The organism is Streptomyces sp. NBC_00984 (assembly GCF_045162475.1).
Taxonomy (GTDB): Bacteria; Actinomycetota; Actinomycetes; order Streptomycetales; family Streptomycetaceae; genus Streptomyces.
On the sequence record NZ_CP108735.1, the window covers coordinates 54337 to 110560 of the forward strand.

Annotated in this window: 45 protein-coding genes and 17 pseudogenes (2 of these 62 running past the window's edge); 30 read left to right on the forward strand and 32 right to left on the reverse strand. The window is 68.0% G+C overall.

The genetic code is table 11. The features are described 5' to 3' along the window. The 5 genes from OG520_RS39970 to OG520_RS39990 form a co-directional block, all read right to left on the reverse strand. A protein-coding gene (locus tag OG520_RS39970; protein WP_331747693.1) for a TniQ family protein crosses the window boundary here: on the reverse strand, positions 1-2273 show its 5' portion. It extends 40 nt beyond the left edge of the window; 2273 of the gene's 2313 nt are visible here — the first part of the coding sequence; its start codon is at positions 2271-2273; its stop codon lies beyond the left edge, outside the window. Then, positions 2270-3400 carry an AAA family ATPase gene (locus tag OG520_RS39975; protein ID WP_331747695.1) on the reverse strand — a complete coding sequence of 377 codons (1131 nt, stop codon included), beginning with the start codon at positions 3398-3400 and terminating at the stop codon, positions 2270-2272. Before OG520_RS39975 ends, OG520_RS39970 begins: the two co-directional genes overlap by 4 nt. Then, positions 3397-5526: a Mu transposase C-terminal domain-containing protein gene (locus OG520_RS39980; protein ID WP_331747698.1), complete on the reverse strand. Its 2130-nt coding sequence runs from the start codon at positions 5524-5526 to the stop codon at positions 3397-3399. The genes OG520_RS39975 and OG520_RS39980 overlap by 4 nt, the downstream gene beginning before the upstream one ends. Then, positions 5523-6305 carry a TnsA-like heteromeric transposase endonuclease subunit gene (locus tag OG520_RS39985; RefSeq protein ID WP_331747700.1) on the reverse strand — a complete coding sequence of 261 codons (783 nt, stop codon included), beginning with the start codon at positions 6303-6305 and terminating at the stop codon, positions 5523-5525. Before OG520_RS39985 ends, OG520_RS39980 begins: the two co-directional genes overlap by 4 nt. 187 nt (positions 6306-6492) lie before the next feature. Beyond that, positions 6493-6798 carry a hypothetical protein gene (locus OG520_RS39990; protein WP_331749617.1) on the reverse strand — a complete coding sequence of 102 codons (306 nt, stop codon included), beginning with the start codon at positions 6796-6798 and terminating at the stop codon, positions 6493-6495. A gap of 32 nt (positions 6799-6830) precedes the next feature. On the opposite strand from OG520_RS39990, the gene OG520_RS39995 reads away from it, so the two are divergent. Beyond that, positions 6831-7124 carry a hypothetical protein gene (locus OG520_RS39995; RefSeq protein WP_331747703.1) on the forward strand — a complete coding sequence of 98 codons (294 nt, stop codon included), beginning with the start codon at positions 6831-6833 and terminating at the stop codon, positions 7122-7124. A 139-nt stretch (positions 7125-7263) separates the two neighbouring features. Here OG520_RS39995 and OG520_RS40000 read toward each other — a convergent pair whose 3' ends face one another. Next, the gene (locus OG520_RS40000) at positions 7264-8802 is read right to left on the reverse strand and encodes a protein kinase domain-containing protein (protein WP_406016697.1); all 1539 of its coding nucleotides are present in this window, start codon (positions 8800-8802) and stop codon (positions 7264-7266) included. A 248-nt stretch (positions 8803-9050) separates the two neighbouring features. On the opposite strand from OG520_RS40000, the gene OG520_RS40005 reads away from it, so the two are divergent. The 5 genes and pseudogenes from OG520_RS40005 (at position 9051) to OG520_RS40025 (ending at position 12679) form a co-directional block, all read left to right on the forward strand. Next, on the forward strand, positions 9051-9428 hold the full coding sequence (locus tag OG520_RS40005) for a nuclear transport factor 2 family protein (RefSeq protein WP_024757633.1): 378 nt from the start codon (positions 9051-9053) through the stop codon (positions 9426-9428). A gap of 415 nt (positions 9429-9843) precedes the next feature. Beyond that, positions 9844-10950 (forward strand): annotated as a pseudogene (istA, locus tag OG520_RS40010) (IS21 family transposase); the annotation flags it as partial. 185 nt (positions 10951-11135) lie between these two features. Continuing rightward, complete coding sequence (locus OG520_RS40015) at positions 11136-11792, forward strand: class I SAM-dependent methyltransferase (protein WP_331747761.1); 657 nt, start codon at positions 11136-11138, stop codon at positions 11790-11792. Positions 11793-11927: 135 nt separating this feature from the next. Next, positions 11928-12245 (forward strand): transposase, encoded by a 318-nt coding sequence (locus OG520_RS40020; protein WP_329202944.1) that lies wholly within the window; start codon positions 11928-11930, stop codon positions 12243-12245. Further along, the gene (locus OG520_RS40025; protein WP_331747763.1) at positions 12242-12679 is read left to right on the forward strand and encodes an IS3 family transposase; all 438 of its coding nucleotides are present in this window, start codon (positions 12242-12244) and stop codon (positions 12677-12679) included. Before OG520_RS40020 ends, OG520_RS40025 begins: the two co-directional genes overlap by 4 nt. A gap of 236 nt (positions 12680-12915) precedes the next feature. On the opposite strand, the gene OG520_RS40030 is transcribed toward OG520_RS40025, so the two are convergent. Both OG520_RS40030 and OG520_RS40035 read right to left on the reverse strand, forming a co-directional pair. Next, a complete protein-coding gene (locus tag OG520_RS40030) occupies positions 12916-14337 on the reverse strand; it encodes a transposase (RefSeq protein ID WP_331748014.1) in 1422 nt (473 codons plus the stop codon). Between the two features lie 132 nt (positions 14338-14469). Then, positions 14470-15660: pseudogene (locus OG520_RS40035) on the reverse strand (IS4 family transposase); the annotation flags it as partial. 49 nt (positions 15661-15709) lie between these two features. On the opposite strand from OG520_RS40035, the gene OG520_RS40040 reads away from it, so the two are divergent. Together OG520_RS40040 and OG520_RS40045 are read left to right on the forward strand one after the other, a co-directional pair. Continuing rightward, the gene (locus tag OG520_RS40040; protein ID WP_331749485.1) at positions 15710-16183 is read left to right on the forward strand and encodes a DDE-type integrase/transposase/recombinase; all 474 of its coding nucleotides are present in this window, start codon (positions 15710-15712) and stop codon (positions 16181-16183) included. A gap of 152 nt (positions 16184-16335) precedes the next feature. After that, positions 16336-17742, forward strand: a complete 1407-nt coding sequence (locus OG520_RS40045) for an IS4 family transposase (RefSeq protein WP_331747765.1) — start codon at positions 16336-16338, stop codon at positions 17740-17742. Here the strand turns inward: OG520_RS40045 and OG520_RS40050 are convergent. Further along, positions 17731-17913: a transposase domain-containing protein gene (locus OG520_RS40050; protein ID WP_406016698.1), complete on the reverse strand. Its 183-nt coding sequence runs from the start codon at positions 17911-17913 to the stop codon at positions 17731-17733. The two genes, OG520_RS40045 and OG520_RS40050, sit on opposite strands and share 12 nt — an antisense overlap. A 202-nt stretch (positions 17914-18115) precedes the next feature. On the opposite strand from OG520_RS40050, the gene OG520_RS40055 reads away from it, so the two are divergent. Then, complete coding sequence (locus OG520_RS40055; protein WP_406016699.1) at positions 18116-18436, forward strand: hypothetical protein; 321 nt, start codon at positions 18116-18118, stop codon at positions 18434-18436. Positions 18437-18823: 387 nt separating this feature from the next. Beyond that, positions 18824-19650 (forward strand): annotated as a pseudogene (locus OG520_RS40060) (IS5 family transposase). On the opposite strand, the gene OG520_RS40065 reads toward OG520_RS40060, so the two are convergent. Then, positions 19647-20126, reverse strand: a complete 480-nt coding sequence (locus OG520_RS40065; RefSeq protein ID WP_406016700.1) for a hypothetical protein — start codon at positions 20124-20126, stop codon at positions 19647-19649. The pseudogene OG520_RS40060 and the gene OG520_RS40065 overlap by 4 nt on opposite strands. 224 nt (positions 20127-20350) lie before the next feature. Beyond that, a complete protein-coding gene (locus tag OG520_RS40070) occupies positions 20351-20602 on the reverse strand; it encodes a hypothetical protein (RefSeq protein WP_331747773.1) in 252 nt (83 codons plus the stop codon). A 333-nt stretch (positions 20603-20935) separates the two neighbouring features. Here OG520_RS40070 and OG520_RS40075 point away from each other — a divergent pair. Continuing rightward, positions 20936-21564: pseudogene (locus tag OG520_RS40075) on the forward strand (histidine phosphatase family protein). 6 nt (positions 21565-21570) lie between these two features. Here the strand turns inward: OG520_RS40075 and OG520_RS40080 are convergent. Then, complete coding sequence (locus tag OG520_RS40080; RefSeq protein ID WP_331747775.1) at positions 21571-22110, reverse strand: MarR family transcriptional regulator; 540 nt, start codon at positions 22108-22110, stop codon at positions 21571-21573. 122 nt (positions 22111-22232) lie between these two features. Between OG520_RS40080 and OG520_RS40085 the strand changes: the two genes are divergently transcribed. The 3 genes from OG520_RS40085 to OG520_RS40095 all read left to right on the forward strand — a co-directional run bounded on the left by OG520_RS40085 (position 22233) and on the right by OG520_RS40095 (position 23595). Next, the gene (locus tag OG520_RS40085) at positions 22233-22733 is read left to right on the forward strand and encodes a cupin domain-containing protein (protein ID WP_331747777.1); all 501 of its coding nucleotides are present in this window, start codon (positions 22233-22235) and stop codon (positions 22731-22733) included. Next, entirely contained in the window at positions 22699-22884 is a 186-nt protein-coding gene (locus tag OG520_RS40090) for a hypothetical protein (RefSeq protein ID WP_331747779.1), read from the forward strand. The genes OG520_RS40085 and OG520_RS40090 overlap by 35 nt, the downstream gene beginning before the upstream one ends. Before the next feature lie 291 nt (positions 22885-23175). Continuing rightward, positions 23176-23595: a RidA family protein gene (locus OG520_RS40095; RefSeq protein WP_331747781.1), complete on the forward strand. Its 420-nt coding sequence runs from the start codon at positions 23176-23178 to the stop codon at positions 23593-23595. 120 nt (positions 23596-23715) lie between these two features. On the opposite strand, the gene OG520_RS40100 is transcribed toward OG520_RS40095, so the two are convergent. Then, entirely contained in the window at positions 23716-24978 is a 1263-nt protein-coding gene (locus tag OG520_RS40100; RefSeq protein ID WP_406016701.1) for an IS701 family transposase, read from the reverse strand. A gap of 278 nt (positions 24979-25256) precedes the next feature. Here OG520_RS40100 and OG520_RS40105 point away from each other — a divergent pair, with 278 nt between their 5' ends. The 3 genes from OG520_RS40105 to OG520_RS40115 all read left to right on the forward strand — a co-directional run bounded on the left by OG520_RS40105 (position 25257) and on the right by OG520_RS40115 (position 27274). Then, complete coding sequence (locus tag OG520_RS40105) at positions 25257-25592, forward strand: orotate phosphoribosyltransferase (RefSeq protein ID WP_406016702.1); 336 nt, start codon at positions 25257-25259, stop codon at positions 25590-25592. A 418-nt stretch (positions 25593-26010) separates the two neighbouring features. Beyond that, positions 26011-26244 carry an HAD family hydrolase gene (locus tag OG520_RS40110; RefSeq protein ID WP_406016703.1) on the forward strand — a complete coding sequence of 78 codons (234 nt, stop codon included), beginning with the start codon at positions 26011-26013 and terminating at the stop codon, positions 26242-26244. 202 nt (positions 26245-26446) lie between these two features. Beyond that, on the forward strand, positions 26447-27274 hold the full coding sequence (locus tag OG520_RS40115) for a phosphotransferase (protein ID WP_331747790.1): 828 nt from the start codon (positions 26447-26449) through the stop codon (positions 27272-27274). Positions 27275-27532: 258 nt separating this feature from the next. Here the strand turns inward: OG520_RS40115 and OG520_RS40120 are convergent, their stop codons facing one another. Together OG520_RS40120 and OG520_RS40125 are read right to left on the reverse strand one after the other, a co-directional pair. Next, complete coding sequence (locus tag OG520_RS40120) at positions 27533-28048, reverse strand: GNAT family N-acetyltransferase (protein WP_331747791.1); 516 nt, start codon at positions 28046-28048, stop codon at positions 27533-27535. A gap of 138 nt (positions 28049-28186) precedes the next feature. Then, positions 28187-28573 (reverse strand): annotated as a pseudogene (locus OG520_RS40125) (ExeA family protein); the annotation flags it as partial. 68 nt (positions 28574-28641) lie between these two features. Here OG520_RS40125 and OG520_RS40130 point away from each other — a divergent pair. Then, a pseudogene (locus OG520_RS40130) lies at positions 28642-29374 on the forward strand (IS6 family transposase). 296 nt (positions 29375-29670) lie between these two features. On the opposite strand, the pseudogene OG520_RS40135 reads toward OG520_RS40130, so the two are convergent. Beyond that, positions 29671-30024 (reverse strand): annotated as a pseudogene (locus OG520_RS40135) (winged helix-turn-helix transcriptional regulator); the annotation flags it as partial. Between the two features lie 92 nt (positions 30025-30116). Between OG520_RS40135 and OG520_RS40140 the strand changes: the two are divergent. Beyond that, positions 30117-30956 carry an NAD(P)H-binding protein gene (locus OG520_RS40140; protein ID WP_331747793.1) on the forward strand — a complete coding sequence of 280 codons (840 nt, stop codon included), beginning with the start codon at positions 30117-30119 and terminating at the stop codon, positions 30954-30956. Between the two features lie 312 nt (positions 30957-31268). Here OG520_RS40140 and OG520_RS40145 read toward each other — a convergent pair whose 3' ends face one another. Next, a complete protein-coding gene (locus OG520_RS40145; RefSeq protein WP_331747794.1) occupies positions 31269-33038 on the reverse strand; it encodes a transposase in 1770 nt (589 codons plus the stop codon). A gap of 178 nt (positions 33039-33216) precedes the next feature. Then, positions 33217-33777, reverse strand: a pseudogene (locus tag OG520_RS40150) (HAD family hydrolase); the annotation flags it as partial. Positions 33778-33849: 72 nt separating this feature from the next. Here OG520_RS40150 and OG520_RS40155 point away from each other — a divergent pair. The 3 genes and pseudogenes from OG520_RS40155 to OG520_RS40165 all read left to right on the forward strand — a co-directional run bounded on the left by OG520_RS40155 (position 33850) and on the right by OG520_RS40165 (position 35337). Next, positions 33850-34569: pseudogene (locus OG520_RS40155) on the forward strand (IS6 family transposase). Between the two features lie 69 nt (positions 34570-34638). Beyond that, positions 34639-34827: pseudogene (locus OG520_RS40160) on the forward strand (ISAzo13-like element transposase-related protein); the annotation flags it as partial. A gap of 159 nt (positions 34828-34986) precedes the next feature. Continuing rightward, positions 34987-35337 (forward strand): transposase family protein, encoded by a 351-nt coding sequence (locus tag OG520_RS40165; protein ID WP_331749491.1) that lies wholly within the window; start codon positions 34987-34989, stop codon positions 35335-35337. On the opposite strand, the gene OG520_RS40170 is transcribed toward OG520_RS40165, so the two are convergent. The 6 genes from OG520_RS40170 to OG520_RS40195 form a co-directional block, all read right to left on the reverse strand. Beyond that, entirely contained in the window at positions 35295-36122 is an 828-nt protein-coding gene (locus OG520_RS40170; protein ID WP_331747796.1) for a methyltransferase domain-containing protein, read from the reverse strand. The two genes, OG520_RS40165 and OG520_RS40170, sit on opposite strands and share 43 nt — an antisense overlap. Positions 36123-36156: 34 nt before the next feature. Beyond that, complete coding sequence (locus OG520_RS40175; RefSeq protein WP_331747797.1) at positions 36157-36705, reverse strand: transposase; 549 nt, start codon at positions 36703-36705, stop codon at positions 36157-36159. Continuing rightward, complete coding sequence (locus tag OG520_RS40180; protein ID WP_331747798.1) at positions 36702-37178, reverse strand: winged helix-turn-helix domain-containing protein; 477 nt, start codon at positions 37176-37178, stop codon at positions 36702-36704. The genes OG520_RS40175 and OG520_RS40180 overlap by 4 nt, the downstream gene beginning before the upstream one ends. Positions 37179-37252: 74 nt before the next feature. Continuing rightward, positions 37253-38773: an FAD-dependent oxidoreductase gene (locus tag OG520_RS40185; RefSeq protein ID WP_331747799.1), complete on the reverse strand. Its 1521-nt coding sequence runs from the start codon at positions 38771-38773 to the stop codon at positions 37253-37255. Positions 38774-38826: 53 nt separating this feature from the next. Further along, the gene (locus OG520_RS40190) at positions 38827-39519 is read right to left on the reverse strand and encodes a helix-turn-helix domain-containing protein (protein WP_331747800.1); all 693 of its coding nucleotides are present in this window, start codon (positions 39517-39519) and stop codon (positions 38827-38829) included. 102 nt (positions 39520-39621) lie between these two features. Then, positions 39622-39810 carry a hypothetical protein gene (locus tag OG520_RS40195; RefSeq protein WP_331747801.1) on the reverse strand — a complete coding sequence of 63 codons (189 nt, stop codon included), beginning with the start codon at positions 39808-39810 and terminating at the stop codon, positions 39622-39624. Between the two features lie 235 nt (positions 39811-40045). Here OG520_RS40195 and OG520_RS40200 point away from each other — a divergent pair, with 235 nt between their 5' ends. Next, positions 40046-40225, forward strand: coding sequence for a hypothetical protein (locus tag OG520_RS40200; protein WP_406016704.1), 180 nt, complete (start codon positions 40046-40048; stop codon positions 40223-40225). Between the two features lie 372 nt (positions 40226-40597). On the opposite strand, the pseudogene OG520_RS40205 reads toward OG520_RS40200, so the two are convergent. The 3 pseudogenes from OG520_RS40205 to OG520_RS40215 all read right to left on the reverse strand — a co-directional run. Next, positions 40598-40969 (reverse strand): annotated as a pseudogene (locus tag OG520_RS40205) (IS6 family transposase); the annotation flags it as partial. 65 nt (positions 40970-41034) lie between these two features. After that, a pseudogene (locus tag OG520_RS40210) lies at positions 41035-41929 on the reverse strand (ISAzo13 family transposase); the annotation flags it as partial. A gap of 109 nt (positions 41930-42038) precedes the next feature. Next, positions 42039-42812, reverse strand: a pseudogene (locus OG520_RS40215) (integrase core domain-containing protein); the annotation flags it as partial. 70 nt (positions 42813-42882) lie between these two features. On the opposite strand from OG520_RS40215, the pseudogene OG520_RS40220 reads away from it, so the two are divergent. Then, positions 42883-43314 (forward strand): annotated as a pseudogene (locus OG520_RS40220) (tyrosine-type recombinase/integrase); the annotation flags it as partial. A gap of 712 nt (positions 43315-44026) precedes the next feature. Here the strand turns inward: OG520_RS40220 and OG520_RS40225 are convergent. Next, the gene (locus OG520_RS40225; RefSeq protein WP_406016705.1) at positions 44027-45310 is read right to left on the reverse strand and encodes a phosphatase PAP2 family protein; all 1284 of its coding nucleotides are present in this window, start codon (positions 45308-45310) and stop codon (positions 44027-44029) included. Positions 45311-46369: 1059 nt separating this feature from the next. On the opposite strand from OG520_RS40225, the gene OG520_RS40230 reads away from it, so the two are divergent. Both OG520_RS40230 and OG520_RS40235 read left to right on the forward strand, forming a co-directional pair. Then, entirely contained in the window at positions 46370-46744 is a 375-nt protein-coding gene (locus tag OG520_RS40230; RefSeq protein WP_406016706.1) for a hypothetical protein, read from the forward strand. Positions 46745-46880: 136 nt separating this feature from the next. Further along, positions 46881-47753: pseudogene (locus OG520_RS40235) on the forward strand (DDE-type integrase/transposase/recombinase); the annotation flags it as partial. A gap of 59 nt (positions 47754-47812) precedes the next feature. Here the strand turns inward: OG520_RS40235 and OG520_RS40240 are convergent. After that, positions 47813-48532 (reverse strand): IS6 family transposase, encoded by a 720-nt coding sequence (locus tag OG520_RS40240; protein WP_331747809.1) that lies wholly within the window; start codon positions 48530-48532, stop codon positions 47813-47815. A 151-nt stretch (positions 48533-48683) separates the two neighbouring features. After that, positions 48684-49013, reverse strand: a complete 330-nt coding sequence (locus OG520_RS40245; RefSeq protein ID WP_331747811.1) for a transposase — start codon at positions 49011-49013, stop codon at positions 48684-48686. Between the two features lie 1274 nt (positions 49014-50287). Between OG520_RS40245 and OG520_RS40250 the strand changes: the two genes are divergently transcribed. From OG520_RS40250 to OG520_RS40260, 3 genes are all read left to right on the forward strand, one after another. Continuing rightward, on the forward strand, positions 50288-51532 hold the full coding sequence (locus OG520_RS40250; protein ID WP_406016707.1) for a sensor histidine kinase: 1245 nt from the start codon (positions 50288-50290) through the stop codon (positions 51530-51532). Beyond that, the gene (locus OG520_RS40255) at positions 51529-52203 is read left to right on the forward strand and encodes a response regulator transcription factor (RefSeq protein WP_331747815.1); all 675 of its coding nucleotides are present in this window, start codon (positions 51529-51531) and stop codon (positions 52201-52203) included. The genes OG520_RS40250 and OG520_RS40255 overlap by 4 nt, the downstream gene beginning before the upstream one ends. Before the next feature lie 242 nt (positions 52204-52445). After that, positions 52446-53645 carry an alpha/beta hydrolase gene (locus OG520_RS40260; RefSeq protein WP_331747817.1) on the forward strand — a complete coding sequence of 400 codons (1200 nt, stop codon included), beginning with the start codon at positions 52446-52448 and terminating at the stop codon, positions 53643-53645. Between the two features lie 175 nt (positions 53646-53820). Here OG520_RS40260 and OG520_RS40265 read toward each other — a convergent pair. Next, a pseudogene (locus OG520_RS40265) lies at positions 53821-53982 on the reverse strand (IS6 family transposase); the annotation flags it as partial. A 56-nt stretch (positions 53983-54038) separates the two neighbouring features. On the opposite strand from OG520_RS40265, the pseudogene OG520_RS40270 reads away from it, so the two are divergent. Continuing rightward, positions 54039-56067, forward strand: a pseudogene (locus OG520_RS40270) (ISAzo13 family transposase). 112 nt (positions 56068-56179) lie between these two features. On the opposite strand, the gene OG520_RS40275 reads toward OG520_RS40270, so the two are convergent. Further along, a protein-coding gene (locus OG520_RS40275) for an NAD-binding protein (RefSeq protein ID WP_331747819.1) crosses the window boundary here: on the reverse strand, positions 56180-56224 show its final stretch. 261 nt of this gene lie beyond the right edge of the window; 45 of the gene's 306 nt are visible here — the last part of the coding sequence; its start codon lies off the right edge, out of view — the gene reads right to left on this strand; its stop codon occupies positions 56180-56182.

Consider the following 56224-nt stretch of genomic DNA (forward strand, 5'->3'; position numbering starts at 1 on the left):
CGTCGGCCCAGGTAGCTGATCATTCCGAGTGAGAAGCCGGTCTCCTCCGCGAGTTCGCGGCAGGTGCGTCCAGCGGCGCGTTGGTCGCGGAGCCAGTCGAGATCGATCTGGCGCCAGCGGGTCGCTTTGCCGTCGCGCTTCATGCCGTATTCGCGGACGAGGACCTTGATGGCTTCCTCATTCACGCCGGCTTGATCCGCGATCCACTTCAGCGTGCGGTATTCGTCGAGGTACAAGCGTGCGAATTTGTCCCTGGGGAGCTCTGCGCGAGCCCGTCGGACAGTGGCTCCTCTCTCCCACTTCGCGCTCTTCGCCTTTGCGGGAGGGGCTGGCCGCTCTTGCAGGACGAAGCGGACGGCGTCATGGCTGACGCCGAGGCGGCGGGCGGCCTGTGCTGTTGTCAGGCGTTCGTCCCTGATGAGCCGGTGCAGCATGCCGGGGTCGATGTCCCGCAGGTCGCAGCCGGGCAACTTGAGATCGCGAACGATGTCTGCCGGGGGCTGCCAGGAGACAGGTTCGTCGCGGATTCCCTGCCGGGTGAGGAAGTCGGCTGCGTGTTCTTCGAGTTGGCTCATCAGCGCCGGGGTGAGATCTGTTTCGAAGGTCCGCAGCATGGTCCGCAGCTCCTGGGTGCTGGGTGTGTAGGCGGCCGGGGCGAGAGTCGCGGGGGATCCGCTGAGTCGCTCGAACAGCAGCGCTCGGGCGAACTGGTGGCGCCGTACTCCGCCGGCGTCGAATTCGATGTCCCGGCAGAGCTGCTTCCAGGTGTCCAACGGCAGCAGGTCACGGTAGTCGACCGCGCGGCGGCGGTCGTAGTCGATCGGTGATCCCTCCTGGTCAAGGTAGTCCGCCAGCGCGGACAGGCCGAGACTGATGGGGTCGAAGTGGCCCCGTTTCATGAGCCTGAACGTCATGTGAGAGCCCAGCCTGTCTTCTACCGGTGCGTGAAGGCGACGGGCCGCCGCGGCGAAGTCCCTTGTGCCCCCAATCAGCAGGAGGTAGCACGACAGCGCCGGACGGATCGTGCGCGACAGGGCTCCTTCAAGGGGACTGAGCCGGGCGGACCAGGCTGGCCAGAGTTGAGTCGGAACCTGGCGGGCCCGCTCTGCGACCTGCGCTGCCGCCGAGCGGCCGGGCCTGCGGGGCATCCGGTCCATCGTGCGGTAACGCAGCTGATCAGTGCCCTTGAGGCGGGGGGCCAGCGTTGCCAGGTGGATCGCGTCGAAGACCGGGCTGGTGTGACTCCACCGGTGCACGACCTTGAGCGGCATGGCGCCGTCGGTGTCGCCGATCAGGTGGCGAAGAGCGGATCCGGCCGTGTGGGCATCGTCTTGCCCGAGGATGTGCAGGGCCGCGCTGACGGCCAGAGCGGCGGTCGCGGCCCGCCGTGGAGCCAGACGGCCCGGCAGGGTCTCCACGGCGGGGTCGAAGGACCACCGTTTTCCGGGCACGGGGTGCTGATGCGCCGGCAGGGCCTCGGGCGGGACGAAGTCCACCAGCCGTTCAGGGACGCGGCGAAGGAGGACGCAGGCCAGGGCTCGAAGGTCGCCGAACAGCGCAAGACTGGGCTGGGGCTTGTCCTGGTAGACGCCGAAGTCGGCCTGCCCGGAAGTGATCGCGTTCTCGATGAGCCTTTGGGCTGCGATCACCGATCCCTGCGCGGTGAGCTCGATGGCGTCGGCCTCCTCGAGCGGCTGACCGCACCGCGCTGCCCGCGGGGAGTCGCCCTGCGCCGGGCTGTGGCAGTGCCCCGGAGTAAGAGGGTGCCGGGTGGTCGCCGGGAAGTGCCGTGGCGTACGGCTGCAACGCGGGCACGCGTCGACCAACAGCAGATGGTGATCCAGGCAGGCGAAGGACCAGCCGAGTCTCCATCTCAGCAGCCATCTGCCGCCGTTGTCGGCCAGGCAGGCCGGGCAGTAGCGGGAACCGCGGGCCCGTCCCCAGACATGCCGCGCCGCGACCCGGCGCCGCCTGGGATCGATCACGTGGACCCGCCGGTCGTAGCGGGCCAGGGTCATGGCGTGTACCTCCATCGGGGTGACGCCGGCGGACCAGGCGGCTGTCGCCGCCTGGTCCGCCTCGAGGAGGGTGACGAGGTGCCCGAGGATGCCCGAGCTCACCGGCCTGGACGGGCTGCGCGGCAGCAGGCCCATCGAGGTCAGAACGTCGCCGGTGGTGGTGCCCAGCCGGTGGGCGATCGCCTCCCACCAGGAGTCGAGTGCCTCGCCCGGGTGCGGGGCCAGGCGGATCGGCAGGGTCCGCGCGTGCGTCACCGGCGAACCGCCTGACGACGGGGCCGTCGGGAGCGCTGGCCCTTCAGGAGATTGCGTACGTCGTCCTGGGCCAGGTGGGCCGCCTGGTCGATCTTGACGCGGCTGAGCAGTTCCTCGTCGAGATGCTCGGCGCCGGTGCGGACGGCTCGCTGGCAGCCGCGGTTGATGAGGGTCATCAGCGAGCCGATGTGGCCGCTGGAGCGGATGAAGAGGTAGTCGAACAGGTCGTCGGCAAGCATCCCTTGGTATTTGCCGCTGAGCACCAGGCGCTTCTCCAGGGCCAGCAGCAGCTGCCGCCACTCGGCGCGGCCCTGGTCGCTCTTGAGCTCGAAGGTCCGCATGTCCAGGCGGGTCGTGCGCCGGCCCGTCTGGGCCAGGACCGCGTTGTCGTAGGTCTCGCCCTCGGAGAACAGGCCACGCGCGGCCAGGCCGACGCCGACGAACAGCAAGGTGACCGGGAACTCGTTCGCGATGTACTTGAAGTGGTTGCTCACCTCGACACCGCCGGTCGCCCTCCACCGGAGGAAGTGCAGATCGTCGACGATCAAGAGCTTCACATCACACGAGAGCACGCAGTCCAGGGCCCGCTGGGCGAACTGGGCCGTGGTGCCGGTGGTGCGGCCGGGGTGGCCGAAGAACTCCAGCATCGCCCGGTTGAAGTCCTTCATCCCGGTGTTGCCGGTCAGCCCGACCCGGCAGACGGGGAGCCGTTCGTGCCCGCCGGCGGTGAACGCGCCGCCCTCGGCGATCTCCCGGCGGTGGAAGTCCCGGGCGAAGGCCAACACCGCGGTGGTCTTGCCGAGCCCGGGGAAGGCGTCCACCGCGACGGCGCCCTTGGCCTTGTCGCCGTCCTGGAGGTTGCTGTCGACGATGTCCCACAAGTCCTCGTGCAGCTCGGCCAGCTGCGGGGTGCGCAACGGACCGAGGTTCGCGTGCCACAGTCGCCGGGCCTGGTCGTACTCGGCCCGCGCCCGCTCGCCCAGCGCCAAATACGCACTGCACGGCAGCAGTTCGGGCTGGACACGCGCCTCCGCGTCCGCGAACGCCGCCCAGCCCTCCTTGCGGGACAGCGTCAGCGCGTCCAGACGGTGGGAGTCCCCCGGCGTCCACGTACTGTCTCTGTTCACGCGTCCTCCAGGGCGTCGGTGTAGAAGTCGCTGTCGTCTTCCAGCTCCACCAGCTCGGCGTCAACAGCCACGTCGTCGTCGCCCGCCTCGGCCGCGGCCTCGGACGCTGTCTGCGGCTCTGCCGCGTCGGGCAGGTCCATCAGGCGCCTCACGCTCGGCAGCGTGGCGACGCTCTCCTCGGGCTCGGGCAGGTCCAACACCGCCTGTTCCCGGGCGAGCCGCAGCGCCATCCGGCGTTCGACCAGCGTGGTGCCCAGGCCGAGGTTCCACCGCTCGAACAGGTCACGGACGGCGGCCTTGTCGTCCGGGAACCGGTCCCTGGCCGCGGCCAGGCGGCGGGCGAACTGCAGTGCCTCCTCGCTCACCGGCATGTCCCGACCCGGTGCGTGCTCCCAGCCCAGCGCATGCCACCTGCGGCTCGCAGGATCGCGGAAGTAGACCGCGTTGATGTCGTCCGGGTTCACCGCGATCGGCCACTTGCCGTCCCGCTCATCGCTGAGCAGCCCGCGGTAGGGGTCCAGGGCGGCGCCGTTGTAGCGGCGCGCGTCCAGGTCGATACCGTAGTGCTGGATCTTCCGCCGTTCCACTCGCAGGAACTCAAACGCCAGGTCCGGATCGCGCGGGACCTCGATGTAGCCGGCCCTGTTCAGGCCGTGCTCGAACATCGCCGCGGGCGACATCCGCAGCCCCGGCACCCCGGGATCGATCAGACTGGTGTGTGGCCTCACGTGATACACGCAGGCCACCCACTCGCGGATGATCGCCTCAAGTTCGTGGAGGAAGAAGAACGCCTCCCCCTCCGGGCGCTCGCCGCGAGAGTGCAGATCGGGCCCCTTGTAGCCTGGCAGGCCCTGCAGCAGGTCCTCGCGCAGGGTCAGAAAGAATCTCTCCAGCGGGCCCTTGTCCCGGCCCGTCCGGAGCCTCGCTGGCTGCACCGATATCCCCAACCGGCGGCAGACGCTGGTCAGATGCTCCGAGACGAACACCTTGCCGTGGTCGACCAGCACCGTCTCCGGCACCAGCGCGGGCGACGCCGCCAAGCGCATCGGCCCCTCAAGCGCCGTGGCGTCGACCAGCACCGACCGCGGGATGCCGTGCTCGGGCCAGACCGCGTGTGCCGGCCAGTCCGCTCCCGCGGGCCGGGGGCGGAACGCCTGGTAGAGGGCGACGCTGGCATCGACGGCCTTCGTCGACACCGGGGTGATCCTGATCCCGCAGATGCAGCGGGTGTACCAGTCCATCGCGACCGTCAGCTCCGCCTGCAGCCACTGCAGCGTGACCGGGTCCAGCGCGAACACGTCCAGACGGTTGGTGTCCATCAGCAAGTACTCGCCCGGCCGAGTCGGCCGCAACTTGCCGTAGACCCCGCCGGGCCGGGCAGCGATGTCCCGGTTCCGCTTCGTACTCAGCCGGAACGTCGGATGACGCCGCTCCAGGTCCTCCAGGAGGCGGTAGGCCGTCGCCCGGCTGGGCAGGTCCTCCTCATCGAACCCCCTGGCCAGCAGCCGGGCCCGGGTCCGCTCGATGACCATCTTCCTCGACGGCTTGGACTGGCCCGTGTGCTCGACCATCACCTCCAGTGCAGCCTCCGACCACACCTCCGCGTTCCGGTGCCCCGAACGCGGCCCGCTGCGGGCCGGCACCAGGCCCGCCTCACCGTCCCGGCGAAAAGCCGACACCCACCGCTTCACCGTCCGCGCGGCTACCTCGAGCTCGGCCGCCTTCGCCACGTACCGGCTCTCCATCGGCTCGCCCGCCACGTAGGCGGCGCGAGGCTCCCCCGCCGCCGCAAGTTCCTCGCTGCCGCTGCGGAACCCGGTGAGCACCTCCCTCACGTGCGCGGCCCGCTCCAGTACCCGCTCGCGCTCCGCGGTATCCAGCTGGTCCAGCACCACCGCGGCCACGTCCTGCGGGTCGTCGGAGGCCGGTCCCGGCCCGTCCGGAATGACGCGGGCACGGTCCGAGAGCAGCAGTTCCTTGATGGCCAGCCGCAGCAGCCGTCCCCGCCCGTCCTTGAGGACCACCTCGCCGCCAGCCTGCATGCTGGCGAGCTCCACCACCTCGACGACCTCGCCGTCGTAGGAGAAGCGGGTCCCCACTCCCACTCGCACCGCCGCCCGGTTCACGACGCGCTCCTCAGCACGCTTCGGGCACTGAGCGGAACGCTCAGGTCGGTCAGCCACTGCTGCTTCCATAGCAGATGCAACACCGCGGCCCGCACCAGCGGCGCCGGACGTTCCGGCAGGCAGGCGAACGCCTCCCCCAGCGTCTCCCCGTCCACGACCCGGTCGCGTACGTCGTCGAGGATCGCCGGATCGAAGAGCCGAACCGGCGATGGCTCCTCGTCCACCGTCTCGTCGCATTCCTCCTCGAGCAGGTCCCATTCGAACAGCCAGTCGCGGCGGTAGCCCGCCAGGAAGCGGACGTTGGCCAGCTCGGCGTCCGGCGGCTCGCTCCACACCTCGTAGCGCCAGCCCTTCGACTCCACCGCTGATCGCGTCCAGGCGAAGGTGAACGCATGCTCCGGCCTGGCCACCCGATGTCGCGGCTTGACGTCCACCACCAGCGGGCCCTCGCCGGTGACCAGCAGGTAGTCCGGGATGTGCCGGCGCAGCGCACCGTTCACCTCGGCCCTCAGCAAGAAGGGCTGAGCCACGATCGCCGACACGTCCCGGTCGAAATCCGCGTAGAGCAACCGCGCCAGCTCCAGCCGCGACTCGTAGATCACATGATCCGACTGCGTACTCGACCAGTACGAACCCGAGTAGTGCTTCTGCCCCATGTACCAGCGGAACGTCCGCCACGGCTGGGCCGCGGACAGCATCTCCACCGGCACCGACTCCCAGGCGAGGCCCTCGCGGACCTCGTCCTCGGCAAGCCGGACACACACCTCTACATCCACCATCCGCCCCCAGTGCCCGTGTAACTGACATTGATCGCAGGACAGTTACACGGGCACTGGAGTACGAATGATCACACGCGCTTTCGATCACTCGAAAGGGTGATCATTCCAAGCTGGGCATCTCAGCGTCGCGTCATAAGTGCTACTCAGAGGTCATCGCTCGCGAGAACATGACGCAGATTCTGAGTACCTACATGATGTACCGGGCGAGGTTGAGCTCCGGGGCGTTGAACTGCTCGCGGACGCCCTCGCCCCACAGCACGCTCTGCGTGCCCTCCCACTTGACCAGGCCGGGGTTGACCCCGAGCTTGAAGCCGCCGGGCAGCGGTTTGCCCTCCCGGTAGGGCAGGAAGTCCAGCGGGCGCCGTCGGCCGCGCTGGAGCAGTGGTGGGCTACCTCCGGCATCACCCCGTGCGCAGCGAGCCCGGGGGGCCGGGGGTGCGGGCGGCCGACACGGCCGCGCTCCTGCGGCACGAACCCGGCGAAACCCCGACATCAGTCCTGCTGACCGAGCTCGGCGAAAGCATCATGCAGCAGCTGCTGCCCGCCCAGGCCGGAATCCACGACGGCATGCCCGACCACGAACTCGCAGCCGCGGCAGAGAAGATGCGCACCGACCCGACCGTCCAGGTCTCCAGAGTCCTCCTGGAGACACTCAAGGCCCTCGCCCCGACCGCGACAGCGAACCAGGCCGAGATCATCGCCCGGTCCCTCATCAGCTATCTCGTCTCCATCAGCGACGCCACCGAGGACGACGTGCTGCCGCTGCTCAACACGCTGCGCCAAGCCGCGCTCCAGCGCTGCGGAGACCAAGACACCTGACCAGTGCCCGACTCCACCGTCTGCCGGGCCCATCAGCACGCCGCCGGGGCGTCGAAAAGGGGGGACCTGCAGAAGGAACCGCCCAGCGGCAACGCCGCCGAGCCAGCCGGTGCCCCGGCTGCTTCCTCGGACAAGCCCTTCAGAAGAGCCCCTGGCCGGCGGCGGTGGGTAACCCATCGGCGCCGACGTAGGACGCGAGTTTGTGCCTGCTGTAACGAGTGGCGGAGTGGTTCGCGCCCAGGACCCGCGCCCGGTCCACGACCACTCCGGCCATCAACCGCGCAGCCTCCGCGTGGTCCCCAGTGTCGTAGACGAATTCCGCGTGCAGGTGCCGGCTCCAGAGGGTGGACTTGTGGTTGGGGCCGAGAACCCGCGCCCGATCCAGGGCATTCTGCGCCAACAACCGCGCCGCCTCCGCATAATCGCCGCCCTTGCCGAGAAAGAGCGCGTGCAGTTGTCCACTTCGAAGAGTCTCTTCGTGGTCGGGACCGAGGATCCGCGTCCGGTCCGCGACCACCCCGGCCATCAGCCGCGCCGCCTCCGCGGACTCCCCGGCGATGTCGAGGTAGAACGCACGCATGTGGCGGCTCTGAACGGTGTCAGGATGGTCCGGGCCGAGGACCCTAGCCTGGTCAACCGCCAGCTGTTCCATCAGCCGCGCCGCAGCCGACGGATCCAGATCGCGCTCGGTCTCCCGCACACGGGTGTATCGAAGAGTTAGCTCCTCATGGGTCGGGGAAACCTCCCCGACCCGCTGCGGACCCCAGCCGGGGAGGCGGTGACGGGGTAGGAGCAGGGTCACGGGAGTGGGCCAGGGGGTTCCGTTCGGCCACTGCTCGGGCGGGCCCCAAGACGCGGTGATGGCCTGAAGGACCTCGGGCGACGTGGGCCGATCGGACGGATCCTTGGTCAGGCAGGCGGCCACCAGGCCGCGGAGCGGCGCGGGGATGCCGTCCAGCCGAGCGTCGCTGCGGACGATGCGGTGCAGCATGGCCAGCGGCGGGCCCTCGCCGAACGGGCTCTGCCCGGTGGCGGCGAAGGCGAGCACGATGCCGAGCGTGAACACGTCGCTGCTGGGGCCCTGTTCGGCGGCCTCAACCTGTTCGGGCGACATGAATCCGGGGGTGCCGATGACCACGCTGTCCGGGGTCAGGGAGGCACAGTCGAGGGCGCGGGCGATACCGAAGTCGATCACTCGCGGGCCGTCGGCGGCCAGCAGCACGTTGGCCGGCTTCAAATCGCGGTGGACCACCCCGGCGGTGTGGATGTCGTGCAGGCCCTCGGAGAGTCCGGCGGCCAGCGGCCACAGCGACTCCAGAGGGAACGGTCCAGCTTTGGCCACCGCCTCGGCGAGGCTCGGCCCAGGCACGTACACGGTCGCCAGCCACGGCGTTTCGTCGTCCGGCCCGGCGCCCACGAGCGGGGCGGTGAAGGCGCCGCTCACCGCCCGGATCGCGGTTACCTCATGGGCGAACCGCCTCCGGAAGTTTGCCTGGTGCGCCAGGTGCTCGTGGACCGCCTTGACCGCCACCGGCCTGCCGGACGGCGATCGCCCCAGGAAGACCCGGCCCATCCCGCCCTGACCCAGCCGCGCTCGCAGCATGTAGGAGCCGATCCGCCGCGGGTCACCTGTGCCTAAATCCTCCATGACCGCCCCCGATTCAATACGCTCATACAACCGGTTTGCGTTGTCCCGCGATCGTAGCGGCGAGAGTTGGGACGTGGACAGCCGTGGCGGGATCACGGCAGGTAGTCAACGGGGTGTTGGCCTGTCGGGAAGCCGATGGGGAGAGTCGATAGCCGTGGTAGCGGAGGGTCCTCGCGCTTCGATACCACGGCTAGTGCTGTGACCGGGATGGTTCACCGTGGTCGGGAGACGGCTCACGGGACGAGCGCAGTCCGCGAGGCGACTGGTATTACTGGTGCATGCAAGAAGAGACCGCGCGGTCCGCGATCGACACGTTCATCTCCGCGTTCAACGCCTCGGACGACAGCTATGTGACTGCGCTGCTCTCCCAGGCCCTGACCTCGGACGTGGTCTTCTGGGGACCGTTGGGCCGCAGTGAGGGGATCGAGGCGGTCGAGCGGTTCGTGCTGGACATCCGGCGCCACCCCGCGGGGACCGGCACGATGGTGCGCTGTTCGGCGGTGGACATGCCGGACGAGTGGGCCCGGTACCAGTGGGTCTTCACGACGCCGGATGGAGGCCCCCGCCTGGCGGGAACGGACGTCGTCCATCTGCGGCGGAGCCTCATCGACCAGGTCATCGTCTTCGCGGGGGAGATCGAGCCGTCCGCCTCCTGAGTCATCCTCCTCTGGCGCCGTCCTTCTCCTGAACCGGCCCCGTTCGGGGCTCCGGGTCTGCCCAGCCGAGATCATCTTCACAACGCTTCGGTCGTCCGCGCTTGGCCACGAGCGGACCGATGATGCGCTGTGGCTGTGTAAGAAGCTGTTGTCTTTCCGGGTGTGATTGGCGTGTTTCCGCTGGTTGCGGATAGGTGCGTAAGACTCGTGGGAGTAGTGGCCTGTCAGGTCGTCGTTCCCCGGGAGGTCTCGAATGCCGTCAGTCGTTGGACTACTGGAACAGCACGAGCTTGTTGCTCGGCATCGGGTCGATGGCCTGCGTGAGGAGGCCTGTCGGCGTACATGTGAACGCGCATAGCCGCGTACGGATGAACGTACAGAGTTCTTGATGCGCTGAGAGTCGGCCCCCGGCATTCTGCTGCCTGTTGTCCAGGGTTGCAGAGAGGGGTGGGCCAAGGTCTTGGACCCGCAGCGCTGGCTGGAGCTCCGGCGCTTCCGCGGCCTGGTGGAGTCCGGGGCGATGAGCCTGTCGGAGGTCGCCAAGGAGACCGGGCTGAACTGGCGAACGGTCAGCAAGTACCTGTCTGCTGACTCGTCTGCGCCGCCGCGCCGGACGGCGAGTGGTCAGCCGCGCAGGCGGGTGGTCGACGAGGTTGCTCCGCTGATCGACGCGGTGCTGCGGGCCAAGGTCCTGATGAAGGCCGCGGTGATTCATGAGCGGTTGGCCACGGAGTACGGGTTCACCGGGAACTACCAGCGGGTCAAGCTCTACGTGCAGGAGGCCCGCCCGCGGATCGCGGAGGAACTGGGGATCGCCCCACGGGAGTTGGCGGGGATGCACCGCAGGTTCGAGGTGATCCCGGGTGCTCAGGCTCAGGTGGACTGGGGCGATGAGGGAAAGGTCCTCGCTCATCTGGGCATTCCGAAGGTCTACTCCTTCCACATGGTGCTGTCGTACTCGCGTGATCCGTTCTGCTGCTTCACCACCAGCCTGGACCTGCAGGCGTTCTTCGACTGCCACCGGCGGGCATTTGCGCACTTCAACGGGGTGCCGATGACGATCGTCTACGACCGGACCAAGACGGTCGTGCGCCGTCACGTCGCCCCGGGTGAGGCGGTTCCGCTGCATCCGGAGGCGGTCGGCTTTGCCGGCCACTACGACTTCGACATCGATGTGCTGGCCGCCTACCGGCCCCAGGGCAAGGGCCGCGTCGAACGCCAGGTGCTGATCGTCCGCGACCACGTTCTCTCCGGCCGGGCCTTCTCCTGCGTCGAGGAGATGGATGCCGCGTTCGCCGCCTGGGTGCCGCAGCGGCGGGCTCAGATCCACAAGACGCATCGCGAGGTGATCGGGCATCGTGCCGCCCGGGACCACGCAGCTCTCAAGCCGCTGCCGCCAACGCCGTTTTTGGTGGCCGAGCGTCATCTGCGGCCGGCCGGCAAGGACTGCCTGGTCGCTTTCGGCGGGAACCTCTACTCGGTCCCGGCCCGTAAGGTCCGACCGCGTCAGCTGGTGGAGATCGGCGGATTCTAAGGATCATCGCAACACGTGATCGCCGTTGTGTGATGGCGAGCAGTCTAGAGAGCCGCTCGGCCAGGTATCCCGGCCGAGCGGCTGACGGTCGTTCCAGGCCGGGTGCCCCGGCCGGATCAGACTTGTCTCGGTCGTGGTTTCGCAGGCGACCGAGGGACTGATGGACTCACGCCATGACGACATTGCTGCCCCGCATCATGCGAGCACTTGAGCAGTTCCATGCCACCCACCCCTGGGACCACAACGCCCACTACCACCGGTGGATTCTTCGCCAGCTCCCCAAACGTTTCAACAGGGCTCTGGATGTCGGATCAGGCAGCGGTGACCTCGCCAGACTCCTGGCCTCACGGGCCGGAGCAGTGCACGGTATCGACGTCGATCCCACGATCGTCGATCGCGCGCGGGAGCTCACAGACGCCGCCGCCCCGGTGACCTTCACTGTTGGGGACGCATTGAAGAAGGTGCCGTCTGGCCCCTACGACGTCATCACATGTGTCGCCACCATCCACCACATACCGTTCAGCGACGCCCTCACCTGCTTCCGTCAGCATCTGTCGCCGGGTGGAACCCTGGTCGTCGTCGGCGTTTATCGCCCGCAGTCCCTGAGCGATTACCTGATCGACGCCGTGGCCATTCCTGCGAACGTCGCCATGGCCTGGATCAAGAACAAGGGACGCAAGGCGCCGCGACCAGCCTCAATGACCGCCCCGACCCGACCGGCGGTTATGACCTTTGCGGACATCGTTCGCGACGCCCACCAGGCGCTACCCGGTGCACGGTTGCACCGACGACTGTTTTGGCGCTACATGCTGGTCTGGCACCGGCACTAGGAGGTCAGCCTCAGAGCTTGGCCTGGGGCCAAAGGCACCGTGCGGAAGGCCCCATGCGCTGTCAGCATTGAACCTTCCCCTTGATCGTGGACACCTGGAGACTGGGACGTGAGAGCCCAGAGGAAGCAGTGCCAGGTGGGAAGCAAGTACACGAAGCGGTACTCGGAGGAGTACAAGCGGGACGCGATCGAACTCGTGCGGTCGTCGGGACGGACGGTGACCGAGGTCGCCCGGGAGCTCGGGGTCAGTTCGGAGTCACTGCGGGGCTGGGTGAAGAAGGCCCGCGCTGCCCAGGACACCGGATCGGGACCTGGTTCCGTGCGAGCGGGGCGGGCCGCCGACGATCGGGACGAGGAGCTGAAGCGGCTGCGGAAGCTGACCGCCGAGCAGGCGAAGACGATCGAGATCCTGAAAAAAGCGACTGCCTTCTTCGTGAAGGAGAGCGACCGGTGAGCAAGATATGCCGGTTCATCCACGCGGAGAAGGCGAACTATGCGGTCACGCTGCTGTGCAAGGTGATGAGGACCGCCCGCTCCACGTACTACGCGTGGGTGGCCGGGCGGCAGGCCCGCGAGGCGCGGCGGCAGGCGGATGAGGCCCTGGCCCACGAGATCACGGTGATCCACCTGGCTTCCCGGCGGAACTACGGCGTCCCGCGCGTCACCGCCGAACTGCGCCGGCAGGGCCGACTGGTCAACCGCAAGCGGGTGGAGCGGGTCATGCGGGAGCACGGCATCGCCGGGCACAGCCGGCGCACCGGACGCCGCGGCCTGACCAAGGCCGACACCAGGGCCGCCCCGTCGCCGGATCTGATCGGCCGGGACTTCACCGCGACCCGCCCCGGTACGAAGATCGTCGGGGACATCACCTACATCCAATACCGGTGATTTAGGTGTTCTTCTGGCGTCTGCTGGCGGGTTTGGTGGGCGGGATGAGTGTGATTGCTGCTGCGGGTGGTCGGGGTGGGTTGCGGTGGTGGGTGTGTTTGAGGTGCCAGTTGGCCATCTTGCGTTTGATGACACGGGGGTTGGAGCGTTGCCTGCGGGGTGGCAGGAGTCGTTCCAGCAGCTCACGGTTGGTGTGGGTCAGGGCTCGACTGAGCTTGCGATTTTAGCTTCTGTCGTCACTCTGTGTGTTTACTGGTGGTCCGTTCGCTCTTGCGGTAGGGCGGTCGCTTGGATTTCGGGCGGTTCTTCGAGCCTTTCGGGCGGCCTGGGCCGGGGCGGGTGGGTTTCGGCGAGTCGGCGGGTGTGCCGATGCGTGCGCGGAGTCGGCGGAAGCCGAGGCGGACCTTGTAGGGGCTGAGGGACTTACCCGGGTCCGGTCTTGGGTGCCAGGGGCGGCGCAGGTCGTCCACGAGGTGGCGGGCGAGGCGTAGTTGGGCGTAGGCGCCCATGGCCAGGGACACCCACCGGTCGGTGGCTGCCGCCGAGCTCAGGTGCGCGCTGGCCAGCCCGAGATAGGACTTGGCGAAGCGGTGGAAGTGCTCCTGGTCGAAGCGCCGCAGGTAGGCCTTCCAGAGCAGGTCCGGGTCGGCCGGAACGGGGCCGGCGTGCCACAGCCACAGGTCCTTGGGTGGCTTGCGGCCGTCGGGCAGGTGGTCGACGACCACTTGCAGGACCGTGCCGCGCACGATCGGCAACTGCTTGTCCCGCGGCCAGTTGGCCCAGCGGCCGGTGCTGCCGAGTTTTTGGTGCAGTCCGCTCCAGGCGCGGACGGTCACGGTGCCGTACAGCTCGGACTCCACGGTGCGTTCGAAGTCGGGGGCGTGTCGTTTGGCGGGGTCGGAACAGGAGAACTCCGCGCCGTGGCGCGGCGGCGCGCCCATCTGGCCCGGTCGCCGGGGCGGGGGGTCGAGGTAGAAGACCCGGGTGGCGCGCAGCCGGACCAGCAGTTGCACGTCATGGCCGGCCAGGGCGTGGGTGAGGTCGGTTGCGTAGTTCCCAGCGTCGAGCAGGACCAGCGGCGGCGGGTCGCCGGGCTGCCACTTCCCGGTCGCGGTCAGGTCTTTGAGCAGCCCGGTGATCTGGTCGATCGTGACGTCGGTGTGCTCCTCGCCGGGCCGCAGTCGGCGTGCCTCGATGGGGTCGACCCAGGAGGAGGACCCCCACTGGATGCCGACGAGCAGGCTGTAGGGCCAGCCGGGCAGCCAGCGATCCCCTCCCTTGCCGCGGACCTGCACCATCGTCCGCTCGTCGGCGTACTCGGCGTCGGGGCGCGCGTGCGGAGTGGTGTCGATCGCGAACATCAGCGGCTCGCCTGCCCTGGCCGGGGCCGACAGGCCGATCAGCAGGTGCCGCAAGCGGCTACTGCTTATCTGGCCATGGGCCAGGGCGTCGTAGACAGAGCCGTGTCGTCGGCGGAACTCCGGCTCCAAGGACAGCTCTACCGGTGATCGCACCGGGCCCTGCGCGCACAGCATCGCGTCCGCCAACTCGAACAGGGCATCCCCGCGGCGGGTGAAGCAGGCATGGAGACCCGCACGGAACCTGGATAACTCGGACAACGCCTCGACGCGGGCAGGGCTGTCTTGCAGACTGTCCATCACGGCCTTCTGGTGCAGCTGGATCTCTGGCGAGAACCCAGCGTCACCCGAAGGCCGTTCCCATGTCCGGCGAACAGCAGAACCCCAACCTAAACGATCTTCGCGTCCTAAAATCGCAAGCTGAGTCGTGAGGGGGGAAAGTGCCGCCTGGTCGGTGACGTGGCGGCGGGCGATGCGAAGGGTGCGGGTGAAGGACAGTCTGTCGGGGTCGAGGCCGGCTTGGTGAGCGGTGTGGTGCATGACGTCCCGGAGTGCGTGGTGGACAAGAAGGAAGCCGTAGATTTCCTGCTCGACGCCATCGGGGTACTGGGAGCGCAGGACGAGGCGGTGTCCGCCCTGATGGGTCTTGATCTCGTCCAGGGTGTTCTCGATCTCCCAGCGTTGATGGTAGAGGCCCGCCAGGTCGGCCGCAGGGGCCTCCTGCGGGTTGCAGATGGTCGTGATCAGCCGGTAGACCGTGTCGTCGTCACGGCCGAGGGTGTACTCGATGACGCGGACCCGGACCGGGTCCCGGTGCTTGCGGTCGCCTGCCGCAACGATCTCGGACAGGTAGGAGCCGTCGTCGAAGGCTTCGAGGACCGGGAGCACGATGTTCTTCCGGACGCGCCACAACAGGTCCGCGCCCGTGTCCGAGGCGGCCCGCCACAGCTCGAAGCCGGTGATGCCGCGGTCGGCCATCAGCAGCATTCCCGGCTCGAGCCGGCCCAGCAGGGCGGGAATCAACTGCTGTTCATGAACCGACAGCGGGCCGGTCGCCGCGGCGAACACCGCGTGTGTCCCGCACTCCACCAGCGCAGCAACCCTCACCTGCGGGTAGGCACTGCGCTGCTGTCCCCGGCCCGAGCCGGGACGGCCGAAGGAAGCGCTGTTCGCCCCGGTGTCCGGCACATCGAAGACCGTGCCGTCCACCGCAACCAGACGCCACCGCCGATACCAGGCACCAGCAGTGTCCGGGGCGGCCACCGGCCGGCACACTCGCGCGAACAGCACCTTCAACGGCTCCGGCCCCAACCGCCGACGGGCCCGGCCGATCGCCGCTGTCGTCGGCACCCGCCACGGCTTCTCCCACCGCCGCACCCGCTCCAGCCCCTGCGTCAGCAGCCGGGCCACCTCCTCATAGCCCTGCCCGGAGAACAGACACATCGCGAGCACGAAATAGACCACCACCCGGGCCGGCAACAGCCGCGACCGCTGTTCCAGACGCCCACACCCAACAACCACCTCATCCACCAACTCGGGCGGGAACACCCGCGTCAGCACACCCAGAGCGATCCGGTCCGACAACCGCTCACCCGACGACTTCACCTGTCCAGGCCTTGGCACACCACACCCAACGACCCACCACCAACAAAGTCACCGGTATTGCACCTACATCCCCACCGCCGAGGGCTGGCTCTACCTCGCCGCGTGGCTGGACCTGGCGACCCGGGAGGTGATCGGCTACTCGATGGCCGACCACCATCGTGCCGAACTCGTTGTCGATGCCCTGGACATGGCTGCCACGCTGGGCCGCCTGGAGCCCGGCTGCGTGATCCACAGCGACCGCGGATCGGAATACACCTCCGGCCAACTCCGCATGAAAGTCGGCGAGTTGGAGTGTCGGCAAAGCATGGGGCGGACCGGCAGCTGCTTCGACAACGCCGCCGCGGAGAGTTTCTGGGCCGTGCTCAAAGAGGAGATCGGCACCCGCTTCTGGCCCGACCGGGCCACCGCCCGCACCGACATCTTCGACTTCGTCGAGACCTTCTACAACAGACGCCGTCTGCGCAAGCACATCCACTGGGGCTACCTCACGCCCCACGAGACGCGCCTGCGCCACCAACAGGATCAGGCCCTCGCGGCGTAACGACGACGTGTCCAAGATCACGGGGAAACTGCATAGCCAACACCGTTGCGTTTGGCCCCTGAGCTGTACGTCAAGCCCTGCTGAACAGCGCAACGGGACCACCTGATAGATCAACGATCGGCGAAGAAAGTCGGTCAAGGTCAGGGGTCCCGTTGCAGGAGAAGTCTGTCATCACGTCCACGATCGAGACAGCCCGGGGTGTTTTCGCGCCGGGTCATCTGGGGGAGTTGACCCAGATCGTGGACTTCGCGCTGGTGGACGCGGTGCTGGAGGAGACCGGTCGGCGCGAGAAGCGCCTGCGGCTGCTGCCTTCGCGGGTGGTGGTGTACTTCGTGCTCGCTCTCGCACTGTTCGAACACCGCTCGTACCGCACGGTGTGGTCCAAGCTGACCACCGCCCTGACCGCGCTGGCCCTGGTGCATCCTGCGGTCTCCTCGCTGACGCGGGCCAGGCGCAGGGTGGGGGCTGCACCTCTGCGGCGTCTGTTCGAGACGCTTGCCGGGCCCGTCGCCCGCCCCGGGCAGGCCGGGTCCTTCTACCGGGGCCTGCGCACGGTGGCTGTCGACGGGACCCTGCTGCACACCCCCGACGACGAGACGCTCACCTGGCGCTACCCCAAGCGGGCCGCGGAGAGTCTGGAGTTCGGCTATCCGCTCCTGCGGCTGCTGGCCCTGGTCGAGTGCGGCACCCGCGCGCTCATAGCCGCCGCCTTCGGACCGGAGTCCGAGGGTGAACTCCCCTATGCCAAGCGGCTTCTGACCGCCCTGGACAAGACGATGCTCCTGCTGGCCGACGCGGCCTTCGACGGCAACGAGTTCCTTGATGCCGTCCATCAGAGTGGGGCCCGGTTCCTGGTGCGCTCCGGGGCCCGCCGCGTCCCCACCCCCGCCGAGCACCTGGGCGACGGCTCCTACATCGCCCGCATCGGCTACGGCGTCCTGCGGGTACTGCTGCCGGTGCGCGTGATCGAGGCGACCCTCACCGTCACCTTGGCCGATGGCACCGTCCGCACCGAGCAGTGGCGGCTGATCACAAATCTGCTGGACCCCGTCCGTTTTCCGGCCGCCGAGCTCGTTGATCTCTATCACCGCAGGTGGCAGGCGGAAACTACGTATTTTTCGATCAAGGCCACGATGCTCGACGGCCGCGTCCTGCGCTCCCGCAGCATTGATGGCCTCGACCAGGAGGTCTACGCCCTGCTCACCGCCTACCAGGCTCTGATCCGTGCCGGCGACGACGCCCTGACCGGACGGCCGGAAGTACCCATGGAACGGATCAGTTTCACCGTCCTACTGGCCGCCGCAACCGACACCGTCACCGCCGGCCTTGGAATCTTCCCCGGCACCCTCATCGACCTGGTCGGCACGATCGGCCACGCCGCCCTGGGCGACCTCCTGCCCGCCCACCGACGGCAACGAGTGAAGGCCCGCACACGCAAGAACCCCACCAGCAAGTACGGCCCGAACGCCGGACAGCACCCCCAGAAGGCCCAGAACTACACCGTCCACACCACCGTTGCATTCTTCGCCCACGGCCTCAGCAGCCGCTCACGGCCCTAACGCAACGGTGTTGACTTCATAGCTCTGCCCCGAGAACAGGCACATCGCCAGCACGAAGTAGACCACCAACCGGGCCGGCAACAGCCGGTTCCGCTGCTGCACCCGGCCCGTCTCCGCCAGCACCTCGTCCACAAGCGACTGAGGAAACGCCTGCGTCAGCACCCCGACCACGACCCGGTCCGACAACCGCTCACCAAATGACTTCAACTGACCCGCTCTTGGCATACCAACAACAACGACCGAATTCCCCCTAAGCTACCGGTATTGAGGCTAGGTATTCTCAAACGACGTGGCTTTGAAGGAATTTGCGTTGATCGTACCGCCGGACCGGCTGCTGGAGTAACTCGGCAGAGGGTTGCTACGTTTCAGCGGTATGAGAAGCGCTTTGATTGTGGTGACAGTCGGCGTCGCCGCCGGCGTCTGCCTGATTTTTGTGGATCGCGCTTTGCTGTGGGCAGAGCGCCGTGGGTGGATCTACTACCGCAAGACGAAGGGGCGTACTTCCGCGCTGGTAGAGGGGTTCTCTCCAGCCGCGCAGGCGGTGAAGCGGGCAATGGAGCAGGAGAGGTTCCGTAAGAACGTCCGGGTCGGAGAGGGGACGCCACTTGGTGTTGACTTGGACAAGGGCGTCGTACGGGTCCGTCGCTCGGAACCCGGTCGGCAAGAATCTGCCAACTCGAATGAGATCGAGTGAGAATCCGCCTGCTTGAATGCGACAGGACACTGCACCCTCGAATCTTGGCATAGATGAGCGAGGGCGATGCCAACCAGCGTGGCCAGGTGCCAACTATCGTGGCTCGGCACAGCCACCGCCTGACCAGTCCAACTTCGATGGCAAACAATCCAACTTCGGTGCGAGAGGGCGTCTAGAGATGATTTGCGTCTTTGGGTGGCCTTTGCGCTTGCCCGTTTTCAAGCTATTCACCCTCATACGCGCGTCTTCATGGCCGCCGAGCTACCGACCTGGCCACCCGTTTACTCCGGTTCTCGTGCATGAAGTCCGTCTGGTTTGAAGATGAGGCAGAAACGCCCATCAGCAGAGGAACGGCATCCTCCGCCGCGTCCATGCCAACGCTACGGCGTGAGCCAGCGCAAGCCGTACCCCAGCGACCTGTCCGACGCCCGATGGGCCTTGATCGAGCCGACGTTGACGGCCTGGCGGAAAGCCCGGCTCGACCGCAGGCCCACCGGCCAGCCGGCCAAGGTCGGCCTCCGCGGCATATTCACATCAACCGCACCGGAATCCCCTGGAAATACCTCCCGCACGATTTCCCGAACCACGGCACCGTCTACGCCTACTACGCCGCCTGGCGCGACGAGGGAATCCTTGCCCAGCTCAACTACGACCTGACCGGCCTGGCCCGAGTGAAAGAGGGTCGCAAACCCGAACCCACCGCCTCCGTCATCGACACCCAGAGCGTGAAGACCTCCACCAACGTACCCCTGACCAGCCAGGGAACAGACGCCGCGAAGAAGATCGTAGGCAGGAAGCGAGGCATCCTCACCGACACGATCGGCCTGATCCTTGCGGTGGCCGTCACCGCCGCCAGCCTCTCCGAAAACGCCGTGGGAATACGCCTCCTCGACCAGGCCAAGAAGACCTACCCCACCATCGCCAAGAGCTGGGTCGACACCGGCTTCAAAAACGCAGTCATCGAGCACGGGGCGAACCTTGGAATCGATGTCGAAGTCGTCAACAGAAACCCAGCAGTTCGCGGATTTCACGTAGTCAAAAGGCGCTGGGTTGTCGAGCGAAGCCTGGGTTGGATCATGATGCACCGGCGCCTCGCCCGCGACTACGAGACCCTCACCGCCAGCTCCGAGGCCATGATCCACATCGCGTCGATCGACAACCTCACCAAGCGCATAACGGACGAGACCACCCCCACCTGGCGAGGAACCTACTAGGGCAGAAAGGGCAATCTGCCTAGATCAAACGCCCTCTGAAAGACCCGGCCCGCCCGGTGCATGGTCGCCAGTGAAGGCAGCGGTCCGGGCAGGGCGGAGTCGTCACCGGCTTGGGACAACTGCCGGTACAACTCGGAGACGTTCCCGTCCAGCTCTTCGAGCCGGGCCCACAGCGTGTCGTCCAGCAGGAACCCTCCACGCCGGTAGGCCGGCTCGGTCTGGCCGTTACGGGCCCTCGCGAGCCAACGCCAGGCCGTGCGTACAGACACTCCGGCCGTCTCGGCCGCGATCCTGACGTGGACCGATTCCAGCGTGCCGGCCTCGTCCAGCGCGAGAAGCCGGCGTACCACGACCTGGCGTACCAGTCCTTTGTCCTGCGAAGGAGACGCGAGCGACATGGCCTGGGCGGCAGCACGCCCCGTACCCGAACGCTCCCCCGGGCGGGGGGCCGCAGACAACGACGGTTGAGCAGTCATGCCCACCAGCACACCCGGGCGCCCCCATACCGTGCACAGGAATGAGCATCCACACGTCAGCCAGCCACCAGCTGTGCTACACGCAACACGCAGTGCATGACAGCCATTTAGTCATTCCATGACAGCCGAGATCCACGGGTACCAGGCCAGAAAAGGACAGCTCAGCACACTGTTCCCTGTATCAGGCCTGGTGACGCCCAACCCGCTGACACCACCCCACCCACTCACACCCGGTATGGGATGCGGGGTGGCAGCGGTGTTTCCGCCTCGTCCAGAACCTGCTCCAGGACGACGGGGCCCTGCCGGTGGTGGCCGGGAAAGTGATCGTGCAGGGCGAAGACCTCGGGCGGTGGGTGGCGGCGCAGCGGTTCGGGTGGGAACAGCTCCTGCCCGCACAGCAATGGCTCCTGGAGAATGTCCGGGATCGAACCCGCCGAGGAGGCGGAGCGGCCGGTGAAACGGACGCAGGACGACATGTGGGCTCTCAGCCTGGCAGCAGCACGGCAGTTCCACGCGCGTGAGGGGCATCTTCGGGTGCCCAGGAAGCACGTCGAGCAGGTGGGGACGGAAGCGGGCTTGGCGGGCAGTCAGGCAGGTGCTGACGGGGTCGTCGTGGGTCAAGCTCGGCACCTGGCTCGATAACATCCGCAAACGCGCCGGGAAGCTCGCCGACAGCGGCGGGCGGACCTCGATGCCCTTGGTATGCGCTGGTAAGGCGGCCCGAAGAACCCGCTCGATGGTTCTCCACTGTCTCTTCCGAAGTTGCGGCCTGCAATCAGGCAGGACGCTACCTACAGGGGCACGCACTCATGCGCACTCCTCACGTCGTCACCCGTCCAGAGGCGACACAACACGTCGAGAAAGCCGTCGGCGCAGCTGACGCCCGCTGGCGTCCGTGCGGCGGTCTCCATTGCCCAGGCTGTGCGGTCTCAGGTCCCCCGACGGCGCCGAGGTGGAGCTGTTCTCCTCGGATCTGCAGCGCACCCTGCGGACGGCCGAGGAAGTAGCCGAACTGTTCGGCGTGAAGCCGGTCCTGGATCGCAGGCTGCGGGAGAAATCCTACGGAGAGGCGGAAGGAAAGCCGCAGGAGTGGCTGGACCGGCGCTTCGTCCCGCCGCCGGCTGTCAGGGAGCGGATGGAACACGACGAGGGTGTCGAGGATGCAGAGACCAAGGCGGCGTGTGCGCAGCGCATCTACGAAGCCATGGACGAGATCCTGCAGAGCCTTTGCGGGCACCAGATCATCGGAACGCACGGCGGCTCCCTGACGTGCGTCGTGGCGTCCTGGATCAGGATGCCGATCGAATCGGCCAGCTATGCCAGTTTCCGGGCTCTCTCCGGCAGCATCACCACACTGCGCGAGGACGACGTCTTCCACAACCGCCAAGTCGTCAGCCTCGGTGACAGCTGCCATCTCGACTCCGCCAAGGCCGGATGACCTCAATTACTCGATCGCCCGGAGCAGGGCGCGAAGGGCGTGGTCGAGAGTTTCGCGTTCGTCGGGGGTGAGGCCGGAGAGGAGGCGGGATTCGTTGGCGGCGTGGTCGGTGACTGCGGCGTCGACGACCTTGTGTCCTCGGCCGGTGAGCGCGACATGCAGGCTGCGGCGGTCGGTGGGATCGAGACGGCGTTCCACCAGGCCGTCTGCCTCCAGGCGGTCCAGGCGGTTGGTCATGCCGGCACGGGAAAGCATCAGCGTCTTCGCGAGGGCGGACGGGATCAGGGTGTAGGGGGGCCCGGATCGGCGCAGTGCGGCCAGGACGTCGAACTCGCCGCGGCGCAGGCCATGTTGGGCGAAGACTTCTTCGAGTGCGGGGGTGAGGATGAGCGAGAGCTGACCCAGCCGTCCGAAGACTCCCATCGCCGACAGGTCCAGATCCGGCCGTTCCTTGTGCCACTGGTCGAGGATCTGGTCGACCGCGTCCCTGGGCTTCCGGCGTTCCTCGACAGTCGCGCCCTGTTTGGTCACGTCTTCCTTGGTCACGTCCCCATCTTATTCGACGGCTCATAGTTAGATGTCGTACTATTCGACATGGAATCACTTCTGCCGATCTCGATCCCGGCTCGCGGCCGGGGTCGGATGCGGCTCCGATGAATGGAGGGCATATGTCCTTGATCACTCCCGATGCCCAAGGCGGAATTCTGGTCCGGGATGCCGAGGCCGAGATGCTGGGCAGCGCTGACAGCGCCGTACGGCTCTTCGCCGACGCCAGCACCACCGGCGGGGCCCTGAGCGCCCAACGGGTGACCCTCACCGCGGGTACCGACGGAGCCTCACCTCACCACCACACCGGATCCGCCGAGCTCTTCTTCGTGCTCGGCGGTCGGCTCCAGGCGCTGACCGGGGACAGTGTGATCACCGCGGACGAGGGAGACTTCCTCCTCGTGCCACCAGGACTGCCGCACGCTTTCGCTGCCGAACCCGATGCGGGCGCCGACGTGCTGATCGTCATCACCCCCGGCGTCGAGCGCTTCGACTACTTCCGGCTGCTGGACCATGTCCGCAAGGGCACGGCCGATCCGCAGGAAGTCCTGGATTCGCAAGAGCGCTTCGACAACTTCTTCGTGGAAAGTGCCGCGTGGCGGCGGGCCCGTCAGCGATACTGATCGCCCCCGCCACCCCCACCCCGACGGCCACGAGGCCGACCTCGCCGACGCCCTCGACCAGCTCATGCGCCACGCCCGCACCGGACACGCCACCCCCACCGCACAGCACCTGATCACCCGCACACCGGCCAAGCCGTTGTCCGGCACGTAATGCACCCAGCTGCGGTCTGTCAGCTCCGCCAGCCGCACGGCGGCGCTTCCGCGGCCCGTCGGCGGCCGGGTCAGGTCACCGGTGGCAGGACCATACGAACTCCTCGACGCCCGGCTCGAGGATCGGGCCGGACACGCGGTCGCCGTCCTCGACGCGACGCTGCACATGTGACACAGCCGACTCTGCGGCCGGTCCCCCTTTCCGGCCGGCCGTGCGCGCACCGGCCTACGATCCGCCGAACGCCGTGGAATCGATCGTCCAGACCCAATCTTCAGTGAGGAATCGTCACACATGAGCGACAGCCGCACCATCACCAACTCTGCCGGGCTGCACGACCCCACCCCGTTCGGTTACAGCCATGCCGCTTCCGCACCCGGCAATCTGGTGTTCATCGGTGGGCAGTACGCCTCCGACGACACCGGCCAGGTCGTGCCCGGTGACTTTGCCGCCCAGGTTGAGCGATCCTTCGGCAACCTGCGCACCGCGCTCGTCGGCGTCGGTCTTGGCTTCGAACATGTCGTACGGCTCGGCACGTACATCGTCGACCATGACCTGGAGAAGCTGGAGATCCTCGGCAAGGCGCTGCACGACGCCTGGGCCGACCGGCTGCCCGCCCAGACACTCAGCGGGGTCGCCTCGCTCGCGCTGCCCGGGATGCTCTTCGAGATCGACGCGGTCGCGGTCCGTCCGGCCGAGGGATCCGAAAGCTAGTAGGGCTTTGTTAGGTGCGGTGGTGTGGTTCGGGTGTTGGTGCGGGTTGGCCGCATATGGAGCAGGCGCAGGTCCAGGTGGCCAGGAGGGCTTGGAGTTCGCGGAGGACCGCGTAGAGGGTCAGGCCGGCGCAGGGGCTTTTGGGTCGAGTCTGAGCAGGGTGCAGAAGGCTTGGGCGAGGGAGGCGAGGGTGGTGTGGCGGTGCCAGCCGGGAAAGTTGCGGCCCTCGAAGTGGTCCAGGCCGAGGCCGTCCTTGAGTTCGCGGTAGTCGTGCTCGATGCGCCAGCGGATCTTGCAGATGCGGGCCAGCTCGCACAGTGGGGTGTCGGTGGGCAGGGTGGACAGCCAGTAGTCGGTGGGTTCGGCGGCATTGGGCGGCCACTCGGCCAGTAGCCAGCACTCGGGCAGGGAGCCGTCGACGGCGCGGCGGATCGTGCGGTTGGCCGGGCGGACGCGCAGTGCGAGGAATCGTGAGCGCATCTCGGCGCGGGGATTGTTCCTGGTGGTCTTGCTGCCCTGGCGCCAGGTGATGGTCCGTAGCGCGGATCGTCCTGCGTCCAGGGCGAGTTGGCGCAAGGTGGTGTGCGGATCGGGGTAGGCGGGGCCGGGTGGGCGGCCCTGGCCGCTGTAGGGCGGGTGCTGGGGGACGGCGTCGCCCGGGTATGCGCTGGTACTGCCCTTGACGGCGACCGCGTAGGCCAGGCCGCGCTCGGTCAGGCCCTCGCGAAAGCCCGTCGCGTCCCCGTACCCGGCGTCGGCGACCACCGGCAGATCTGGCAGCCCCCACGTCCCACGCACCTCATCCAGCATGTCCAGGGCCAGACGCCACTTCTCCCGGTGCCGCTCGCCCTCAGGGATGCCGGCCTTCGCCCGGCGGCGGCGGATTGCCTCGGCCAGCAGCACATCGTCGGTGTTCTTGGCGTCGTCCCAGCTCTCGGGCAGGAACAGGCGCCAGTCGACGGCCGAGGACGCGCGGTCGGACACCAGGTTCACACTGACGCCGATCTGGCAGTTGCCGCGCTTGCCCAGCGCGCCGCAGTACATCCGCGCCACCCCCGGCGAGTCATAGCCGTCCTTGGGGAAGCCCACGTCATCGATGGCGTACACCTCTGGGGAGATGTGCGTGGCAGCCCAACGGGCCAAGCGTTCACGGACCTTGGAATAGTCCCAGGTGGAGGAGGAGACGAACTGCTGGAGCTGCTGGTGGTCCACGCCCAGCCGCTCGGCCATCGGCTGCATCGACTTGCGCTTGCCGTCCAGCATCAGCCCACGCAGGTACAGCTCGCCCTTGGCCCGCTGGTCCCGCCGCGCCAGCGAACCGAGCATCTCCGCCGCGAACGCCTCCAAGCACGGGCGAACCGACTTCATCTCCTCAGGTGTCACACCTGACAGAAAATCACAACCTGCCTAACGGTGATCAATCGGGGTACCTAACAAAGCCCTACTAGGCGCCCTCACCACGGGGAGCGTGCGATGACGACCTCGACATCCCCGTCCTCGCGGACCGCATCGCCGCAACATTCCGCCCCGGCCCCTACCAACTCCCCGACGGGCACACCCTGGACCGCTACTTCGACCCGTACCTGCTGGCCTGCGACCCCGTCCTGCTCGCAGCGACGGCGGCCGCGCTCGCGGACCTGCTGCCGCCGGACACTGAGCTGGTGGCAGGCCCCGCGCTCGCGGCGGTGCCGCTCGTGACAGCGGTGTCCCTGCACACCGGCCTGCCCGCCGCCTACATACGGGCCGCGCCGAAGAAGCACGGCACGTGGCAGCAGATCGAGGGCGCCGCCCTGGACAGCCGCCGCATCGTCCTGATCGACGACACGGCCCGCAGCGGGGCAAGCCTCCTGCGCGGCGCCCGGCTGCTGCGGATCGCGGGCGCCCAGGTCACCACCGCCGTGTGTGTCCTTGACCGCGACGCCGGGGTCGCCTCCCTGCTCGCCAACCACCGGATGACCCTGTCCGCGCTGCTCACCGACCCGGAAACCGCCCCGTGACCCGGCGGGCCGTGCTCTTCGACCTCGACGGCGTTCTCCTCGACAGCGCCCAGACCGTGCGGAACACCCTTGCCGCGGTCGCGACCTGCGCGACCGGGCGCCGCATCACCCCCGCGGACCTCCCGCCCGGCGCGCTACGCCGCCCCCGCGTCGAGGTCCTGGGCTTTCTCGGCGTCACCGACCCGGACGACGCCTGCGTCCGCTGGTGGGACGGCGCGCTCGCCGCCACCCCACCCGCCGCCATGTTTCCCGGCGTACTCACCGGACTGCTGTCCCTGCGGGCCGAAGACGTCGCGATTGCAGCCGTTACCCTCCAGTACCGCCACCGCCTGCCGTGGGTGGTTCCGCCCGCCCTCGCCGACCTGCTCGACGCCTTGATCACCCCGCAGGACGCACCCCCAAACCGGACTGCGACAGTGTGCACGCCGCCCTCCGCCGGGTCTGTGTGCGGCCCGAGCAGGCGGTGCTCGTCGGGGAAAGCCCCGGCGACATGCGGGCCGCCCGTGCCGCCGGGGTCCTCGCGCTGGCCGCCACCTGGGGCTGGCACCCGCCCACCGCACTCCGCGCAGCCGGAGCCCACCACCTCCTGCCCGACCCCACCCGCATCGGCCCTTCCCTCCTGCACCACCTGCCCCCAATCCCCACGACCTGACCCACCGCCCCGCATACAGTGGAAGGGCGCCCCATATCGGGCGCCCTTCCTGCACTTCTCCACCGAGGGATTCAAGGCATGCGCGTGATGCGGCGACAGGCGCCAAGCGCCGGTCGGGACCACTGAGGCACCGCCTCATCGGGTCCGGGCCGGCGCTCACCCCCGCGCCCTGCCCGCCACGCACCCTCTGTGAGCTGCCACCGTGTCTGTGATTCCCCCTGTCGGCCGTCTGCGATGGACCGACGTCCCCGCTTCTCTGCGGGCCCTCCTCGAAACCTCCCTCGGCAGCCCCGTCGCGGACGCCGTCACCCCGGCGGGAGGCTTCGGACACCAGCTCGCCGCGGCCCTGACGCTCGCCGACGGGCGCCGCTTCTTCGTCAAGGCCGCCCCCACCGACGACCCCCTCACCGCCGCCAACCTCCACGAAGGCGCCGTCCTTCACTCTCTGCCCCCCGGCGCCCCGGCCCCCGACCGGGTGGGCATCCACCACGCGGCTGGCTGGACCGCCGTCGTCATCGCCCACCTCGACGGCCCGCACCCCGACCTGTCTCCCGCCTCGTCCGACCCCGACCAGATCTGGGCCCTCCTGGACAAGCTCACCTCCAGCCCCGCACCGCCCCTGTACACCGCGGCGGCGGCCGCCACACCGTCCGGCGCGGCCGGCCTCCAAGGATGGGACCAGCTACTCGCGGATCCGCCCGGCGACCTGGAGCCCGAAGTACGAAACCGGCTGCATGAACTCGCCGAACTCGAAGCCGCCTGGCCCGGCCTCGCTCACGGCGACCGAATCGTCCACGGCGACCTGCGCGCCGACAACATGGTCCGCGACCACGACCGCGGCGTGACCTTCGTGAAACGATCCGGCAGAGACGTTCCTCAACCCGGGGGCGCGCGGCACGTGCTTCGCGCTTTCGTTCCGTCATCGCCCTGTTGCGGCCGCCAAAGCCCCGGCGGAAGCCGGCTGACAGCCGTACCGGAAAAGGGGCGGGCACGATTTCCGGGACAACCATGTCCGGATGTTCTGACCTGACGGACGGGTTGGCCCTGCGGAACCTGCGAAGTGACCGCAGGGCCAGCCCATGAGCACCGTCCTGTCAGGGCACCCTGTTGAGCGACACCGAAAATGCCGACGGGTGCGGCACTGAGGATGTCGACGAACGAGGACGAAATGCCCCGCTGGGAGTGGTCCCAACGAGGCGGTTGTCGGTGAGGTGTCGTTTTGGTCGGCAAGGTGTCGGGGCGGTTCATGTGGGCTTTGCGCGTCACCTGGCAGCCAGGTGACTGGACATCACCTTCGTGTGAGGGCAGTGCTGGCGTTGATGGCCCAGTGGTTGGCTTGTAGAACTCGGTCTGCGAATGTCACATTGCGTTCGTCGATGAACTGGAAGCCGAGAGATCGACAGATGCCGTTCGAAGGGCCATTGCTCGTTGCCGGAAATGCGTGCACGAGCCCCCAGCGGCCCTCGTCCCGTGCTTGTTCGAGCAAGGTGCGGACCGCGAGTTTGGCCAGTCCGCGTCCCTGGAATTCCGGCAGGACCATCCATCCGATCTCCGACATGGGCCCGTCCTCGGTGTCGTGAGACCATATGGTCACCGTTCCTGCCACGACTTCAGGTGCGGCAGGGTCAGGGATGATCATCTTGGTCCAGTCGCGATCTGCCGCTGCCTTGTCGACGTCGCGTCGGACTTTGTCCTCCATACCTTCGCGTGGCAGTGGTCCGCCGAGGTCGGCCATCATGGCGGGATCGCACCGCATTCTGACGTATGCATCGACGTCATCAAGCTGAACGTTGCGCAACTGCATTGGCTTCTCCTTGCTCCCTGGACTGCTCAAATGATCCGACATGACGACCATCGGCGGTCTCGTGTCTCCTTTGCGCGGTCTGAAGCGGCCCTTCGGCGACTCGGCAGCCAATCCGCCTGGTGAACCCGCGCCCTTGCTTCAGTCGAGGATTTCGGTGACGGCGGACTGGGCGGCTTTGTCGTCGACGATGGACTTGCCGGTGGCGAATGTGGCGACCAGGGCTTGCAGGCAGAGGTTGTTGACCGCGCGGGGAAAGCCGCGGGCGGTGGTGTGGACGAGCGTGATGGCGTCCTCGGTGAACAGCTGGTCGGCCCGGCCGGCGAGTCCGAGGTGGTGCTTGATGTAGCTGGCGGTCTCGGTCGCGGTCATGCCGGGCATCGTGTAGCGAAGGGCTGTCCGCTGTTCGAGGGCCGCGAGGACTGCGAGTTTCATCGTCCGTCGCAGGGTGGGCTGGCCGACGAGCAGGCAGGACAGCGGCGAGTCCTGGTCCATCGCGGTGTTGGTGAACATACGGATGGCTTCGAGCGGCACTGTCACGTCGACTGACCGGCCTGGGATGATCTTCTGGTTGGTCGTGCTGGGAGGGGTCGTCCGTGGACAGCGCGCCGCCGTCGTACAAGGGGCACCGGTACCCGGTGGAGATCATCGCGCACTGCGTGTGGCTGTACTTCCGTTTCCCGCTGTCGTTCCGCGAGGTCGAGGAGCTGATGCTCGAGCGCGGTGTGCTCGTCTCCCACGAGACGGTCCGCCGCTGGTGTACGAAGTTCGGGCAGGCCTACGCCAACGGCCTGCGCCGCCGGCGTGTGCAGCCGGCGTGTGCAGCCGGGCGACAAGTGACACCTGGACGGGGTCTTCCTCAGGATCAACGGTGAGCTGAAGTACCTGTGGCGGGCCGTCGACGCCGATGGCAACGTGCTCGACATTTTGGTCCAGAACCGGCGGGACACCGCTGCGGCCAGGCGGTTCTTCCGCAAACTGCTCAAGAAGACCTGCTCGGTGCCGAGAGTGATCGTCACCGACAAGCTCCGCTCCTACGGCGCGGCCCACCGCGAGGTCATGCCCTCCGTAGAACACCGCGCCCACAAGGGCCTGAACAACCGGGCCGAGAACAGTCATCAGCCGACGAGGCAGCGCGAACGCGCGATGAAGGGCTTCCGCAGTACCGGCGGGGCCCAGCGGTTCCTGTCCGCGTTCAGCGGCATCTCACCGCACTTCCGACCACGCCGCCACCTGATGACCGCCACCGAACACCGCACCGAGATGACCACCCGCTTCGCCATCTGGGACGAGATCACCGGCGCCACCGCCCAGCCCATCGCAGCGTAAGCCAGGCCCCCACCCGACCCCTACACACCCTGACGCGCCCTCAATCGATCAACACCGCACCAACGTGACAACGCCAGTGGGTGAGGTGGTGCAGTACGACGATCTTACTGGAGGGGGCTTGTGGTGGGGATGAGGAGCCGTTTCGTGTGGTGGCGGACGAGGTCGGCGAAGAACCTTTCTTGCTGTCACGGTCAGTGTTCGTCGTCGAGATGACGAAGCTGTTGAGGGCCTGGGGTGGTCAGCTGCTTCGCTTGACCTGTTGCGCTCAGCCGCTCCGTGGCGGACGCCCCGCCGGCTGCGAGCCGCTGTGTGATCCGGTCGAACAAGTCCGTCAGTGGCGCACCGACGTCCTGGCCGAACTCAGTCAGCCCGTAGGTGACTTGGGGTGGCGTCGTCGGCTCGACCTTCCGCCAGACCAGGTCGTCCTGGACCAGTGCGCGCAGTGTCTGAGCGAGCATCTTCTCGCTGATGCCCTGGATGCTGTCGCGCAGCTCGTAAAACCGAAGGTCGGTGCTCCGCAAGGAGATCAGCACCCAGATACCCCACCTGCTGGTCACGTGGTCGACCACGTCGCGCGCAGGGCAGTCGGTGTGAAACACCTCATACCGATTGCCTGCCTCGACCTGCGTCAGCTGCGCACCTTCCCTCATGTCCGGAGCTTACCTCTGGGTATGCCCTTACGAAAAGTAAGCCCGCCTCCTAGCGTCAATTGCCGGAGTGCACAACGGACTAGGAGCTGAACATGATCGTGGTGACCGGAGCTACCGGGAATGTGGGCCGGCCTTTGACGCAGGCCCTGGCCAACGCGGGCGAGCAGGTGACGGCGGTGTCACGGCACGCGGCGGCAATGCCGGACAGGGTCCGGCACGTGCCGGCTGACTTGGCCGAGCCGCAGGGCCTCACCCCCGCTTTGGACGGGGCGAAGGCGCTGTTCCTCCTGCTGTCCGGCGACCTGCACGCCCCCGAAGCCAGGCCGACCGACATTATCGACCTGGCCGCTGCCAGCGGGGTCCGCCGAGTCGTCCTGCTGTCTTCGCAGGGCGTGGCGACCAGGCCGCTCGGCACGTCGCGGATCGCGATGCGCGCGGTGGAGGACGCGTTGAGAGAGTCCGGCCTGGACTGGGCCGTCCTACGACCGGGCGGCTTCGCCTCCAACGCCTTGGCGTGGGCGGATTCCGTCCGCACGCAAGGGACGGTCGCCGCACCCTTCGGCGATGTCGGGGTTCCGATCGTCGACCCGGCGGACATCGCCGAGGTCGCGGCGGCCTGGCTGCTGGACGACCAGCACACCGGCGGAATCTTCGAGCTGACCGGGCCCGAGGTGATCACGCCCCGTCAGCAGGCGGAGGCCATCGCCGCCGCGCTCGGCTCGCCGGTGCGGTTCCACGCACTCACTCGTGAGGAGGCCAAGGCCGCGATGACCCGGTTCGTGCCGCCAGAGCTCGCCGACGACACCTTGGACATCATCTCCGCCCCGAACCCCGCCGAACTGCGGATCAGCTCGGACGTGGAACGAGTCCTCGGTCGCGCTCCGCGCCGTTTCAACGACTGGGTCGCCCGTAACATCGCCGCTTTTCACTGAGGCACAACTCAGCTGAAGCGCCCGGGCAGTCCCGTGCGACTACGGCCGCACGGGACTGCCCCATAGCGTCACCGCCCACCGCCCACCGTCACCAATCCGGTCCGGCCCCTGCCGCCGCTCCGACAGACTGGCAACAGGCCGTCTCACGGGCGCGCCCCCTGGAACCTCTTCGACAGGGGGCACACAGCCATACCGGACCCGGGGGCCAGGCACCCATTGCGGGGCCACGAAAACGGTAACGGGGAATGCGCTGCGGAAGTTCCGGTTCAGGGGTTTTGCGCGGTCCAGTGACTCTGCTGCGCAATTCCTGGGTCAGGCTGTGAGTCGGTAGGCGAGGCGTTCGAGCCGGCTGCTGCGGGTGTGATGCTGGTCGTGTCCGGTCCAGTGGGCGTCGAGTCTGATCACGTTGAGTGCGGTGGCGGAGAAGGCGTGTTGGAGGCGGACTTTCGGTAGCCCGCGGTAGCGGGCCCGGCGTATGCCGGTGATGTCGAGGGCTTGATTGATAGTGCCTTCCACACCCGCTCGCAGGGCGTACTTGGCCTTCCACGTCTCGGTCTTCTGCTCGGCGCGGGCCTGGGTGAGGGCTTCTTCTGGCTCTCTGGGGCGCAGGGTGAGCATGCGGCGGCCTTTCGCGGAGCTGGTGCATTGGTCGCGGAAGGGGCAGGGGCGGCAGGTGCGGACGCCGAAGGTGATGACGATCGCGTCCGTTCCGTGCTGTTTCACGGGGTTCCAGTGCGCGCTGGTCTTGCCGGCGGGGCAGCGGACCTGGCGGGCCCTCCAGTCGATGATGAAGGCGCTCTTGTCGAAGCCGGCGTGGGCCTTGGCCTGGGCGGAATGATCCAGCAGAACCGGGGTGACCATACGGGTGCCCTGTTTCAGCGCGGCGGCGATGAGGTCGGCGGATGGATAGCCGGAGTCGAGGTAGTGCTCGGCGGGCCTGATGCCGTGCTCGGCCAGGCGCTGTTGGACCGGGGCGGTCGCTTTCACATCGGGCACGGTGGCATCGGTGGTGCACACGTCCGTGATCAGATTCGGTGCCGCCCGGACACCGGCTTCGGCTTCGGCTTCGGCTTCGGCTTCGGCTTCGGCTTCGGCTTCGGCTTCGGCTTCGGCTTCGGCTTCGGCTTCGGTGGGAGTGTCGCAGGTCTCGGTGAGATGGACCTTGTAGCCCATCCAGAACAGGCCCTCGCCCTTGGCCGCCCAGCGTGCGTCCGCGTCGTAGGGGGAGGCGAGGCGGCGATGACCGGGCGGGACACCCTCGTCGTCGGCGGCCCGCTTCTTGATCACCTCCCGTCCCCTGGTGTCGGTGCTCAGGTAGTACGTCTGGACGAGGATCTGCCGCAGGATCTGTACGGACTCGATCTCACGGATCCATGGGGGTGTGCCGGGTGACCAGGCCGCCCGGCACAACGCCAGCGCGTCCTGGCCGAAGACCTGCGCGAGCCGGTCGCGTTTCGTCTGCGAGGCGGGCATGCGCCAGCCGTCCACCCGCGGCCCGTACCGGTGAGCGAACTCGGCGACATCGACCTGCCCGGCCAGCCACGACGGCGCCGCGACAGCCAGGGCCTCCAGCGCCGCCCGCACACTCTCCCCGGCCAGCTCGAGGCGGTTCAAGTCCCGCACCGCACTGATCACATGGGTGGAATCGGTCCGCTGCCTGCCCCCGGCCGCGACCAGCCCCTCCTCCACGCAGTACTCAAGGAGACGGTCGAAGACCACCCGTTCCATGCCGTTGTCGGACAGGCGGGAACGGAACCGGCTCAGCACACTGGCATCGAAGCCGGTGTCCGTCAGCTCCGCCCCGAGCGCGTACTTCCAGTCGATCGCCCGCACCGCCATCGCCGCGGCCTGCCGATCGGTCAGATCCTCGGCGAACTGCAACACCGTGACCAGGCACAACACCCCCGGAGACAAACCCGGAGCCCCACGCACCCCGAACGCCGACGCGAACGGCTCGTCCGCGAAAACCTCCGCGAGCCGGTCTCGCACCCGTATCGCCAGGCTCCCCTGCGGGAACGCCGCCCGCGCCACCATCACGGTCTGCTCCGGGACTTCCGGCAGCCCCTCCGGCCGCATCGACATCCACACCACCCCCACGGCCGCACGACAGGACAACGACCGTACAGACGATCATCCCGTGCCCACCTTCACCCCCGCACGGAATTGCGCAGCAGAGTCTCCAGTCTTCGTGCCGGATGTCGATCACGGGCATGGTGGCGGCGAGGGCTGCGGTGACGCCTTCGGCGGTGTTCTCGAATGCGAGGCATCGGCGGGGTGCCTGTCTCAGCTGGGCGGCGGCGAGGAAATATGCTTCGGGGTGGGGCTTGAGGTGGGTGACGTGTTCGCGGGCGACGAGGACGGGGAAGAGGCCGGCGAGCCCGGCCGCATCGAGTCCTGCCCGAACGACCTGGCCGTCGTTGGCCGAGGCCACGGCCGTGGGCACTGCCGCCGCCAGGTGGCGTGCGAGGGCGGTTACGCGTGGGACCGGTTTGACCAGGACGGTGCGGGCGAGCCAGTGGGCGCGGGCGCGGAGCACGAATTCGGCGTCCGTGCAGGGCAGGGACAGGCCGTGGTCGGTGTGCAGCTGGTGGCGTAGTGCGGTGAGGTCGGCCAGGGGGGCGTGGCGGAGCCACGGTTCGGGGACGGTGAGGCCGAGGTCGGCGAGAGTGGCTCGGGCGGCGTCGGTGTTGATGGTGCTGGTGTCGACCAGGGTGCCGTCGAAGTCGAAGACACAGGCGCCCGGTCGGACGGTGGCGAGGAGGCCACGGGCGTACGCCGCGGCATCGGACGGGGTGTCCGTGAGGGCCTGGGGCTGGGTCATGGGGTGGCACTGTCACGTTGACTGACCGGCCTGGGATGATCTTCTGGTTGGTCGTGCTGGGAGGGGTCGTCCGTGGACAGCGCGCCGCCGTCGTACAAGGGGCACCGGTACCCGGTGGAGATCATCGCGCACTGCGTGTGGCTGTACTTCCGTTTCCCGCTGTCGTTCCGCGAGGTCGAGGAGCTGATGCTCGAGCGCGGTGTGCTCGTCTCCCACGAGACGGTCCGCCGCTGGTGTACGAAGTTCGGGCAGGCCTACGCCAACGGCCTGCGCCGCCGGCGTGTGCAGCCGGGCGACAAGTGACACCTGGACGGGGTCTTCCTCAGGATCAACGGTGAGCTGAAGTACCTGTGGCGGGCCGTCGACGCCGATGGCAACGTGCTCGACATTTTGGTCCAGAACCGGCGGGACACCGCTGCGGCCAGGCGGTTCTTCCGCAAACTGCTCAAGAAGACCTGCTCGGTGCCGAGAGTGATCGTCACCGACAAGCTCCGCTCCTACGGCGCGGCCCACCGCGAGGTCATGCCCTCCGTAGAACACCGCGCCCACAAGGGCCTGAACAACCGGGCCGAGAACAGTCATCAGCCGACGAGGCAGCGCGAACGCGCGATGAAGGGCTTCCGCAGTACCGGCGGGGCCCAGCGGTTCCTGTCCGCGTTCAGCGGCATCTCACCGCACTTCCGACCACGCCGCCACCTGATGACCGCCACCGAACACCGCACCGAGATGACCACCCGCTTCGCCATCTGGGACGAGATCACCGGCGCCACCGCCCAGCCCATCGCAGCGTAAGCCAGGCCCCCACCCGACCCCTACACACCCTGACGCGCCCTCAATCGATCAACACCGCACCAACGTGACAACGCCCGCGGCAGGCCCCTGACCAGCCATGAAGTCATCGTGCAGTCCATCGCGGCAACCACCACCCGCACCGGGCTGAGGGTTCGCGCCGAACTCGACACCGGCGCCTACCCCACCGGCGTGAAAGTCGACGACGCCCAGCTCGACGCGCTGACGATGACCCGCCACCGCTTCCACGGCGACTGGAACTACACCCTCCACGCACGCCATGCCCAGCGCGCACCCACAGCCACCAGCACTCCACACGGCGCGGAACCACGGCGGTGGGACGCCCGGCAACGCACCCGCCTCACCGACCCGGAACTCACCGGTATCACCCCCTCACAACTGGACTCCCTGATCCGCGAGTTGGCAGCCCTCCAGAGCGCCCGGCGGGAGGGACAGCGCCACCACCGACGCGGTCGCGAACGACAGCGGGCCCCCGGCGCCGGCCCCCGGCAAGCCTTCACCGACCCCGACCGGATCCTGGCCACAATCCTCTACCAGCGCGGCTCCTTCACCCACGCCCTCCTCGGCAAACTCTTCGGGACCAGCTCACAGACCATCACCCGCACGATCCAGGAGACCCAACCCCTCCTGGACCAGCACGGATGCACCGTCCCCCGTTCCACCGCACGATTCACCACCCCCGCAGACGTGGCCGCCTACCTCGACACCTACAGCACCGAACCCCCGGACAAGACCAAACCCGCATGTTGATTTTCTGCGAGCCCATACCGTGGTGCGGTCGCTGCGGCCATGAACATCGGCAGCGCCAGGAAGAGCCGGTCGGCCTCGGCCCGCGCACGCTGTTCAGCGATCCAGCTGTCCGTCTGCTCGTGCGTGATGGCGCCGGTGGATCGGGCTCCTTCGGCCAGTCCAGCGAGCAAGGGCAGCATCGTCGGTCCGGTGAACACGCCGGTGTGCACCTCGACCGTGACATCGTCGAAGCCGGTATTCAGCAGCAGGCTGCGGTACTGGCGGGCGGCACGCGGGCCAGCGGTCAGGTCTGCACGGGCGTGGACGATAGTGCGGGTGAGGGCCGGATCGGCGGAGTCGATGATGATCGTGTCCCAGTCCTGGCCGAGCAGCACGATCCGCCCTCCGGGCCTGAGAACCCTGCGGGCCTCTGTCGACGCCCGCTCGGGTTCGGCCAGTTCGTGAAACACCTTGTCGGCGCGGTAGCCGTCCACCGAGGCGTCCGCCAGCGGTAGTTCGTACGCCTCCGCGATCCGGAAGTCCGCCTCGGGCCAGCGGCCGCGGGCGACGGCGATCATGCGCTCGCTCGGGTCTACGCCTACGGCCTTCACACCCCGTTCGGTCAGCTCCGCAACGGCCCGTCCGGCGCCGCAGCCCACGTCCACGGCGGATATTCCGGGTTCGGCGCCGAGCAAGGCGTAGGACAGGGTCCGCAGTTCGTTGGCGCCCGGCATCCGGTCGGCCGAATCGAGCAGCGCGATGAGGTCGTCCGGCAACTGGCTTTTTTGATCCGTTTCCTTGGTCATGAGTGCCAGGCTGCGACTTACTGACTTCGGCGTATTAGGGTCTGTCCGGTCTGTCGAGAGCGAGGCCCGTCCCGGCGAGGAATCCGCCGAGGATGCCGTGCCGGTACTGCAGCGCTTCGAGCCGCCTGCGGAGCAGAGTCTCCAGCTCGCTGAGGGTGCGGGCGGCCAGGTTGGCCAGGCTCCGCTTGATGTGCGCCCACAGGCCCTCGACCGGGTTGAGGTCGGGCGCATACCCGGGCAGCAGGACCACCGTCAGCCAGTCCCGCTCGGCAACGAGTGCCTTCATCGTCTTGGAGATGTGGGTGTTCAGCCGGTCCCACACCACGATCAGCGGGGCCTTGAGCAGTTGGTGGGCGCCATCCAACAGGCGCATGCAGTCCGCCTCGCCCAGCGAGCGACGCTCGCCCTTGCGGCCGGTATGACGACGCAGCCGGCAGCACAGACGGGCGGGCAGGCCCGGCCGGAAGCACAGCAGACCGGCCACAGCCACCGAGAGACGTCCCCGGCTACGGCCGGACACCTTGACCCTCGGGGTGATGCCGCGCCGGCCCCAGGTGCGGCCCTCGGGCGGCCGACCGGTCACGCCCGCTTCGTCCCCGAAGCAGATGAACGCGCCGGTCGCCGCCCGGAGGGTCTTACCTCCTGCCAGGTCGCCTCCCGCCATACGATGATCGCGTCCGCGCCGCGTTCGGCGGCGGGCCGGGCGGGCATCTGCACGCTGCAGCACATGCGGTGCACCAGCCGAGTGACCCCCAAGACGCTGCAGGAGAAGTGGAACTTCCGCCCGATCAGCGTGCGTGCCCGCGCGGCGGTCCACACCTGGTCGTCCGCCCAGCCGTGCGCGGCCGGCCCCTCATCAAGCCACATCGCGAGCCTGGCCTGCAGGTACGGGCCGAGCCGACAGCCGCAGCCGCAGGGACCTCCGGAACACAGCGCCTCGCGTCCGCCCGTCCTCCAGGTACGGCGCCACTGGTAGACCGACTTCTCACTCACCCGTAACTCCCGGGCGATGCACGGGACTTCCACACCCTCATCGAAAAGGTCAACGGCCCGCATCCGTACCGCCGCAGCGGCGGCGCCTGTAGCGGTTTCGCGCAGCGATCGGTCCAGCCGGAGCGGGCACGGGGCTTCTAGTTCTGCGGGCTGCCGAACCAGCGGGTCGTGGCCTGCTGGAACGCCTTAAGGTCAAGGGCTTGATCGTCTACCCAGGCCACAACGCCGTCCGGGCGGATGAGCAGGGCGTTGAATCCGAGGTCGTTGCGTGCCGTGCCGGTCGCGTACTGGATCCGGCCCTGCCAGCTCTTGGCCGCACGCTGCAGCGCGTAGTCGCCGGTGAAGTCGAGGACCACGCCCCGGCCTTGGCGCAACAGATCACCGAGGCGAGTGCCGTCCTCGAAGTGGAAGTCGGGGGCGGTGCTGCCGACGAGCGGCTGCGCGCTGCCCAGGTCGTAGCGGTTGAACCCGGTTGTCTTCCGGTAGGCGAGGGTCGTTCCGTCCGTGGTGCTCAGCAGCTCGTGGACCAGCTGCCGCAGTGCGGGGGCATTGGGGCCGGGCTGCATGGTGGCGACCTGGGCGCGTGACCAGTCCAGGATCGCGGCGCCGACGGGGTGGCGCTCACTGGTGTAAGTGTCGAGCAGCCCTTCGGGCGCGGCGCCGTGCACGGTCGCGGCGAGCTTCCAGCCGAGGTTGGCGGCGTCACCGATGCCGAGGTTGAGCCCCTGGCCGCCGAGGGGGGAGTGGATGTGCGCGGCGTCGCCGGCGAGCAGGACGCGGCCCTTGCGGTAGGTCGTCACCTGCATCGCACGGTCCGTGAAGCTCGATGCCAGATGAACATCGGTCAGCGTCAGGTCGGTATCGGTGATGCGGCGCAGGACCTCCTGGAGGTGCTCACGGGTCAGCAGCTGGGAACGGTCGAACGTGCCGCCGTCGAAGTCCATCATGCCCAGGTGCCCCTCGAAGGGCGTACGCAGATACATGCCGTTCGGCGTCAGGTTGAAGCCGAGTGGCAGCTGCTGCGGGTCGGTGAAGGTGACGCGCGCGACGTAGCCGGTGAAGAGCGGATCCGTGCCGACGAAGTCGAAGCCGGCGAGGTCGCGCACCGTGCTGCGGCCGCCGTCGCATCCCACCAGGTAGTGCGCCTGGTACTCCTGTCCGGCTGCCGTGACGGCGACGGACTGGTCGTCCTGCGTCACAGCCGTGACGGGAGCACCGCGGACGATGTCCACGCCGAGCGCAATGGCACGCTCGGCCAGGACCTTGCTGACCGCTTCGAGGCTGGTCATGAAACCTTCCATCGCCGGGCTGGGCAGCCGGAACGGTAAGGCGGACACGTCGATGTCGGCCGCGTCCAGGCCCATGCCCGCGAAATGGCTCACGTCCCGGGGAGCCGGTGCCTCGATCGCGTCGGGGGCCGCGCCAACCTTCTTCGCATCGGCGCCGGAAGCGTCAATCACCGCTTCGAGCAGGCCGCGGTTATAGAACACCTCGGCCGATCCTGCGCTCAGGCCGCGCAATCCGAGCGGGAGCGCCTTGTAGGGCGAGGTGACCTCCTCGTCCCGCTCCAGGACCAGGACGGAACAGCCGCCCAGGGCGAGCTCGGTGGCCAGGAACAAACCGACCGGGCCTCCGCCTGCAATCACTACGTCACGCATGGGAGATACCTTCCTGAAAACGCACGCTGGGGACCCGGGCCGGATGGGACGGGTCAGCCGAGCCGGGTCAGGCCCTCGAGGACGATGGCGATGCCGGTGAGGAACTGCTCGCGATCGTCGTGCTCCCCTATCTGACCGACGATGGCGTGCATGAACGGGTAGTCCTCGGGAGCGAGGTCCTGCCAGGCCGTCGCCGTCGCTCCGAGAAACTCGGCACGGTCGGGCTGGACGGTCGAGGTGTCACCGTCGATGCCGGCGTTCTGGCTGACGGCCCCGAGGATGTAGTGCACAAGCGTCGAGGTGGCGTCGAACCAGGAAGCCTGTGGCACACCCAGCGCGCCCACCTGACGGCCGATCCTCTCGAAGATCCCCACCGTCACCGGGCCGAATGGCTTCCGGACGATCTGCAGAGTCAGCCGTGTCGCGAGCCACTGGTGCTCGGCGATCGCGTCGAACAGTGCCAGCGCGACGCTGCGGATCTTGTCCTCGGGCGTGGCCGCGGCCGCGGCGGGCTTGGCTGCCAGCGCAGCGGTGACGACCGTTTCCGTTGCCATGTCCAGCAGCTCGTCACGGCTGCCCACCCGGTAGTAGATCGCACCGGACCCGGTGGACAGGCGCTCGGTCAGCGCTCGAGTGGTCAGCGCGCTCTCGCCACCCGCATCGAGCAGCTCGATCGCAGCCTCGATGATCTGCTCCTGGGAGAGCACTTGGTTACGCCGCTGAGGCCGGCGGGTTCTCGTTGCCATGCCTCCACCATGACACGCTTGGAGTGTCGCACCAAATTGGTGCAGCGCTCCAATTGTTTCAGCATGCTTCCCGAAAGTGCCCAGGCGCTTGTTCGACCGACGTCAGGTGAGGGGTGGACGGAACGGAACGACGTTGCCGGCGGCCGACTCTTCCCGCTGGATGAGAACCGCGTTGGCCAGGGTCAGGTTGGTCACCAACTGGCGGAGTTCTGCGATCTCTTCTCGTTGGTTGGAGATAGTCGACTTGAGTCGGGTGACGGTTTCCCGCAGTCGCTTCTCCGTCTCTGGCATCTGCTGGGTCTCGGTGGGGCGCAGACCTCCCGTGCGGGGCGCGGCGACTCCAGCAGGGCCTCAGTAGCTATTACACGCCTTGCGCGATTGCCTCGTCGATGAGCGCCTGGGCTTGACGCTTGGCCTGCTCCCTGTCCAGGTGCGCGAGTACGATCTGCCCGCAGCTGCTGGGAAGGCCGGCGACCCGCGTTGGGCAGGGTTCGTCAGCCGATACGGGCTCGACCCTGGCAGGCCGGTGCAGTGGGAGGTTGAGGCACTCGACCCGACCGAGCTTCAGCGCCTGGTCCTCGCTGCCGTCGCCCCGTACATCGACCAAGCCGTGCTCCGCGACCGTATCGCGGAGGAAGAACGGCAACGAAGGCAACTCAAGGCCTTCGCCGAGGGGGGCCCAAACCGTCCGCCGGGCCGTGAGTGACTAGGGAGTGTCCGATGGGTGTGGGACCGCCCACTTCCAGGCTTGAATACTGGCGATCTTCAACGCCCTTGAATAGGCTCTGTGTTGCTCATTCGAGAGCCACAAGCACTGGCGACGTGTCCGATGGGGGACAGTGCTTCAATCTCGACAGACAATGAGCACGATGAGTCTCTAATCGTCGCAGAGCCTCAGCAGGCCATCCGCAAGCGGTGGTCGAGCTGAGGCTGCCCGCCGACTGGTCGATCACCTTCATGAAGGGATCGACTGGTGAGGCTGACTTTTTCCGTTCAGGTACTTCTCACACTTCTGTCTTTCGTATCGTCGCTGCTGGTAGCGGTGGTGGCGGGGGTACTTTCGCATGAGGCTGGGGCGCAGTTTGCGGAAGAACCGCCTGGCCGCAGCGGTGTCCCGCCGGTTCTGGACCAAAATGTCGAGCACGTTGCCATCGGCGTCGACGGCCCGCCACAGGTACTTCAGCTCACCGTTGATCCTGAGGAAGACCCCGTCCAGGTGCCACTTGTCGCCCGGCTGCACACGCCGGCGGCGCAGGCCGTTGGCGTAGGCCTGCCCGAACTTCGTACACCAGCGGCGGACCGTCTCGTGGGAGACGAGCACACCGCGCTCGAGCATCAGCTCCTCGACCTCGCGGAACGACAGCGGGAAACGGAAGTACAGCCACACGCAGTGCGCGATGATCTCCACCGGGTACCGGTGCCCCTTGTACGACGGCGGCGCGCTGTCCACGGACGACCCCTCCCAGCACGACCAACCAGAAGATCATCCCAGGCCGGTCAGTCAACGTGACAGTGCCCTGCCGCGTTCATGGAGATGTGGGAGAACAGCCGGTGCTCAATCCGGTTCCATTTCGATGTGCCCGGCGGTAGGTGACTCACCGTGACCTCAAGGCCAGTCTCGGCGGCCAGTGCGGCGAGTTCGGTCTTCCATGCCCGGGTGCGGTGGCCGTTGGAGCCCCCGGCGTCGGCGGTGATCACCAGCCGATGGGCGCGGGGGTAGTCGCCCTGTCCGGCCCCGTGCCACCAGCGGCGGATCGAGGCGACCACGAAAGCGGCGGTGTCGTGGTCGGTGCCGACACTGACCCAGCCGACGTTCGCGGCAATGTCGTAGATGCCGTATGGGATCGCCTTGCCGGGCCCCTCCCGGTCCAGGAAGTCATGCGTCTTGACCTGCACCGGATCACCCGTGGGCTGCCATTCACGCCCCGTGTTCTTGTACTGGCCGACCAGTTCCTTCTTCTTGCTGTCCACGCTGACCACCGGGTCCCCGGCGCCGATGTGGTCCTTGGCCTGCTCGTTGATGTAGCGGAACTGGGCGTCCCGGTCCGGGTGCTGCTTGCCCTCGACGGTCTTGGAGTTGGCCTGCAGACTGAAACTCTCCTCCCGCAGCAGGTCACCGACCGTGTCGGCACTGACCTTGTGCCCCTGGCGGGTCAGCTCGCCGGCCAGGTTCCGGGTCGACTTAGTCGTCCAGCGCAGCGGCGACATCGGGTCTCCGCGCATGTCCGGCTCGACCAGGGCGAGCAGCGCGGGCCGCAGTCCCGCATCCAGGTCGGCGGACCCGTCCCAAAGGCGCCTCGCCCGCCTCCAGCTCATCCGCCCCCTTGCGGACCGTCGTCTCGCTGGCCCCGGCGGCCTGCGCGACGGCCCGGATTCCGCCGTGCCCCAGGATGCGGGCCTCTGCTCCCATCAGCAGACGCTGCTGCCGCTCGTCCAGGTGTGGGAACAACACCGCGAACCTGGCGGTCAGTTGATCTCGAACCTCTTGCGATATGCCCTTACCACGTCAACGAGCCACATCACCGTAAGCAACACGTTGATTCTCTGCGAGCCCTTACGAGGTCGTGCACGATTGCGGGCTGCTTGGTCGCGCTGGGCGGTAGCTGCTGCCGGGATCGGTGCGGCCGGTGTCCGTTGTAGTGGTCCTGGTAGTCGGTCAGGACCTTCCTGGCGTGGCTCTCGCCCAGGATCAGGACGTGGTCGAGGGCCTCGCGGCGGATGGTGCCGATCACGCGTTCGCAATGCGCGTTCATGCGCGGTGCCCGGGGCGCGCCGAGTAGCACCTCCGTGTCCTGGGCGGTGAAGACGGCATCGAAAGCGTCGGTGTACTTGCTGTCGCGGTCGCGTAGCAGGAACCGTGGCACGGCGCCCCGCTCGCCGAGGACGGCAGCGATGTTCCGGGCCTGTTGTACCGCCCACTGCGCGGTGGGGTGCGCACTCACCCGGGTGATGTGCAGTCTCCGGGTGCCGTGCTCGATGAACGCCATCGCGTACAGGCGTTTGCCCCGGGCCGTGTCGATAGGGAAGAAGTCCGCGGCAAGGATCCCCTGAGCCTGCGCCGTGAGGAAGTCGCGCCAGGTGGGGCCGGAGCGGCGCGGGGCCGGGTCGATGCCTGCTGCGTGCAGGATCTCCCAGACTGTGGAGGCCGCGATGGGGTGCCCGAGTCGGGCCGGTTCGCCCTGGATGCGGCGGTGACCCCAGCGGGGACTTTCATCGGCCAGGCGCAGCACGAGACTCTTGAGCGCGGCCGCCGTCGGTGGCCGTCCGGTGCGAGAGCCGCGGTAGTCCCACTTAAACGAACCGCCCGCTGTTCGCGTTACCCTTCGCCCCGACGTTCCGGTCCATAGGGACTACACCCCCATCAAGGGCACCAAGGGCAAGCGAGCCCGCAAGGTTCCCATCGTCGAGGAAATCCGCCCACTCGTCGCCCAGCGCATCCTGTCCGCCGGCCCCAATCCCGACGCCCGCCTGTTCACCGGCCCACGCGGCGGACGCATCTCCACCGCCGTCCTGCGCGACGCCACGCACTGGGACGACGTAGTCACCACCAAGCTCGGCTACGAGCAACTGCGCCGCCATGACCTCCGGCACACCGGACTGACCTGGTTTGCCGACGCCGGAGTCCAAGTGCACGTCCTACGCAGGATCGCCGGCCACGGGTCACTGACCACCACCCAGCGCTACCTTTACCCGGACGTACACAAGATCACGGCTGTCGGCGCAGCGCTCTCCGCGCACCTCAGCGTGCTGCGCGCACCGCGCTCCCTGCCGGGCCCGATCGTCATGACCTGCTGACGCCGGTCAAGGAGGCTGGTCCCCAACTGGTCCCCAAGAATGACCAAGGGTCGGTTTCGGATGCCTCCGAAACCGGCCCTGACCTGCGACTGTCTCCAATGACACCGGCACCGACTCCCGATTTGTACCTGCGCCCCCTTGACTCCCAGCCAGGGGAATTTTCCGGATAGATCACACATTTCACGGACGCAGATCGTGCATGGCGAGGCACACTGTGCGGCACCAGGCATACCCTGTGGTCCCCAACTGGTCCCCAGCCCCGGACCCGGTCGCCCCTGGAGGTCGGTACTGGTCGAGCGACCAGTACCCGGCGCGGACGCCGGCGGACTTCATCTTCGAGATGAAGTCCTTCACCGGCCGCATGACGAAGGGGCGCCTGAACAAGGTCGGGGAATCGCCAGCAAGGGCAGCTCAACTGAACCCCGCCCCCGCCTGATCCCGGCCCGGAAACAGGCCGCGACCGAGCCCGCCGCGCGCTGACCTCACACAGGCCGGCAACAGGAGCATCCGGACGGGTCCCCACCACCAGCCCCATGCCCCCATGCGTCCGGGCCTCCATCGACGGCGAGCGTGGCGATGCCGGAGGCAGCGCGAGCGACGCCGACAGCGGACAGTCGCCGACGAGAGCGCTCAGACTGGCCAACCACAGCGCTCAGCCACACTCCCGGCCCCACCCGGGAGGCGCTCAGCCCACGACCCGCTGCAACACGACTCAAACCAGTTCGGGCTGCGGTTCGCGTCGCGGTTCCGGCAGATACGCCGACGCGGCCTTCCGGTCCCACAGCTTGGTGGTCCGTACGTAGCCGTAGACCACTGAGGTCATCGCCAGAATGAGCAGCGGCCCGAACACCCACGGATGTCCGGCCATCTCCACCGACAGATAGCGATACGACGCCAAGAGCCCAGCGAAGACCGCGGCGCCGTAGACGACCAGCTGGATTCCCGACCGGTCCCAGCCGCGGTCGAGCGAGCGCAGCGCCGTCTCGATCGTGAGCGTGAACACCACACCGGCGACGATGTCCGCGCCGTAGTGGTAGCCGAAGCCCAGCGTTGCACCGAGCGTGGCGATCAGCCAGAACGCGCCTGCGAATCGCAGAGCCCGCGGGCCCTTGCGGGAATGAATGAAGATCGCGGTAGCCCACGCCGTGTGCAGACTGGGCATGCAATTGCGCGGGGTGATCTCGTCGAAGAGCATCGGGTGCGGGGTACTGACCGGCGGCGGCGTGTCCGGCCACAGGTTGGCCACCGCCCAGTGCCCCCCGTCCGCGCCGTAGGCGAAGATCGGTCCGACCACCGGGAAGATCATGTAGATGCCCGGCCCGAGCAGGCCGATGACCAGAAAGGTACGCACCAGATGATGGCCCGGGAAGCGGCGCTCGACCGCCACGTTGCGCAGCTGGTACAGCGCGACGACGACCGCGGCCACCGCGAGCTGAATGTAGACCCAGTCGAGAACGTGGGCGCCGACCGTGCCAGTAGCCGCGACGATCCGGCCTACCAGCCACGACGGGTTACCCAACGCATGATCGGCGGTTGCCACGTACTGGTCGAGCACCGCCGGGCGGGTCTTCGACGTGATCAGCAGCCAGGTGTAGCCGGTCTTGCGGCCGGCCACCAGCAGCAGGGCCAGCCCGACGCCTTTCAGCAGCAGGACACGGTCCCGGTCGGTGCGGCGCGTGACAGCGATGACGGCACAGGCCAAAGTCACCCACAACGCGCCGTTGCCGAACATCATCTCGGCGTCGACCGCCCACCGCACGAGCCAGAAGACGACGTCGATGCCGATCGCGGCGCCGACCGCGATGAACCGCTGCCGCCAGGTGAGCACCACCATCATCAACGCCATGCTGACGTACAACACCGTCCCCGATTTGGGGGCGAATATCACCTCTCGCGCCTGGTCGGTGATCGGCCCCGGCTCACCGTACCGACGCGCGGCGACCTCCAGTGCAATGAGGAACCCGAGGGCCGCCACACTCACCGCGGCCCACAGCATGACGCGTGGTTGACGCCATGCAGCGAACCTGGTTCTGCCGTCTATTCGCGAAAACATTTGCGTTACCGTAGATATCAATTTTCAGCTGCTTTGTCATATTTCAATGTGATCGTTGCGAGCTCGAACATGCTAACGGAACGGGGGGGTTTCGCTGATCACAGGTACGCCGAATACAGCGATCAGCTCCCCTTTTCCCGCGTCCACGGCGGACATGAAACGCCGCACGCCCCGCACGGCCCCGGATTGGGGCGGCGCGGGCGGCTCGGTGGACGGGAGGGCGAGTGTCGGGGCGAGCTCGACGGCAACAGTGGCGGTCGAGGGCAGCGCGAGCGACGCCAACAGCGGATGGTCGCCAACGAGAGTGCTCAGACTGGCCACAAAACAGCGCTCAGCCACACCAGGGGCCACTGCCTCTGTCGGATGCTGCCCACCCACCGCGAACCAGCCCCAACCCGGGCATGCGATCACACTGCGACCACCACGCCCCCGGACGCACGAAAGGCCGCTTTCCGATTCCTGAGAGGACGTCCCGTTTGAATTAGGAATAGTTCATGGATTGTGCCAAGTTATGGGCGTTTATGCAGCAGCTCACCGGGCGGTGAACCGCTGCTGCTCGTACGGTCGGGCGTGGGTGCCTGTTAGACGTCATTGAAAATGCCTATGAGTGCGGCAGTTTGGGCAGCTTGGTGCCGACTAGATCGGTAAGCGCGCCTGCCGACGGATAGGTGCCTATTTGGGGCGGCACCTCGCCGATGAAGGGCATGCGAAAGGCCCTCCCAGTATCTCTTGGCCGAGCGCCGGGAGGGCCGTGTAGCGCGCGGAGGTGATGTGCTCACGGTAGAGGCCGACCCGGCGCGGGTCGAAATGCGGTTGGCTGCGGGCGAGTTGCTCTGCCCGTCCTGTGAGGGGCTGCTGAGCCGGTGGGGCTGGGCACGTTCGCGTGTACTGCGAGACGCGGCGGGCGGGCTGGTGGTGGTGCGTCCGCGACGGACCAGGTGCGTCAGATGCGGCATCTCACATGTACTCCTTCCGGTGTTCGCGCTGGTCAGGCGGGCGGACATGGCAGAGGTGATCGGGGCGGCCCTGGCGGCGAAAGCGTCCGGGGCCGGGGTTCGGGTGATCGCTGAACAGCTCGGCCGGCCGGTGGAGACGGTGCGGGGGCGGCTGCGCCGGTTCGCTGCCCGGGCCGAGGCGGTGCGGCGGTATTTCACGGTGTTGCTGGTGGACGCCGGAGTTGACCCGGCACCGCCCGGGACGGGGCGGACGATCTTCGCGGACGCGGTCGCCGCGGTGGTCGGGGCCTGGTGGTCGATGACGTCGAGGTGGCCGGGCGTCGGCAAGGTGTCGCCCTGGGTGGCAGCCTGCGAGGTGACCGGCGGGATACTGCTGGCCCCCACCTGGCCTGCGGAAACGATCAACACGAGCCGCCCCTGACGCCACGCCGGTCACTCCTGTCAGCCTCTGCGCGTGCGTCTGTCGACGCCGTGATCGAGAGGCAGGTGGGCGGGTGGCAGGACAGGAAGACCAGACGCGTCTGGAGCGGGCCCAGGCGATCGGACTGTTTCGGTACATGCTGATCAGGGAGGCAGCAGATCCGACCTTGTCGCGCCGCCAGCGAGGCGCCTTGGTGCGGGAGTTGGCGGCGGTGGCACATACCGATCCGGACGGCCGGACGGTGCGGATCACGCGGTGGACGCTGGACCGGTGGATCATGGAGTGGCGCCGGGGCGGCTTCGATGCTCTGGTTCCCTCGCCCCGGCAGTCCCGCCCTCGCACCCCGCCGGAGGTGCTGGAACTGGCCGCTTCGCTGAAGAAGGAGAACCCTTCGCGGTCAGCGGCACAGATCCGCCGGATCATCACTGCCCAGCTCGGCTGGGCGCCGGACGAACGCACCATTCAGCGGATGATCGTCCGTGAGGGACTGACCGCGTTGCAGGCACCCTCATCGCCGGCGGTCTTCGGGCGGTTCGAGGCCGATGGCCCGAACGAGCTCTGGGTGGGCGATGCCCTGCACGGCCCGTTGATCGAGGGCAGGAAAACGTACCTGTTCGCGTTCCTGGACGATCACTCGCGAGCCGTGGTCGGCCACCGGTGGGGCTTCTCGGAGGACACCGTCCGCCTGGCCGCGGCACTCCGGCCGGCGCTCGCCTCCCGCGGTGTCCCGCGCTTCGTCTATGTCGACAACGGCAGCGCGTTCGTGGACTCCTGGCTCCTTCGGGCCTGCGCGAAACTCGGCATCAAGCTGGTCCACTCCACACCCGGCAGACCGCAGGGCAGGGGCAAGATCGAACGGTTCTTCCGCACGGTGAACAGCGAGTTCGTCGTCGAGATCGCCTCTGGCGACGGACAGCCCGGACGGCAGATCAACAGCCTGCTGGAGATGAACCGGCTGTTCACCGCCTGGGTCGAGAACGTCTACCACCGGCGGGCGTTGTCACGTTGGTGCGGTGTTGATCGATTGAGGGCGCGTCAGGGTGTGTAGGGGTCGGGTGGGGGCCTGGCTTACGCTGCGATGGGCTGGGCGGTGGCGCCGGTGATCTCGTCCCAGATGGCGAAGCGGGTGGTCATCTCGGTGCGGTATTCGGTGGCGGTCATCAGGTGGCGGCGTGGTCGGAAGTGCGGTGAGATGCCGCTGAACGCGGACAGGAACCGCTGGGCCCCGCCGGTACTGCGGAAGCCCTTCATCGCGCGTTCGCGCTGCCTCGTCGGCTGATGACTGTTCTCGGCCCGGTTGTTCAGGCCCTTGTGGGCGCGGTGTTCTACGGAGGGCATGACCTCGCGGTGGGCCGCGCCGTAGGAGCGGAGCTTGTCGGTGACGATCACTCTCGGCACCGAGCAGGTCTTCTTGAGCAGTTTGCGGAAGAACCGCCTGGCCGCAGCGGTGTCCCGCCGGTTCTGGACCAAAATGTCGAGCACGTTGCCATCGGCGTCGACGGCCCGCCACAGGTACTTCAGCTCACCGTTGATCCTGAGGAAGACCCCGTCCAGGTGCCACTTGTCGCCCGGCTGCACACGCCGGCGGCGCAGGCCGTTGGCGTAGGCCTGCCCGAACTTCGTACACCAGCGGCGGACCGTCTCGTGGGAGACGAGCACACCGCGCTCGAGCATCAGCTCCTCGACCTCGCGGAACGACAGCGGGAAACGGAAGTACAGCCACACGCAGTGCGCGATGATCTCCACCGGGTACCGGTGCCCCTTGTACGACGGCGGCGCGCTGTCCACGGACGACCCCTCCCAGCACGACCAACCAGAAGATCATCCCAGGCCGGTCAGTCAACGTGACAGTGCCCGCGGCAGGCCAGACGGTGCGGGACGTGGTGTTCGGTCCTCTGGCTACCGATGAACGCGGCCACCTCGGCCGGTGCCTGTTCGGTCACTTCACCCAGAGGACCATGCATCGCTTGAGGACATCACGCTCCATCTCCAGCTCGCGTATCCGCTTGTTCTTCTCGCTCATCTCCCGCCGCAGCCACTCAAGTTCGCCCCGCTCGCTCTCCCGCATCCGCCCGCCGGCGGCCTCCTGCGCGGGCCGATCGGAGGAGGCCGACCCGTTTCGGCGCCAGCGCGAGACCCAGCTGTGCAGCGCGCCCGCGTGGACTCCGAGCTCGTCGGCGACCTGCGGGATCGACTTCCCCGTCTCGATCACGATGCGTACAGCACCCTCACGGAACTCGGCGTCGTACGCCCGTTTCTTGGACCCCATGACCCTCAACCTCCCCTGCAATCACGGACTCCACGCTACGAGGGGAAGGTCACCGGAGCCCTCGACGTCAGCGCTCGGACGATCTACCGGCACCCCCTCGTCCATGGCGACGGCCAGGATGCGTCGCAGCCTGGCTCTCGTACTGCTTCTCGACCCGGTCGCGGGCCCAGGCGACTGGCGGACTTCCTCGTTGGTCGACGACACCAGCCACGAGGGTCTGCTCATCCTGCTCCGCGAGGAAAGCGTCACCGCCCGGGTGGGAAGTCGTACAGCGAGACGTAGCTGGCGTCGTGTCAGTGTCAGTGTGTCGGGGCCGGGAGGATCGCTGCGCAGCGCCGGACGGGCCCCGGCCCACTCAGGATGTGCAGGTGGTCGAACGGGAGCCGGGCGGTCCGGACGCGCCCAGGCGTCGCGCTCCCCGCTGAACGGTTCGTTTCGCCACGCCGTCATACCTGAGAGCCAGACGGAAAGACGGCTCCGCAGCGTGAGGCTGACCAGCAGGTTCGCTCCGTAACTTCGTATCCAAATGAACGTCTGGAGCGGAAGTGCTGTGAGTGTCCGAACCCGAGGTGCCCGGCTGTTAGGCCGAAGGCCGGGCTGCCGAGGTGCTAGGGGATTTGGCCACCGCCGACCATGGCGGTCCTGGTGCCTGGTTCGGACACCACCTCGGATACGTTCGGCGGTCCGTCTTCCTGGATCGACGGTGCGGCCCCGCTCCCTCCAGGGCGGATCCGCCGCCAGGCTCCCGGTGTCCGGGTCGCAGTGGTGGCCCGGCTCGAATGCTCCCTTCCCAAGGCGATCAGTACGGCTGTGCTGACGACTGCCCCTGCCGAGGGACGGAGCTCGCGAGCTGCGCGGGTTTCGTGGAGCGGTTCATCAGCGACGCCCGGGCCTCGCTGATGTGCCACTCCTACGGATCCGTGGTGTGCGGCCAGCGGCGAGCGGACTTGATGTCGTCGGCGTCGTCGTCGTATACGCCAGTCCGGACACCGTCGCGGATTCGCCGGTCCGGTGGCGCACCACGGCGCGGGTCCGGGCCGACCGGGGCGAGTACGGCTGGATCACGCATGTGCCGACGCCAACGCTGACGCCGACGTCAGCGTCCTTGGAACGAAGATCGGGTTCGGTGCTGGTCCCCGTCCCGTCCCCTGCGGCTGCGGCGCCTCCCGGCCCGCTCGAAGGGTGTGAGACCAGAGCCGGCCGCGGCCGTGCAGCTGGACTCTCCACGAACGGCAGGAAGCTGAGCAATGGACAGATTGGACAATACTGATCGCATGGACAGGAGCGAGAAGGGGACAGTGCGCGGAGCGCTGCATACCGTACGGAAGGACCTGTTCACGCTAGCTCCGCAGCCGATGCCGCCCATGGGCGGGCCGAGGCTGCTGAGGTGGCTGCCGTATTTTGCGGTTGCTGCGGTGGCGGTGTTCGCAGCGGTTTCTGCCACCGAGGACATCTCGATGAGGCCCGTCGGGGTGGTTCACTCGGCACTGCTGGTGCTGGGGCTGCGCCGGCCGGTGCCGGCCTGGTGGCTGTCGCTGGTGATGTTGCCGGTGTTCTCGCTCTATCCGCCCTTCGGGCCGTACGGGGGATGGGCATGGGCTGTGCATGCCGGGCTGTTGTTCCTGGTGGCGTTGCGCAACCGGCCGCGGGTGATGGTCGAGACCGTGCTGCTGAGCGCTGCGCTGCTGCTTGGGCTGCAGGCGACAGGTGGCGGGATCGGGCCCTGGCGTTTCACGGTGATCGTGCTGGTGTTGTTCGCTCTCGTCGTGGTCGCCGCGATCGGGGTGCACCGGACGAGGGAGGTCCGCACCCGGCTTGCGGAGCAGGAGTCGGCCCTTGCGCAGGAGCGTGCGCACCGCACTGTTCTGGAGGAACGCGCCCGCATCGCACGAGAGTTGCATGATGTGGTCGCTCACCACATGTCCGTCATTTCCATTCAGGCCGATGCCGCCCCGTACCGGGTTGCGGACCCGCCCGAGGAACTGGTCACGGCTCTGGCCGACATCCGCGCGGGCGCCCTGGAGGGGCTGACCGAGCTGCGCCGCCTCCTCGGGGTGCTGCGCTCCGAGGACCATCCCGCCGGCAACACTCCCAAGGCTCCGCAGCCCACCCTGGAGCGGCTCGACGACCTGCTCGCCGGCGTGCGTACGGCCGGGCTCGACGTGACGGCGGTCACTTCCGGGCCCCGCCGCCCGCTGCCCGAGGGCGTGGAACTGTCGGCCTACCGGATCGTGCAGGAGGCGCTTAGCAACACACTGCGCCACGCCCCCGGCGCCACGGCCCGCATCGAACTCACCTATACCCAATCCGCTCTTCACCTGCGGATCCTCAACGGCCCCGGACGGCAGGCCTCCCGCCCCTCGCCAGGGGCCGGACACGGCATCCTGGGCATGCGTGAACGCGCCGCGATGCTCGGCGGCGAACTCTCCGCAGGCGCAACACCCGACGGTGGCTACGAGGTCACCGCGCTGCTGCCCGTCACCCCGACCGCTCGGACAGACAAGGAACAGACCGTATGACGATCCGAGTGATGATCGCCGACGACCAGGCGATGGTGCGCGAAGCCTTCTCGGTACTTCTCAACGCCCAGCCCGACATCGAAGTGATCACGACTGCCGTGGACGGCCTGGAAGCAGTCACCAAGGCCGAAGAACTGCGCCCCGACGTGATCGTCATGGACATCCGGATGCCCGGACTGAACGGCATCGAAGCCACCCGCCGGATCACTCGGCAGACCGACCTGCCCACCAAGATCCTGGTCCTGACCACCTTCGATCTCGACGAGTACGTGTATGAAGCCCTGCGGGCCGGTGCCGGCGGATTCCTCCTCAAGGACGCCTCCGGAGCCCAGTTGGCAGAAGCCGTACGCACCGTGGCCGCCGGAGACGCTCTGCTGTCCCCCGAGATCACCAAACGGCTCATCACGGAGTTCTCCCGGCTGAGCAGCTCGGCGAAGCCGCCCACCCAAGTGCGGATCGACGAGCTCACCAACCGCGAGACCGAGGTACTCACATTGGTCGCCCAAGGACTGTCCAACGCGGAGATCGCCGGTGAGCTCGTCGTCGCCGAGCAGACCATCAAGACTCACATGGGCAGCATCCTGCACAAGCTCCAGCTGCGAGACCGTACCCAGGCAGCCGTCTTCGCCTACGAGACGGGCCTGGTCACTCCCGGCCGCACCAACCTGTGATCACACCGCGATGGAGCGCGGTGGAGCGCGGTGGGCCCTGACATCTCCTGCAAGCTCCCTACCTGAGAGCCATGCCGAGGAACGGCTCCGCGGCGTGAGGCCGAAGCGGGTCCCTGGTTTCTACCTTTCTTGTGTGAGTCGGTCCTCGCCGCCCTGTGCGGCCCATGAGGGCATCGTGGCTCGCGACAAGTCCCGCGGGCGGTAGAGCTCCGCCCTCCACGCACGACCGCAGGAGCACAGCCATGAGCACCCGCAGAAACCCCGCCGTGTCGACCAACCGGCTGGTCAGGACCCTGCGGGGTGTCTCCGCCGTCCTGGCCTCGTTCCTCGCCTTCCTGGTCGTCGCCGTCGTCCTCGGCGCGTACTTTCCGGCCATCCCCAAAGCAGGAGTGATCGGGCCGGTACTGGGTGGGCAGTACCCCTTCCACATAGCCCTGATCGCTCTCGCGGCGGCCGTCCTCGCCGGGCTGGCCTGGCGGGCCGGCCTGGTGCGCTGGGGCCGCACGGTCACTGTCATCACGACGCTGTGCGCCTTGGGTGCCCTGGCCATCGGCGGAATCCAGTTCCGGGCCGCGCGGAACGCCGGCGTCGACATCTCCCTGGGCCAGGCGTTCACCGAACTCGCCCATCCGGCGGCGAAGCCGGACGCGACCAAGACCTACGCGAGCCCCGAGGGCAAGCCTCTGCGGGTGGACGCGTACCTGCCCACGAAGACCCCGGGCAAGCAGGTGCCTGCCGTCCTGCTCGCCCATGCGGGCGGTTTCCACACCTTCGACAAGAGTGACCTGCGCGGCACCGGCCGCTGGCTCGCCGATCACGGCGTCGCCGTCTTCGCCGTCGACTACCGCCTGGCCGGCCCCGACCGCCCCACCTGGAACAAGGCCCCCCAGGACCTCGTGTCCGCCCTGAGCTGGGTGCAGAAGAATGCCGACGAGTACGGCATCGACAGCTCGCGGATCTCGCTCGGCGGCATGTCGGCGGGCGGCACCCTGGCCATGAACACCGCCTACCGCCTCCACAACGGCACCATCAAAACCACCGATGGCGCCGCCCCCGAGCCCCCGGCCGCCGTGGTCGGCTTCTACCCCGGCACCGATGTCGCGCGGATGTGGAAGGACGACGTGGCCGGAACCCGTGAAGCGGCGGAGATGTTCACCGGCGGCACGCCGCAGCAATATCCGGAACGCTACCGCGAGGTGTCCCCGACCTCCGACGTCCGCCCCGGTCTGCCCCGCACCCTGCTCGTGGTCGGCGACCGCGACCGCAGCGCCCGTCCCGAGACCGTCACCGACTTCGGCGACGCGCTCAAGAAGCACGGCGTCGACGCCGAGGTCAAGGAACTGCCCTTCGCGGAGCACGCCTTCGACGATGCGTACGGCAGCCTCACCTCACAGACCAGCCGCCAGATCCTGCTCGACTTCCTCACCGAAAACACGCACTGACCCCGGCGCCCCACCCGATCGCCCGGCCGGCTCGGCCCCGTCTCAGGGCGGGGAGTGCTGCGCTCCGAAGACCACATCCCGCCGGCAACACTCCCAAGGGCACTGTCACGTTGTTGGGTGTGTGGGTGTCTGACGGTGTGTCGGGGCATGGTGGGGCCTGGTTCGGGGCCTGTGCTCAGGCCGTGGTGGACAGACCGGCGGTGCCGGTGACCTGCTCCCAGGTGGTGAAGCGGTGCTGCATCTCGGTGCGGTAGTCGGGGGCGGTCATCAGGTGGCGACGGGGCCGGAAGTGGGGTGAGATGCCGCTGAACGCGGACAGGAACCGCTGCGCCCCGCCAAGGGCTTGTAAAAAATCAACGCGTTGCTTTGGGGGCTCTGGCGCGTTGGTCTGGTATGCGCATACCGAGTGAGGTTCGTGATCAACTCGCCCTGAGGTTCGGGGTGTTGTTTCCGCATCTGGATGAGCGGCAGCAGCGGCTGGCGCTGGCCACCGAGGCCCGGCTGCTGGGCCACGGCGGGGTCCGGGCCGTCGCGCGCACTGCGGGCGTGAGCGAAACGACGGTGCGGAAGGGGGTCTTCGAGCTGGAGGGCGGCGAGGATCCGCTGCCCGGGTGGAGGGTTCGCCGCTGTGGTGGCGGGCGCAAGAGTGCCGTGGAGCTGGACCCGCGGCTCGTCCGGCTCTGCTGGCGCTGGTCGAGCCGGACGAGCGGGGTGATCCCATGTCGCCGCTGCGCTGGACGACCAAGTCGCTGCGGCACCTGGCCTGGGAGCTCGCCGGGCAGGGGCATCCCGTCTCGGCGCCCACGGTGGGCCGGCTGCTGCGGGAGAACGGCTTCAGTCTCCAGGTCAACGCCAAGACTCTGGAGGGCAGGCAGCACCCTGACCGGGACGCCCAGTTCCGCTACATCAACGAGCAGGTCAAGCAGCACCAGGGTGCCGGGGAGCCGGTCATCAGCGTGGATGCCAAGAAGAAGGAGAAGCCTGGCCAGCTGCCCAACGCCGGCCGTGAGTGGCGCCCGAAGGGCGAGCCGGTCAAGGTGGAGGACCACAGCTTCTTCGTCTGTGCCCGGCCCGACGCCGAGCAGGCCATTCCCTACGGTGTCTACGACCTCACCGCCGATACCGGCTGGGTCAACGTCGGGTGCGACCACGACACGGCCGCCTTCGCGGTCGCTTCCATCCACCGTTGGTGGCAGGCTCGCGGACGAGACGACTACCCGCAGGCCACCCGGTTGCTGATCACCGCGGACGCGGGTGGCTCCAACGGTTATCGCAGCCGGGTCTGGAAGGCCGAACTGGCCGCGCTGGCCGCCGAGACGGGCCTGAAGATTACGGTGTGTCACTTTCCGCGGGTGCTTCAAAATGGAATAAAATTGAGCACCGGCTGTTCTCCCACATCACGATGAACTGGCGCGGCCGGCCGCTGACCAGCCACGAAGTCGTCGTCCAGACCATCGCCTCAACCCGGACCCGCACCGGGCTACGGGTCGAGGCCGCCCTGGACACCGGCGCCTATCCCACCGGCGTCACGGTCGGCACCGACCGCATGAAGGCACTTCCCCTCGAGCCGCACACCGAGCGCGGCACCTGGAACTACACCATCCGCCCCGCGGACAAGCCCACCGTCCCGGCGGCCCCCGGGAAGGCCCCGCTGCTGGAGCGGGCGGCGGACCTTGAGCTGCTGTCCGACCCGCGCCTGACCGGGATGAACCACGAAGAACTGGACGCGATGGCCCGGCGCCTGGCCCCCGCCCAGGCCGCACGGCGCGAAGAACTCCGCCACCAGCAGCGCTGCGGGAAACGCCGCCAGGTCCCGGGAGCCCACGGCCGGTCCCTGCTCTCGGCCAGGGACCGCCTCCTGATCACCGTCCTGCATCTGCGGCAGGTGTGCGCCCAGAAAGTCCTGGCCGAGATCCTCCAGGTCACCCCGCCGGCGATCGGCCAGGCAATCAGGGAGACCCGGCCTGTGCTGGACGAGCACCACTACGCCATCACCCCCACCGCCTTGCACTTCACCCAGGCGCAGGAGGTCCTCGCCTTCGTACGGACTGGCTCCGCCACTCCGCCCCGGCGGTCGGACATCTCCACGGTGCTGACCGACCCGTCACTGACCGGCATGAGCCGCGAGGACCTGCAGAAACTGACCGATCGGCTGCTGGTGAGGTATACGGCCCTGCATCACGAACCTCACTCGGTATGCGCATACCAGACCAACGCGCCAGAGCCCCCAAAGCAACGCGTTGATTCTTTACAAGCCCTTGGCGGGGCGCAGCGGTTCCTGTCCGCGTTCAGCGGCATCTCACCCCACTTCCGGCCCCGCCGCCACCTGATGACCGGCACCCAACACCGCGCCGAAATGACCGTCCGCTTCACCATCTGGGAGCAGATCACCGGCGTCACCGGCCGGCCTGCCGCCGCCTGAGCCCAGGGCCGGCACCCGGCCCCACCACACCTCGACACACCGTCAGACACCCGCACACCCAACAACGTGACAACGCCGTCACTGATCCTCCGATTCGCCGAGCACCTGAGGACTACGACCGCGGGTTCCTCAAGTAGTCGACGGCGGCGAGGTCATC

What these genes read in the sequence shown, in the direction of transcription:
- OG520_RS40225 (WP_406016705.1), bottom strand. Translation starts at nt 45,310, where the DNA reads ATGCTGTGGGCCGCGGTGAGTGTGGCGGCCCTCGGGTTCCTCATTGCA.
- OG520_RS40145 (WP_331747794.1), bottom strand. Translation starts at nt 33,038, where the DNA reads ATGTCGATGCGGCCGGAGGGGCTGCCGGAAGTCCCGGAGCAGACCGTG.
- OG520_RS40260 (WP_331747817.1), top strand. Translation starts at nt 52,446, where the DNA reads ATGAGCACCCGCAGAAACCCCGCCGTGTCGACCAACCGGCTGGTCAGG.
- OG520_RS40230 (WP_406016706.1), top strand. Translation starts at nt 46,370, where the DNA reads ATGGCAGAGGTGATCGGGGCGGCCCTGGCGGCGAAAGCGTCCGGGGCC.
- OG520_RS40120 (WP_331747791.1), bottom strand. Translation starts at nt 28,048, where the DNA reads ATGCAGTTGCGCAACGTTCAGCTTGATGACGTCGATGCATACGTCAGA.
- OG520_RS40005 (WP_024757633.1), top strand. Translation starts at nt 9,051, where the DNA reads ATGCAAGAAGAGACCGCGCGGTCCGCGATCGACACGTTCATCTCCGCG.
- OG520_RS40190 (WP_331747800.1), bottom strand. Translation starts at nt 39,519, where the DNA reads ATGGCAACGAGAACCCGCCGGCCTCAGCGGCGTAACCAAGTGCTCTCC.
- OG520_RS40255 (WP_331747815.1), top strand. Translation starts at nt 51,529, where the DNA reads ATGACGATCCGAGTGATGATCGCCGACGACCAGGCGATGGTGCGCGAA.
- OG520_RS40070 (WP_331747773.1), bottom strand. Translation starts at nt 20,602, where the DNA reads ATGTCGTCCTGCGTCCGTTTCACCGGCCGCTCCGCCTCCTCGGCGGGT.
- OG520_RS39990 (WP_331749617.1), bottom strand. Translation starts at nt 6,798, where the DNA reads ATGTCGGGGTTTCGCCGGGTTCGTGCCGCAGGAGCGCGGCCGTGTCGG.
- OG520_RS40065 (WP_406016700.1), bottom strand. Translation starts at nt 20,126, where the DNA reads ATGACTGCTCAACCGTCGTTGTCTGCGGCCCCCCGCCCGGGGGAGCGT.
- OG520_RS40250 (WP_406016707.1), top strand. Translation starts at nt 50,288, where the DNA reads ATGGACAGGAGCGAGAAGGGGACAGTGCGCGGAGCGCTGCATACCGTA.
- OG520_RS40185 (WP_331747799.1), bottom strand. Translation starts at nt 38,773, where the DNA reads ATGCGTGACGTAGTGATTGCAGGCGGAGGCCCGGTCGGTTTGTTCCTG.
- OG520_RS40180 (WP_331747798.1), bottom strand. Translation starts at nt 37,178, where the DNA reads ATGCGGGCCGTTGACCTTTTCGATGAGGGTGTGGAAGTCCCGTGCATC.
- OG520_RS40140 (WP_331747793.1), top strand. Translation starts at nt 30,117, where the DNA reads ATGATCGTGGTGACCGGAGCTACCGGGAATGTGGGCCGGCCTTTGACG.
- OG520_RS39985 (WP_331747700.1), bottom strand. Translation starts at nt 6,305, where the DNA reads ATGGTGGATGTAGAGGTGTGTGTCCGGCTTGCCGAGGACGAGGTCCGC.
- OG520_RS40055 (WP_406016699.1), top strand. Translation starts at nt 18,116, where the DNA reads ATGAGAAGCGCTTTGATTGTGGTGACAGTCGGCGTCGCCGCCGGCGTC.
- OG520_RS40085 (WP_331747777.1), top strand. Translation starts at nt 22,233, where the DNA reads ATGTCCTTGATCACTCCCGATGCCCAAGGCGGAATTCTGGTCCGGGAT.
- OG520_RS40170 (WP_331747796.1), bottom strand. Translation starts at nt 36,122, where the DNA reads ATGACCAAGGAAACGGATCAAAAAAGCCAGTTGCCGGACGACCTCATC.
- OG520_RS40195 (WP_331747801.1), bottom strand. Translation starts at nt 39,810, where the DNA reads ATGCCAGAGACGGAGAAGCGACTGCGGGAAACCGTCACCCGACTCAAG.
- OG520_RS40015 (WP_331747761.1), top strand. Translation starts at nt 11,136, where the DNA reads ATGACGACATTGCTGCCCCGCATCATGCGAGCACTTGAGCAGTTCCAT.
- OG520_RS40030 (WP_331748014.1), bottom strand. Translation starts at nt 14,337, where the DNA reads ATGGACAGTCTGCAAGACAGCCCTGCCCGCGTCGAGGCGTTGTCCGAG.
- OG520_RS40095 (WP_331747781.1), top strand. Translation starts at nt 23,176, where the DNA reads ATGAGCGACAGCCGCACCATCACCAACTCTGCCGGGCTGCACGACCCC.
- OG520_RS40245 (WP_331747811.1), bottom strand. Translation starts at nt 49,013, where the DNA reads ATGGGGTCCAAGAAACGGGCGTACGACGCCGAGTTCCGTGAGGGTGCT.
- OG520_RS39995 (WP_331747703.1), top strand. Translation starts at nt 6,831, where the DNA reads ATGCAGCAGCTGCTGCCCGCCCAGGCCGGAATCCACGACGGCATGCCC.